Here is a 54,836-nt window from a genome sequence, read left to right on the forward strand (position 1 = left end):
TGTAGGCGGCGGCGGGCAGGAGCTGCCTGAAGGTCTGCGCGCCGTAGAACGCCCCGGCGCGGTCGCCCGCCTCGACGTCCACGCCGTCGTCGCCGACGGTCAGCCGGTACGACTCCGGCGGGAGCTCGCCGACCCGCAGCCTGATCGTTCCCCGGCCCGGCCCGCCGGGCAGGAGCTGCCCTCCTGTCAGGGGGCCGAGCTCGGACCGCAGCCAGGCGGCGACCTCGGTGAGCGCCGGATCGGCGGCGAGCGCGGTGCGGCCGTCGAGGACGAACCGCCCCGGCCTGGGCTCGTACCGCACGGGCTTGGGAACGATCATCAAGGGCTACTCCCTACTGGCAGGTGATGGTGAGGTCGGCGAAGTCGGCGTGGTCGGACGTGGCGTTGTCGCCGCCGTTGGTCGCGACCAGCCGGACGTGGCGGGCTCCGGCGACGGACGCGGTGACCTTCCTGGCGGGCTGGGCCCCGGTGAGCACGCCCGAGTGGGCGACCCTGCCGCCGTCGGCCCAGACCTCGAAGTCGGCGGAGCCGGCCGATCCGACCTCGTCGTCGATCCCGGCCTCGAACCGCACGGTGGTGCAGCGTCCGGCGAGGTAGTACTCGATCTCGGCGGGGGCGTGCGCGCCGAGTCCCTTGGCGTACCTGACGCCCCCGATGGTGATCGGGAGGCCGTCGCCGGCCGCCTTGCCGCCGTTGCTGGTGTCCTTCTCGACGGGGCCGAAGTAGTTCTTCACGGCCGTCCAGGGCAGGTCGCCGAGGTGGCTGGTGCCGGAGGGCGGCGCCTGGGCGACGGCGACCACGGCGGAGCCGTCCTGGGCGCCCCCGGCGTGGGAGAGGGTGGCGGTGAGGTCGTGGTTCCTCCGCTCGGCGCCGGCGGGCGGGGTGACCGCCCAGGTGACGGTGAACGCCTCGCCGCCGTCGAGCCCGGCGGCCGTGGCCGGCGTGCGGGGTTCCGCCTGCCAGCCGTCAGGGACGTTCAGCGCCACCCTGAGGTCGCGCAGCCTGGAGGTGGCGCCGGTGTTGACGACCCGGGTGACGATCTCCGACGTGACTCCCGGCTCCAGGGTGGTGGGCCGGTCGTCGCCGAGGAAGCGGGGCGGGTCCACCTCGAACGTCACGACGGGCGGCGCCTGCTCGCGGCTCGCGCTCACCCGGTAGAGCAGGGCGGCGTGCGCGGGCACCTGGGCCGACAGCGTGCCCCTGGTGGAGGCGACGGCGCCGGTCCACAGCTCCTCGGCCCGCCAGCGGCCGGCGCCGAGCGAGGTGGAGATCGTGGCGGACCTGTCGCTCTCGTTGAACAGCACCACGGCCCTGTCGCCGTTCCGCAGCGGCCTCGACAGCACGTGGTACCAGCCGTCGCTGGAGACGAGCCGGGCGGGGACGCCGAGCGGGTCCTGGTCGACCGCGATCACCTTGGGGTTGGCGACGACCGCGGCGGGCGCGGCGGCCGGGCCGGCCTGGAGGATCAGCGGGGCGGCCGCGGCCGCCCAGAGCGTGAACTGGGTGCGGTACTCGGTCTCGGTCATGCCGCCGCGTCCGGCCTGGAGGAGGTCGGGGTCGGCGTGGCTGCCCGGCCCGGCGTACTGGACCCTGAGCTGGTTGGTCTCCCAGACGTCCACCATGGCGGCGTAGCTGTCGGGCAGGGGCCGCGACACGACGTTGGTCCGCCAGGTGGCGGCGCCCGCGTCCCTGGCCCACAGCCAGGGCACGGTGCCGCCGTCCTCGTTGTTCATGGCGAACGCCACGCCGTCGCCGAGCGCCTGCCGCATGCGCGGGTAGAGGGCCTGCGCGATCTGCTGGACGTTCTGGCCGGGGAAGTCGGCGGTGGGGATCGCGCACCAGTCGTACCTGACGTGGTCGACGCCCCAGCTCTTCACCTGCCCGGCGTCGGCGGCCTCGCTCCCGTACGAGCCGGGCCCGCCGCCCGCGCACGCCCTGGTGCCGGCGGACAGGCTGAGGCCGAGCTTCAGCCCCTTGCCGTGGACGTAGCCGGCGAGCGCGGCGATGCCGCCGGGGAAGCGGGCGGGATCGGGCGCGAGCGCGCCGCCGGAGCGCTGGGCGGCCAGCCAGCAGTCGTCGATGACGACGTGCCGGTAGCCGAGCGGGGCGAGCGGCGCGAGCGCGTCGGCGGCCTGCCGCACCGCCGCCTCGGTGACGGAGCAGCCGAGCGAGCGGCTGCTCCAGCCCATCGGCGGCGGGGCCTCGCCCGGGCCGGTGGGGGCGGTGTCGGCGGAGCCCGGTAAGGCGATCAGGGGCAGGGTGAGGAGTGCCGCGGCGAGGGCGGCCGTGGGTGTGCGCATGGGGGTCCCGTCAGGCTGGGTTGAGCCGGGGCTGCCCGGGCTCGATGACGAAGGAGCCGGAGGTGTAGGCGGGGGCGTACGGCTCGGTCACGCGGGACAGCGAGCGGAAGTCCACCCTCATCTCCTTCGGCGTGAGCTTGGCCCGCACGTAGCCGCGACGGCCGTTGAAGAACTTGACGTGCGGGTTCTCGTCGAGCAGCGTCCGCGTGTTGGGGTACTCGTCGAGCCCGTTGCCGGCGCTGGTGACGGAGGTCGTGACGAGCTCGACCGCCACGGACTTCGACTCGGGGTCCCGGTAGTCGCGCTTGACCTCGCCCGCCCAGTGGGAGTGGACGTCGCCGGTGAGCACGACGGCGTTGCGCCGGTAGGCGTCCACGGCGGAGGCCAGCCGGTCGCGGGAGGCGACGTAGCCGTCCCAGCCCTCGTTGGAGTAGCCCTTGCCCTCGCCGTTCGCCCAGTCCATCTCCATGAGGAAGACCTGCTGGCCGAGCAGGTCCCAGGTGGCGGACGACCCCTTCAGCTCGCCGTCGAGCCAGGCCTCCTGCTCGGCGCCGAGGATGGTGCGGTTCGGGGCGAACCGCTCCTGGCAGTCGGGGCCGACGGTGCCGCTCCTGCCGGTGCAGGCGTACAGGTCGCGGTACTGGCGGGTGTCGAGCAGGTGCAGGTTGGCCACCGAGCCCCAGCGGATCGTCCGGTACAGGCGCAGTGACGAGCCGTCCGGCTTCTGGGCGCGGCGCAGCGGCATGTTCTCGTAGTAGGCCTGGAACGCGGCGGCGCGGCGCTGGAGGAACGGCGGGTCGGGCTGCTCGGGCACGTCGCCGGCCCAGGCGTTCTCGATGTCGTGGTCGTCCCAGACCACCACCCAGGGGGCGACGGCGTGGGCGAGCTGCGACTCCGGGTCGGCCTTGTGCTGGGCGTGGCGCAGCCGGTAGCCGGCCAGGTCGAAGCACTCGCCCCCGGCCTGGTCGCGCACCGGGTACTTGTAGTCGCCGTACTCGTAGATGTAGTCGCCGAGGAAGGCGATGAGGTCGGGCTGGTCCTCCGCCATGCGGCGGTAGGCGGTGAACCAGCCGGTCTGGTAGTCGGCGCAGGACGTGAACGACAGGTTCAGCGCCCTGCCGGTCGTGCCGGGCGCGGGGGCGGTGAGGGTGCGGCCGACCGGCGAGATCTCGCCCTCGGCGCGGAAGCGGTAGAAGTACTCGGCGCCCGCGTCGAGGCCGTCGAGCTCCACGTGAACGCTGTGGGCGGCCGAGGGGCGGGCCGTCTCCGCGCCGCGGCGGACGACCTGGCGGAAGTCCTCGTCCTTGGCGAGCTGCCATTCGACGGCGACGGGCCGGTCCGGCATGCCGCCGAGCCCGTCGAGGGCGAGGGGGTCCTGGGCGAGCCTCGTCCATAAGACCACGCCGTCGGGCGTGGGCTCGCCGGAGGCGACGCCGAGGGTGAAGGGGTCGGAGAGGGGGGCGCGCCTGGCGGCCGCGCGCACGGGCTCCGCGCCCAGTGCGGCGGAGATGCCCAGGCTCGCGCCCCCGGCGAACAGCGCACGCCGGGTGATCATGGGGTTCCTCACTTGACGGTGGCGTTGCCCTCGGTGACGGCCTGGTCGGCGGCCTGCTGCGGGGTCAGCTTGCCGAGGTACATCTCGTTGAAGATCTGGTTCAGCTTGGTCTCGAAGCCGGTGAAGCCCGTGGTGACCGGGAGGGCGAAGGTGGAGCCCTCCGACTCCTTGAGGAAGGGCGCGACGTCGAGGTCCTTCGACTTCCAGTAGTCGACGTAGCCCTGCGCCAGCCCGTTGTAGGCGGGGAAGACGTAGCCGCCGTCGGCCATCGTCTTCTGCGCCTCCTGCCCGCCGAGGAAGGCGGCGAGCTTCATCGCCTCCTCCGGGTGCCCGCTCTTGGCGTAGACGGCCTCGGACAGGCCGTTGAGGTTGACCGAGCGGCCCGCCGGGCCCTCCGGCATCGGCGCGACGCCCACCTTGAACGTGGCCTCGGGCGCGACGAACGGCAGCAGCGCGTTGTTGGCGGGGAACATGGCGATCTCGCCCGCCTTGAACATGTCGGTGACCTTGCCGGTGGGCGGGTTCGTGCGGGTGGCGGGCGGCGAGACGTGGTACTTGTTCACCAGGTCGACGCCGAACTGCAGCGCCTGCACCGACGCGGCGTCGTTGAAGGTGTACCTGCCGAAGGGCTTGTCCAGCAGCTTGCCGCCGTTCGAGTTCACCCAGTTCATCCACTGCGTCTGGTAGTGGTTCCAGGAGGCGAAGCCGTACGTCCTGACCTTGGCCGGGTCGAAGCCGGGCTCGTCCGGGTGCTTGCCCGCCTCGTCCACGGTCAGTTTGCGGGCGACCTCCAGCAGGGTGCCGCCGCCGTCGGGCTTCCACGTCAGTGTCTCCGGCGGCTCGACGCCGGCCTTGTCGAACAGGTCCTTGTTGTAGAGCAGGCCGACGATGCCCCAGTCCTTGGGGACGCCGTACAGCTTGCCCTGGTAGGTGAACGACTGGACGACCGTCTGGTGGAACTTCGACGGGTCGAGCTTGGCGGGCGTCACGTCGGCCAGCACGCCCTTGGTGACGAACTCGGGGAACTGCGTCGGCGACATCCAGAAGACGTCGGGCGCGGTGCCGGCGACGGCGTCGGCCGTGAGCTTGGTCCAGTACTGGTCGTACGGCAACACCTCGATCTTGACGTCGATGTTCGGGTTGGCCTGCTCGAAGGCCGCCATGACCTTGTCGTAGCCGGCCTTCTGCTGCTCGTCCCACAGGCGGTAGGTCAGGGTGACCTTCCCGCCCGCCGCGCCGGAGCCCGCGTCGCCGGAGCCGCAGGCGGTGAGAGTGAGCACGGCGGCGCCCAGCAGGGCCCCGGCCCAGCGAATCGGGGGGGTGTGCGACATTCGCTGACCTCTTCTATTTGAGGCCGGTGAGGACCACCGACCTGACGATGTACTTCTGGAAGAAGATGAAGACGGCCACCATCGGGGCCAGGGCGATCAGCCCGCCGGCCATCATGAGGTTGTAGTCGACGCCGATGCCGACCTTGAGCGAGGCGATGGCCACCGTGACGACCTTCGTCTCGTCGCCGCTGGTGACGATGAGCGGCCACAGGAAGCTGTTCCACGACGAGATCACCGTGATGATCGTCAGCGTGCCGAGCGCGGGACGGCACAGCGGCAGCAGGATGCGCACCAGGATGGTGAGCGGTCCCGCCCCGTCGATGCGCGCCGCCTCCTCCAGCCCCGCGGGGAGCCCCTTGAAGAACTGCCGCATGAGGAAGATGCCGTACGGGGTGCCGAGCACGTACGGGGCGAGCAGGCCGTACCAGGTGTTGACCAGGCCGAGCTCCCGCATGATGAGGAACAGCGGGATCACGGTGACGGCGCCCGGCACCATCATGGTGGCGACGTACAGCCAGAACAGCACCTCCCTGCCGCGGAAGCGCAGCCGGGCGAACGCGTACGCCGCGAACGTGGTGAACACGAGCTGCCCGGCGGTCAGCAGCGCCGTCATGGCGACGGTGTTGAGGATGTAGCGGGGGAACTCGCCGCCGAGGATCTCGGTGAGGTTCGCGGTGGTCGGCGGCAGGCCGGGCAGCCACGGCTCGGTCGAGCTGAGCTGCGCCTGCGTCTTGAACGCGGTCAGCACCACCAGCAGGTACGGGAACACCGCGACGAACGCGCCCGCGGCGAGCGTGGCGTACAACAGGACTCGCTTGGTCATCGGCCCTCAGCTCAGGTCGTAGGTGGTGCGCTTGCCGAAAAACCTGACCTGCGCGAGCGTCACCACGAGGATCACCGCGAACAGCAGCATCGACAGCGTCGAGGCGTAGCCGAAGTCGAACTGCTTGAACGCGGTCTGGAAGATCCGGAAGTTGAGCACCTCGGTGCTGCCGCTCGGGCCGCCGTCGGTCATGACGAAGACCGTGTCGAACACCTGGAAGGCGCCGATCAGGTTCGTCACCATGACGAAGAACATCGTCGGGTTGAGCAGCGGGAGGGTGATGCGCCAGAACCGCTGCGCCGGCGACGCGCCGTCGGTGGAGGCGGCGTCGTACAGCTCCTGCGGGATGCCCTGCAGCCCGGCCAGGAAGAACAGCATGGTGTAGCCGGTGTGCTGCCAGACGTTGACCAGCGCGACGGCGGGCAGCGCCCACGCCGGGTCGGAGAGCCAGTCGGGCCCGGTGATCCCCACCAGGGCGAGGGCGCTGTTGAGCGCGCCGTCGCGCGGGTCGAAGATCCAGTTCCAGACCAGGCCGAGGACGATCGGAGTGGCCATCCACGGCACCACGAACAGCGAGCGGAAGATCCGCACGCCCTTGACCCGCTGGTTGAGCAGCAGGGCCAGGGTCAGCGCGAGGACGGTCTGCAGCGGGATGCACAGCAGCACGTACAGGACGGTGACCCACAGGGAGTGCCAGACCTCGCCGTCGCCGGCGAGGGCGCGGTAGTTGTCGAGGCCCGCGAACTCGGGGGCCGACAGCAGCTCCCAGTGGAAGAAGCTGAGGCCGAGCACCACGGCCACGGGCAGCAGGAGGAAGGCGACGACGCCGAACAGGCTGGGGCCGATGAACAGGTAGGCGTACCAGTCGCCCCTCCCGCGCCGCCGGGCGGGCCGCGCCGGGACGTCCGGCACGGCCGCCTCGCTCCGGAGCGCGCGCCCGCGCACGCCCACGCCCCCGGGACGCCCGCTCACGACGGCCCCGTCACCGTCGGAACGGCCGGTCACGACGGCTCCGTCACCATCGGAACGGCCGGTCACGACGGCTCCGTCGCCGTCGGGACGAGCAGGCGGCGGGTCGTCTCCAGCCCCCAGTCGTCGAGCGCGGCGATGGGGTCGCTGGAGCCGCGCAGGCCGCCGCTCGCGGCGATGTGGGCCGCCCACTCCTGCCTGGCCTCCACGTCAGGCCGCACGATGAGGCAGTCGGGGTCGTTCACCCACCAGCGGGCGTGCAGGAACTCGCGGGCCGCCCCGGTGAGCCGCGCGCCGAGCTGCGACGGCTGGCTGATGTCGCCGGAGCGGGGGTGGAGCGTGGGGGCGATGTCGGGGCTGACCCGCATGACGTCCACCAGGCCGATGCTGGGCAGCATGGGGGCGCCGCACCCGTGCAGCGTGGCGTCCGGCCCGGCGCCCTCGCGGACCAGTTCGAGGCCGCGGCGGTAGGCGGCGATCGGGGTGACGTCCTCGTGCCGGGCGCCGGCCAGCGCGCCCGCGTACAGGTAGTCGAGCTTGAAGTGGGTGACGCCGATGGCGGCGAACGCGCGGAAGACGGTCACGAGGTGCTCGGCGGCGTCCGGGTGGGTGACGTCGAGGACGGCGAGCTCCTGGTCCCACATGCGCCCGGCCCAGGCGCCCCCGACGAGCCAGTCGGGGTGCTCCTCGCGCAGCCTGCTGCGGTGGCCGACGAGGAACGGCGCCGTCCAGATGCCCACGCGCTTCCCGGCGGCGGCGACGGCGTCCACGGTCCGCTCCAGCGAGCCGAACCCGGGCCGCGGGTCCAGCCAGTCGCCGATGCCGGCCTCGTAGCCGTCGTCGATGAGGATCATGTCGGCGGGCAGGCCGTGCCGCCGCGCCAGCTCCAGGTTCTCCAGCACGTCGGCGTCGGTGACCTTGTCCCAGTAGCCGTACCAGGTGCACCACATGGGCGGCACGGCGGCGAAGGCGGAGGGGGCGTGCCCCTCGGCCATGGCGCCGGCCCACTCGCGCAGCGCCAGGCCGAGGCCGCCCTCGGCGCGCCGGTGACGCACCGGGCCGTCGGCGGAGACGACGAGGCGGCCGCCCTCCTCCCTGACCCGGATCGAGGGCACCTCCAGCGGTCCCGCCGCCGACCAGACGTCGGTCGAGCCGTCGTCCGCCTCGATGGCGAGCAGCCCCTCCCCCTGGTACGCGCCGTGGGGCACGGGCGTCTCCGGGCGGTAGGCGAGGACCTGGATGGTCTCGTCGGCGGGCCGGGGCGGCTCCTCTCCCCAGCGGTAGGCGCCCGTGGGGCTCCACGACTGCCATCCGTGCTCGAACACCCGTGCCTCGTCAGGACGGCACCCGGCCTCACCGACGTCTGAGAAGGACATCAGACCCCATTCCTCTTCACTTTCGAAGGAGCGCTTCATTAGTAGCAAGGGGTTATGGGTGGGGTCAACGGTGAGTTTTTACGGTAAGAAAAGGGATCGCGCAGCCAGGATGACGTCCCTGCCATCGCTGGCATAATGCTTGTTACAGAGGAGACCTACATTAAGGACGGCGATGGCTGACCTTCGCGGCGGCGACCTGTCACGGCTCAGGCAGCTCAACTCGCTGACCGCCATCAAGGCGCTGCGCGGCGCCGGGCCGCTCACCCTGTCGGCGCTCGCCGAGCGCACCGGGCTGTCGCGGCCGTCCATGAAGGAGGTCGCCGACGAGCTGGTGGAGCTCGGCTGGGTCGAGGAGGTGCGGCCCAGCCCCGGCACCATGGGGCGCCCGGCCCGCCGCTACCGCTTCCGCGCCGACAGCGGCCACCTCGTGGGCGTCGACATCGGGGCGCACAACGTCAGGGCCGCGCTCTCCGACCTCGACGGCGAGATCCTGGCCGAGACCAGGCAGCCCGTCCTGCCCGGCGCCCCCCTCGACGAGCGCCTGGCCGCCCTCGAACGGGCTATCTCCGGCTGCCTCGCGCTCAGCCGCACCACCGTCGACGACCTCTGGACGATCTCCGTCGGCACCAGCGGCGTCATCGACGTCGAGGGGCGCGTCATCTACTCCGCCGCCGTGCCGGCCTGGCGCGACCTCGACCTCGCCGGCCGGGTGCGCGAGATGTTCCCCTGCGAGGTGCTGATCGAGAACGACAGCCGCCTGGCCGCGCTCGCCGAATCGAGGCGCGGCACCGCCAAGGGAGTGCGGGACATGGTGTTCCTGCACGTCGGCAGGCGCATGGGCGCCGCCGCCGTCATCGGCGGCACGGTGCACAGAGGGTTCGGCGCGGCGTCGGGCGAGATCGTCATGCTGCCCGAGTCGCGCTGGTTCGACGCGCCCGAGCACCTGAACGGGTGCGCCGTCGTCCCCGAGGGCACCCCGCCCGAGGACGCCGCCGGCTACACGCTGGCGGCGGCCAGGAACGGCGACCCCGTCGCGCTGGAGGCCGTCGGACGCTACGTCGACGACCTGGCCGTGGGCACCGCCGCCATGGTGCTCATCCTCGACCCCGAGGTCGTGGTGCTCGGCGGCGGCTTCTCCCGGTCGGCCGACGTCCTGCTGCCGCCGCTGCGCGAACGGCTCGAACGCCGCTGCATGCGGATGCCCGAGGTGCGGGCGTCCACGCTGGGCGACGAGTGCGTGGTCGTGGGCGCCATCGACTACGCCGTGGAGCACCTGGACCGGCAGCTGTTCGCCCCGGACGCGGGCCCCCTCCCCCTCACCCGCTGACCAACGCCCCCCGGCCTTCGCACCGCCACGGACGGGCGCGGGCCCGGTGCAGCGGCTCGCCCGGCTCGCGAGCCCGACGACGGTGTGCGGCCCCACGGGCCGGGGCCGGGTGCTCCCGGGCGAGCCGCCGCCCGACCAGCCGCAGCCGGGCGCGCCTTGGCCCGGTGGGCGCGGCTGCGCGCGGCGGACGCGCCTTCACGCGGCGGGGGCCGAAAGATTTTGAAGAAGTTCGGGGCCGTGTGTCGAAACCGCCTCGCCCCGTTCGAGGCGTATCCAGAGGGCCGGATGGGCCGGCCCCTCCGACGCGAGGTTGACGACCATGATCACGCAGCTTGCCCACCTCCCCGCCCGCCCGATCCGCGCCCGCCGCCTGCTGCTCGGCTGCGGCGTCCTCGCCGGCCCGTCGTACGTCGCCATCGGCCTGGCTCAGGCGCTCACCCGGGAGGGCTTCGACCTGACCCGCCACCCCTGGAGCTTCCTGGCCCTCGGCGAGCTCGGCTGGATCCAGACCCTCAACTTCCTCCTCACCGCCTCGGCCGTCATCGCGACCGCCGTCGGACTGCGCCGCGCCCTCGCGCCCGGACGCGGGAGCCGGTGGGCGCCGATCCTGGTCGGCGCGTTCGGCGCCAGCATGATCGGCGCCGCGTTCTTCCCCGCCGACCCCGCGATGGGGTTCCCCGTCGGAACCCCTGCGGGGCCGGGCGCCGTGACCCTGACGGGAACCCTGCACATGGCCGTCGGCGGCATCGGGTTCCTGTGCATGATCGCGGCCTGCTACGTCATCGCCTCCCGGTACTCCCGGGAGGGCCGCAAGGGGTGGGCGCTGTACTCCCGGATCACCGGCACGCTGTTCCTCGGCGCGTTCGCCGGCATCGCCAGCGGCGGCGGCGTGGTGTGGTCCAACCTGGCGTTCCTCGGCGGCATCGTGGCGGTCCTGACCTGGCTGTCGCTGCTGTCGCTGAACCTGCGCCGCACCGCCTGACCCGCCACCCGGACGTGGCAAGCCCAGAGGTCGGCGCCGTGGCACGGACCTTCGGCCTGCGGAGCCGAGCCGGTCGGGGGTGGCGTGCGGCGGCCGGGAGGGCGTCAGCCGCCCGAGACGTCCGACTCCGCCGCCTCCGGCACGGCGGTGTCCCAGGGGTCGTCCAGCCAGCCGTCGGGCAGGTGGACCTTCGACCGCTCGCCCGACTTCCCGCGCGGCGTGTCCGTGTTCGGCGGCCACGGCTGGCCGGCGTCGAGGCGAGACAGCCCCTCGCGCAGCCCGTCGAGCGACTCGGCCGAGGTCAGCTCGCGCCGCACCTCCGCGCCGACGGCGAACCCCTTGAGGTACCAGCCGACGTGCTTGCGGAAGTCGGCCACCGCCGACCGCTCGGCGTCGAAGCACTCGACCAGCGCCTCGGCGTGCCTGAGCATCATGGCGGCCACCTCGCCGAGCGCCGGGCGGACCCGCTCGGCGCTGCCGTCGAAGGCGTTCTGCAGGTCCCTGAACAGCCACGGCCGCCCGAGGCAGCCCCGGCCGACCACCACGCCGTCGCATCCGGTGCGCGCCACCATGCGCAGCGCGTCGTCGGCGGACCAGATGTCGCCGTTGCCGAGCACCGGGATCTCGGGGACGGCCTCCTTCAACCGGGCGATCGCGTCCCAGTCGGCGACGCCGCCGTAGTGCTGCCTCGCCGTACGGGCATGCAGCGCGACGGCCGCGACTCCCTCCTCCGCGGCGATGCGGCCCGCGTCGAGGTAGGTGAGGTGGTCGTCGTCGATGCCCTTGCGCATCTTCACCGTGACCGGCAGCGACCCGGCGCCGGCGACGGCCTCGCGCAGGATGCGCCGCAGCAGGTTCCGCTTGTACGGCAGGGCGGAGCCCCCGCCGCGCCTGGTCACCTTGGGCACGGGGCAGCCGAAGTTGAGGTCGACGTGGTCGGCGAGGTCCTCCTCGGCGATCATCCGGACGGCGCGTCCCACCACGTCGGGGTCGACGCCGTACAGCTGGATGCTCCTCGGCGTCTCGGACGGGGCGAACCGCACCATCCTCAGCGTCTTGGGGTTGCGCTCGACCAGGGCCCTGGTGGTGATCATCTCGCACACGAACAGCCCGCCGCCCTGCTCGCGGCACAGCACGCGGAACGGCGCGTTCGTGATGCCCGCCATCGGCGCCAGCACGACCGGCGGCCACACCCCTATCGGCCCAATCTTCACCCCGACAGTTGTAGCGCAGCTCGGCCGGTGACCGGTATTCGCGGATACGCTGTGATCGGAGGGCACCGAGTGGGGAGGCGATCGATGCTGCTTCGCGTTCGGGTCTCGCTGCCCGACCGGCCGGGCTCGCTGGCGGCGGTCACCAAGGTCCTCGGCGCCGCCGGCGCCGACATCACCCAGGTGACCGTCCTCGACAGGGGCGACGGCGAGGCGATGGACGACATCACCCTGTTCTGCCCCGAGGGCACCCCGGGCGAGTCGCTGGTCGCCGGCCTCCGCAGCGTGCCGGGCGTGCGGGTCGAGGGCGTCTGGCCCACCCGGGAGGCGCCGGGCACCTACCCCGAGCTGGAGATCCTCAAGTACATCACCGCGGCGGGCGACCGGGCCCTCACCACGCTGGTCGACTCGCTGCCGGTCCTGTTCAGCGCCGACTGGGCGGCCGTCGCCGCCGAGGGCCGCGTCCTGTACGCGAGCTGGCGCGCCCCGCAGGACGTCGCGCTCCCGCACGACGTTCCGGCCCGGCCCGCCGCCTCCACGCTGGAGGGCGGCCTGCACGTGATCCACGCCCCGCTCCCTCCGCTGGCGCTCACCCTGCTGCTGGCGCGCAGCGAGGGCCCGGCCTTCCACCGCATCGAGGTGCACCGGCTCACGAGGATCCTGGAGATCTTCCTCAGCCTGCCCGCGACCGAGCGGAGCGTGGCCCGCCAGCTGCGCGCGTGAGCATCTGGTCGAAAAACCCGCTAGAGTTAACCACGCAGCAACGCGGAAGTGGCTCAGTGGTAGAGCATCACCTTGCCAAGGTGAGGGTCGCGGGTTCGAATCCCGTCTTCCGCTCGGAGAGATCGACTCGGTGGAGTGGCCGAGAGGCGAGGCAGCGGCCTGCAAAGCCGTCCACACGGGTTCAAATCCCGTCTCCACCTCCAGGGACGATTAGCTCAGCGGGAGAGCGCTTCCCTGACACGGAAGAGGTCACTGGTTCAATCCCAGTATCGTCCACTCGCGAACGAGCCCCGGGCCCCCGGCCCGGGGCTCGTTCTTTTTCGCCGCGTCTTCACGCTTCCAGCGCGGCCCGGCCGCGCGCCCCCGGGCAAGCCGGGACGTACGGCAGCAGGCACGGTCCCACGGCTGGTGCAGGGCGCTTCGCCGTCCCAGCGGTGAGGCGAGGCGGGTAAGGGCGCTCCGCCCTGCACCAGCGCGGCGCCGTCCCAGCGGTGAGGCGATCCGGCGGTGCAGGGCGCTGTGCCGTGCACCGGCGCGGCGCGTCCTGGCGGTCAGGAGATCCGGCGGCAGGCGGTCGCGGCCCCGTGTCCGCGGCGGGGTCAGGGCGTACGGCATGTCACGGTGGCGTCAGGGCGTGCGGTCCGGGGCAGGTCCCGTGCCGGCCCTGACGACGAGTTCGGGGTCCACCAGTCAGCGCCCGGGAGACGGTCGTCGCCGACACCCCGGCGAGCACCGCGACGTCGCCCAGCGCGGCGGGCCTGTCACGCGGCCGGTCGCGCGGGCCGCCCTGCGGCCTGTCGTCGGACCCGTCGTTCTTGGGTCGCACCGCGGCTCACCCCCTCATCGGTAACGCCGACAGGACATGGGACGAACCATATGAACCGGACACCGTGCGACAGCGGTAACACCGGCGGAAAGAGCCGCCCGCCTCGTTGCCAGGGAACTGCCAGGAACGGCCGGTAGTCTCCGTCTGCATGAACTGGCAGCGCAAAGTCAACAAAGCGCTGGTCAGGTTCACCGGATTCCAGATCGAGCGGGCTGGGGGCCAGGCCAGGCAGCCCTCCGCCCCGACGGCACCAGAGGTCAGACCGCCCGCGGATCCGAAGACCGACCGGCTGCTCGAAGCCCCTGTGTTCATCCTGTCCCCCGTGCGTTCCGGCTCCACCCTGCTGCGCGCGATGCTGAACGCCCACTCCGCCCTGCACGCCCCTCACGAGCTGCACGTACGGCGGCTCCAGGTCCGTCACGGCACGTCGCTCGCCGCCAAGGCGATGGCCGCGCTCGGCCACAACGAGGCCGATCTGGAACACCTGCTGTGGGACCGGGTGCTGCACCGGGAGCTGGTGCGCAGCGGCAAGCGGTACATCGTGGACAAGACCCCGGCCAACGCCTTCGCGTACGAGCGGATCGCCACCTGCTGGCCGGACGCGCGGTTCGTGTTCCTGCTGCGCCACCCTGCCTCGATCGCCGCCTCCTGGCACGAGGCCAGCCCGGACAGGCGCACCCCCGAGGAGGCCGCGCTGGACGCGCTGCGCTACATGAAGGCCGTCCAGCGGGCCAGGACGTCGCTGCCCGGCCTGACCGTCAGGTACGAGGACCTCAGCTCCGACCCCGGGCGCGTCACCCGCGAGATCTGTGAGTTCCTCGGGCTGGAGTGGGAGGAGGGGATGCTCTCGTACGGGCGGCAGGCCGTCCTGGAGAAGGGGCTCGGCGACTGGCGGGACAAGATCCGCACCGGCACGGTCCAGCCGGGGCGGGCGCTGCCGTCCCCCGGCGAGGTGCCCGAGGCGCTGAAGCCGATGGCCCGCACCTGGGGGTACCTCGCGTGAGGATCCGCTACATGATGCTCCACGCGTACGGCATGGGCGGGACCATCAGGACCGTGGTCAACCAGGCGAACGCGATGGTCGCGCTGGGGCACGAGGTGGAGATCGTCAGCGTGGTGCGCAGGCGGGAGGCGCCGCAGTTCGCGATCGACCCGCGCATCTCTCTGGTCACGCTGGTGGACCAGCGCGACGGCAGGCGCCCCGACTCGTTCGGCCGCAAGGCGTGGCGCCGGCTGCGCGGCAAGATCGTGCCGAGGGGTGAGTTCGCGGCCGACTACTTCACCGAGCGGGTCGAGTGGGCCGCCATGGAGTACGTCTCCGGGCTGCGTGACGGCGTCCTCGTCACCACCAGGCCCGCGCTCAACCTGATCTCGGCCCGCCGCACCCCGAGGAGCGTCATCCGGGTGGCGCAGGAGCACATGAACCTGTCCGCCTACCCCGAGACGATCCGCCGCGAGATCGCCCGCCACTACGGCCGGTTCGACTGCGTGGCGGTGCTGACCCGTACCAACCAGGCCGAGTACCGGCGGCTGCTGCCCGGCACGCCGGTCGTGCAGATCCCGAACGCCGTGCACAAGGCCGACCAGGAGCACTCCCGCCAGGTGAACCCGGTCGTGGTCGCCGCGGGGCGGCTCGTCCCGCAGAAGGGGTTCGACCTGCTGATCCCGGCGTTCGCGCAGGTCGTCGCCGAACGTCCGGAGTGGCGGCTGCGCATCTTCGGCACCGGGCCGCGCAGGACGCAGCTCGCCGGGCTGATCGAGCAGCACGGGCTGGGCGAGCACGTCAGCCTGCGGGGCCGCACCGAGCGCCTGGACCAGGAGCTGGCCGACGCCTCGGTCTACGCGCTCAGCTCCCGGTTCGAGGGCCTTCCGATGGTGATGATCGAGGCGATGACGCACGCGCTGCCGGTCGCCGCCTTCGACTGCCCGACCGGGCCGCGTGACGTCCTCACCGACGGGGTGGACGGCCTGCTGGTGCCGCCGAGGGACGTCGACGGGCTGGCCGCCGCGCTGAAGCGGCTCGTCGCCGACCGCGACCTGCGGCTGCGGATGGGGCTGGCGGCGGCGGAGACGTCCAGGGCGTACGCGCCCGAGGTCGTGATGCCACGCTGGGACGACCTGTTCTCGCGGCTGGCGGAGGGCGACCGCCCCGGCGCCCGCTTCGAACCCAGCCTCTGACGGGGCGTCTGTTCAGGAGACGCGGCGCCTCCGGGTGGACAAGTTCCGGAAACCCCGCGTCCACCTGCGGCAAAAAGATTTACCTTTCACCTCATGAAATTCCACCTATTCGGTCAATAGCATGCCAACGTGCGCGGCAGCCTGGTCCCCATGCGTAACCGGAACGTCTGCCTGACCCTCGTGGCGGGCGTCCTCGCCCTGCTCATGGGCCTGGCCGCACCCGCGCACGCCAACGTCACGGCGCCCGAGGTGCACGGTCGAGCGGCCATTCTCATGGACGCCACCTCGGGCGCCGTCCTCTTCCAGAAGGGCGCCACCGCGCGCATGCCCATCGCGAGCCTGACCAAGACCATGACGGCGTACCTGGTGCTGAAGTCCGCCAAGCCCGCCGACCTGGTCGAGATCGAGCCCGAGGACGTGCGCTACGCGGAGGACGGCGGCGGCACCACCGCCGACCTGCGCGCCGGCGACCGCCTCCCGGTCGGCGAGCTGCTGTACGGCCTCATGCTGCCGTCCGGCGCCGACGCCGCCCACGCCCTGGCCCGCACGTACGGGCCCGGCGTGCCGGCGTTCGTGGCGAAGATGAACGCCGCCGCCCGCGCGCTCGGCATGAACGACACCGAGTACGTCAACGCCGACGGCCTGCCCACCGACCGCGGCGACGGCTGGTCCACGGCACGCGACCAGGCGGTCCTCGCCGCCGCCGCGCTGCGCGACCCGCTGATCGAGCGCGTCGCCTCCACCCGCGGCCACGACGTCGCCGCCACGCGCGACCACCGCGCGTACAGCTGGACGAACACCAACAAGCTGCTCGGCACGCCGGGCGCGATCGGGCTGAAGACCGGCTTCACCCGGGCGGCGGGCTTCAGCCTGGCGTTCGCGGGCGAGCGCGACGGTCGCAGGCTGGTCGGCGTGCTGCTGGGCGAGACCGTGTCCAGCCGCCGCTTCACCACCGCGGAAGCCCTGTTGTCGTGGGGCGCGTCGCGTTCCGACGCCTGACGCGCCGCCTCAGGAACGTGGTGGGGGCCGCCTGCCCGGCCCCCACCACCTCCCCCCAGGTTCCGCCCGACCCCCGCCACCACGTCCGGGCAGGTCCCGCCGGACCCCCCGGCACACCCCATCTGGCCCCAACGTTTCCCGGCACGTCCCGGCTGGCCCCACCGTTTCACGACAAGTCGCGTCATGGACGGTGTTGATCCTTTGAGCTAGGTTCCCGGCATGAAGGTGCGAATCGCGCTGAGCGCGCTGTCCGCCGCGGCCTGCGTCCTGGCCGCCCCGCTCCCCGCCCACGCCGCCACCCCCGCACTGGGCTGGGAGCTCAAGGAGACGGGGGTGACGGCCCGGTTCCGCGGCCTGTCGCCCGTCAGCGGCGACGTCGTGTGGGCGTCCGGCACGGGCGGGACCGTCCTGCGGACCGTCGACGGCGGCCGTACCTGGCAGAACGTCTCCCCACCGGGCGCCGAGGCCCTGCAGTTCCGCGACGTGGAGGCGTTCGACGCCCGCCGCGCCGTCGTCCTGTCCATCGGCGAGGGCTCCGACTCCCGCGTCTACCGCACCGACGACGGCGGACGCACCTGGACCGAGACGTTCAGGAACGACGAGCCGAAGGCGTTCTACGACTGCATGGCCTTCTTCGACCGCCGCCACGGCCTGGCCATGAGCGACCCGGTGGACGGCCGGTTCCGCCTGCTGTCCACCGAGGACGGCGGCCGGACCTGGCAGGTGCTGCCCTCCGACGGCATGCCCGACGCGCTGCCCGGCGAGGCCGGGTTCGCGGCGAGCGGCCAGTGCCTCGTCACCTCGGGCGGCAGGGACGCCTGGCTGGCCACCGGGGGCGCCGAGCGCTCCCGCGTGTTCCACTCCTCCGACCGGGGCCGCACCTGGACGGTCTCCGACACCCCCGTGCCCGCGGGCGACCCGGCGCGCGGCGTGTTCGCGCTCGCCTTCCGCGACCCGCACCGCGGCATCGCCGTCGGCGGCGACTACCGGCCCGGCCAGCCGTCGCCGCAGGCCGCCGCGGTGAGCAGGGACGGCGGCGCGACCTGGCAGCAGTCGGCCACCCCTCCCCCTGCCTACCGCTCGGGGGTGGCGTGGCTGCCGAACCTGCCGTTCGCCGCGATCGCCGTCGGGCCCACCGGCAGCGACGTGACGTACTCGGGCGGGACCTCCTGGCAGACGTTCGACGGCGGCTCCTTCGACACGGTGGCCTGCACGCCGGACCTGTCGTGCTGGGCGTCGGGCGAGCAGGGCCGCATCGCCCACCTGACCGTGCGCAGGCCCTGACCGGCACGGCGCCCGCGGCGCCCGCAGCGCCCGGAGGTCCGGCCGTGGCCGGGCCTCCGGGCGGGCGGTGCCGCCGGCCCGTCAGGAGGTCCAGTCCCAGGCCCGCAGGCGGCCGCACATGCCGAACCGGCGCTCCGGCGGCGCCGCCCTGGTGACCGACGACTCCGCCAGGTGTGAGGAGTCTCCCGCCGCCAGCGCGTCGAGGTGGGCGGCGGTCCGGTGCGCCTGCGCGAGCACGCGCTCCTCCCAGATGCCGCGCCAGCCCTCCACGCGGGGCGCGACCAGCCGCGCCGCCGCCTCGTACAGGTCCTTCATCGCGGAAGGGCCTTCGCGCCGCACCCGCTCGCGCAGCGCCTCGAACCCCTCGACCGCCAGGTCGCGCCGGCGCGCCGCCTCCTCCTCGGTACGCGGCGCGGCGGCGGCCCGCGCGTACGCCTCGGGGTCGGCGAGCACGTCGGCGGGGAAGGTCAGGACGGCGTCGCCCGCCTCGGGCAGCCCCGCGTTCTGCATGACGACGAGGATCTCCAGGTCGTCGCCCGGGTTGACCAGGCGGTGCACGGTGCCGGGCGTGAACCACAGGACGGTGCCGGGCTCCAGCGGGTGCTCGCCGGGGCCGTCGCCGCCCAGCGTGGACAGGGTGCCGCCGCCCCGGAGCACGACGTATCCCTCGGTGGAGGCGGTGTGGAGGTGGGGCGAGCCACCCCCGGCGTAGACGCAGAGCTGTGAGACGCCGACGGCGCCGGGGAATCCGCTCACGCCGGGAAGCCTAGCGAACGCCCCTCGGACGGAACTGGACGCTGATGCGCGGCCCCGTGGGCCTGGCAGTCTTCGGCACGGCGTGCTCCCAGGTGCGCTGGCAGCTTCCGCCCATCACCAGCAGGTCGCCGTGGCCCAGGTCGTGCCGGATGGACGGGCCGCCGCCGCGCGGGCGCAGCAGCAGCGAGCGCGGCGTGCCGACCGAGAGGATGGCGACCATGGTGTCCTCGGTGCTGCCCCTGCCGATCGTGTCGCCGTGCCAGGCCACGCTGTCGCGGCCGTCGCGGTAGAAGCAGAGCCCGACCGTGCGGAAGGGCTCGCCCAGCTCCTCCTGGTAGTGGGCGTCGAGCGCGCGCATGGCCTCGTCGAACACCCGGTCGGGCAGGGTCTCGCCCTCGTCGTAGAACTTCAGCAGCCTCGGCACGTCGACGACCTTGTCGTACATGTGGCGCCGCTCGGCGTGCCAGGGCACGACCTCGGTGAGCCGCGCGAACAGCGTGTCGGCGCCGGACAGCCACCCGCGCCGCACGTCGATCCAGGCGCCGTGGTCGAGCACGGTGCGGCGCACGGCGCCGCCGAGCGGCCGGACGCCCAACTCCTCGTCGAGGCCGAGCAGAGATGCCTGGAACGCGCCTGTCATACCGCCGAGTCTACGCCTGTCTTCAAACAGACATTCGACTCGGTGATCGGGTGGCGGCCCGGCCTGCGCGATACGCAGGTCGCGCAGGCCGGGCGGGGTCCCCTTCGACTCAGAGGACTACCTGCCCTGTTCCCCCTCCCTCCCGCGCGCTAACCCCGCTCCTGTAACGTCCCGACTGTGATGAAGCGTTACATGGTGGGGGCGCTCTCCGCCAGGACGGGCGACGAGATGTCCGGCCCGGCCCTGCTGGTCGCCGGGCTGGCCGTCACCGGCTCGCCGGTGCTCGCCTCCTGGCTGCTGGCGGGGCTCACGGCGTCCGCCGCGGCCGGAGGACCGCTGCTCGGCGTGCTGCTCGACCGGGCGCGACGTCCCGGCTCCGTCCTCGCCCGATGCCTGGCGGGGTACGCGGCCGGGCTCGCCCTGGTGGCGTGGGGGCTGGGCCGGTTACCCGGCCCCGTGCTGGTCGCCGCGGCGTTCGCGACCGGGCTGCTCGGGCCCGCGCTGACCGGCGGCTGGACCGGCCAGCTCCCTCTGGTGTCCGGCGGGATCCCGGCAGCCAGGGCCGCCGGGCTGGACGCCATGAGCTACAACGTGGCGGGGCTGGCCGGTCCCGCGCTCGTGGGCGTGCTGGCCGCCTGGGGAGGAGGGACGGCGGCCGTGCCCGCCGCCGTCGTCCTCCTGGCCGCCGCCGTCCCCGCGGCCCGATCCCTCCCGTCCCGCCCGGCTCGGGCGACGGCGGCCCGCGCGCGCCCGGCCGGGGTGTGGGCGGAGCTGGCGGCGGGGTTCGCCGTGATCGTCAGGAACCCGGCACTGCGCAGGGCCACGGGCTCGTCCATGGTGTCGTGCGCGGGGCTGGCCATGCTGGTGGTGTCGGCGCCCGTCCTCGGCGCGGACCTGGCGGGGGACGCGGGGCGCGGGGCGCTGCTCCTGGCCGCCTTCGCCGCCGCGGGGCTGGCCGCCAACGCCCTCCTGGCCTGGGCGGCGGGCCACCGCTCCCAGCGGGACGGCCGGTGGGAGGCGGTGATGCTGTGGGCCACCGTGCTGGTGGGCGCCGGGACGGCGCTCGCCGCCGTGGCGGGCACGTTCGCGGTGGCGGTGGCGGCGGCCGTCGTCGCGGGCGCGGGCGAGGGGCCGCAGCTCACCGCCCTGTTCTCGGTACGCCACCGCGAGGCGCCCGAACGGCTGCGCAGCCAGGTGTTCACCACCGGGGCGAGCCTCAAGGTCACGTCGTTCGCGCTGGGGTCGGCTCCGGCGGGCGTGCTGGCCGCGTCCTCGCCTCAGTCGGCCCTGGTCGTGGGGGCGGCGCTCCAGGCCCTCGCCGCGGCGCTGCTCGTCATCCGTCCCCGCTGAGACCGGGACCGGCGCCGTCCGCCCCGGACGGCGCGTGGCGGGAACGGTGCGCGGCGACGCGTTCGCGGGTCGCGCAGCGGGTGCTGCAGTAGCGGCGCGGGCTGCCGCCGCCGAGGTCGAGGAAGGGGCGGCCGCAGCCGGGTGACGCGCAGAGGCCGCCGGGCACCCGCTGGTGGTCGGCCAGCAGCACGGCCAGCGCCATCGCGGACGACGCCAGGAACCATTCGTCCCAGGGGGCGTCGTCGCCGCTGTCGACGTGCAGGTGCCAGGTGGACGCCCCGCCGTGGTCGGTGAGCCTCGGGGCGCGGGCGGCGCCCGCGAGCAGGCCGTTGAGCAGGGCCGCGGCCGGGCCGGGACCGGGGGCGGCGAACACCTCGCGCAGCCGCGCGGCGGCCGCGCGCATCCTCGCCACCGTGGCGTCGTCCAGGCCGAGGTCGCCCTCCTCACCGTGAGCGCGCAGGACGGACGCCACGGACGCCACGGACTCCGCGGACTCCGCGGACTCCGCGGACTCCGCGGACGGCTGCTCGTGCAGCAGCGCCACGCACAGGTCCACGGCGCGGGCGGCCATGGCCCTGGCCGAGTGCACCCGGGCGCCGGCCGGACGGGCGCCGCCCCTGTGCGCGCCGCCCTGCCCGCCCTGCCGGACGCCCTGCCCGCCGTCCTGCCGGACGCCCTGCCCGCCGTCCTGCCCGCCGTCCTGCTTGCCGCCGGTCGGATGAACCTCCACGGGAGCAGCGTATGCCCCGCGGGAGTCAGCCGCCGCAGGCGGCGAAGACGTAGGTGTCCTTCAGCACCGTGTACGCGTCCCTGACCTTGACCGCGCCGGTGCCGGTGTCGATCTGGACGATCGTCATCCTCGTGGACCTGCCGTGGTAGCGGAGGAGGTGCAGCGTCACCTGGGCGTCGCCGGTCCAGTCGATCATCTCGACGTCCCCGGCCGGCAGCTTGACCCTGGTACGGGCGGTCACCTGGTCGGACCGCACGTCGTACGTGACCAGCTCCGGCCTGGTCTTGCGGATGACGTTGGCGACGGTGTGCCCGTCGGCGGCGAGGGCCTGCGGCCCGTTGGAGGCGACGACCTGCGGCGGGGTGGCGCGGGCGAGCCGTTCGCCGCGCTCGCTGTAGACGGCCAGGTCGGTGACGGCCTCGGCGCCGTCGGCGGTGGTCAGCACCTCGTCGCCGTCGGCGCTGAAGCCCGCGAACGTCTCGTCGCCGGGGACGTCGCCGATGCGTTCGCCGGTGGAGGTGTCGAAGACGCGCGTGGCGACCGGCTTCTCGGCGCCGACCATGACGGCCAGCCTGGCGCCGTCGCCGGACAGCCGCAGGCCGACGCCGTACTGCGCGACGCGCGGCAGCGCCCCCTCGGCCATGAGGACGACGCCTCCGCCGAGCGTCCTGACGGCGAGCCGGCCGGACGTGGTGAAGTAGGCGACGCGCTGCCCGTCGCCGCTGACCGCGATGGGCGCGGCGGCCGGGCCGGCCGGCCTGCCCTTGGCGTCGAGCGCCACGACCTGGGCGTCGCGCAGCACGGACAGCTTTCCGCTGTGCATGACGAGCCGCCAGTGGCCGCAGGGCCGCCGCTCGCCGTCCTTGCCGGCGCAGCTCTTGACGGAGGCGTACCTGATGCTGTCGGCCGCGTGGTGGGGCGCCCGGTGGGGCTGGGCCTGGGCGGGCGTGGGGGCGGCGAGCAGGGCGGTGAGCAGGGCGGCGGGCAGGGCGGCGGCCGCCGCGGCGATCCTGGTCCTCATGGCCTTCACTCCCCCGCCACCACGTTGGCGTACCTGGTCCCGCTGATCGTGTACCTGTCGGTCTGGCGCGTCGCGCCGGTCTCGGGGTCGACGGTGAGCTCCCGTACCACCGCCCGATCCCCGTCCTCGCCGGTCTGGACGACGGCGGTGAGCGTGCCGTCGGCGGCCCAGCGGGCGGTGTAGGGCGCCTCCTCGGCCTTGAGCGGGAGGTCCGCCCCCGCGGTCAGCTCCCCGCTCTCCAGGTCGTACACCCGCACCCGCGGCGGCCGGCGCGGGCTGTCGTCGCCCGGGGTGAACACGGCGACGGTGTGCCCGTCGGGGTTCAGCGCCAGGGCGACGGCGCCCGCGACGGCCTGGGGCGGCGTCCGCCTGACCGTCGCGCCGCCCAGGGTGTGGGCGTACACGACGGTGGTGTTGTCGGCGGTGTAACGGGTGCTGATCACCTCGCCGCCGTCGCCGCTGAAGCCGAGCGGCTGCTCGGCGGCGGGCAGTTTCGCCGTCGCGCCGGTGGCGAGGGTGACGACGAGGTCGTGCCGGCGTCCTGGGGCGTCGTCGTAGTCGACCAGCAGCCGGTCGCCGGTGGGTGACAGGCGGAGGGTCAGCGGGTCGGTGCCCTTCGCGGTGAGTGCAGCGGGCAGCACCCTGGCGGGTCCGCCGGCGGTCCCGCGCACGACCAGGCGGTGGTCGCCCGCCCGCTCGTAGGCGATGACGCGGCCGTCGGCGCTGATGGCGAAGGCGGCGGTGTCGTGGATCTCGTTTCCCTTGCGGTCGATCCTGCCGATCGCGGCGTCGCGGACGACCTTGGCGCCGCCGTCGCGCAGGATGAGCCGCCAGTGCCCGCAGGGGCGGGTGGAGTCGTCCTCGCCGGCGCAGGACCTGACCCAGGCGGCGCGGGCCTGCGGTGTCGCCGACCGGAGGTGCGCCGACCGCGTCGAGTCCGTCGAGTCCGTCGCGTGGGCTGACCGGGCGTGCGCGGCGGCGGGCGCGAGCCCCGCGCCGCCGATGACCGCCGCCGCGAGCAGCGCGACGGTCGCCGAGGGGTGCCTCATGGTGTGTTCCTTTCGCTCACCCCCGTTAGACAGGGACGTGGGGTGGGCGGTTGGTCACAGCTCGGCCACACTTCCCGGCGGCCGGGCACCCGCGTCAGGGGTTCGGCTCGTAGGCGCGGATCAGCAGGTGCTCGGCGTGGTCGAGGTAGTCGTCGAGGTAGGTGGCAGCCTCGTCGGGGCGTCCGGACTCGATGAGGGCGAGCAGGGCGCGGTTGCGCTCGACGAAGGGCTCGTGGAAGGCGCGCGGGTTCTCCATGACGTGGAAGACGAGGCGCAGCTCGGCGAGGAGCTGGCGTACGGCCTCGTCGAGCCTGGGGCTGCCGTTGAGCGTGGCGATCGCCTGGTGGAAGCGGATGTTGGCGGTGCCGACGCCCTGCCAGTCGTCGAGGGCGGCGGCGCGTTCCGCGTCGAGCACGGCCTCCTTGATGACGGCGAGCTGCCGCGGCGTGGGGGTGCGGCGCACGGCGGCGCCTTCGAGCACGCGCCGCACGCGGTAGAGGTCGGCGACGTCCTCGGCCGACGGCAGGCGGACGAACACGCCCCTGTTGAGCCGGTGGTCGAGCAGCCGCTCGTGCCCGAGCAGCCGGAACGCCTCGCGCAGGGTGTTGCGCGAGACCCCGAGCGCCTCGGAGATCGACTCCTCGGACAGGCGCTGGCCGGGCCGGAAGAAGCCTTCGCTGATGCGGTCGCGCAGGATGTCGGCGACCCGCTCGGCGGTGCTGCTGCGGCCGAGCCTGGACCGGTCCCTGGCGAGGTCGGCGACGGCGGGGTTCACAGGTGCCAGGGAATCATGGTGCAAATCACTTGTCGAATTGTTGAACGATCCTTACGTTGAGATGTATCCCCCTAGACACGAGGAGCAACGGATGGCAGGCTCCACGCACCAGACCCGGCGGGTGATCCTCGCCGGCCTGATCGGCACGTCGCTGGAGTGGTACGACTTCTTCCTCTACACGACGGCGGCCACGCTGGTCTTCGGCAAGCTGTTCTTCCCGACGCTCGACCCGCTCAACGCGACGCTGGCGGCCCTCACCACCAACGCCGTCGCGTTCGTCGCCCGCCCGCTCGGCGGCGTCGTCTTCGGCCACTTCGGCGACCGGACGGGCCGCAAGACCGTGCTCGTCGTGACGCTGCTGCTGATGGGCGTCTCCACGTTCCTCATCGGCGTGCTGCCCGGCTACGGCTCCGTCGGCGTGGCCGCGCCGATCCTGCTGGCGCTGCTCAGGTTCGCCCAGGGCCTCGGGCTCGGCGGCGAGTGGGGCGGCGCGGTGATCATGTCGCTGGAGCACGGCGGGAACCGGCGGCGCGGTCTCAACGCGAGCTGGCCGCAGGTCGGCGTGCCCGCCGGGTACGTGCTGGCCACCGGCCTGCTCACGATCATGTCGTTCACGCTGTCCGACGCGGCGTTCCTGTCGTGGGGATGGCGGGTGCCGTTCCTGCTGTCGGGCGGCCTCGTGCTCGTCGGCCTCTGGGTGCGTCTCACGGTCAGCGAGTCGCCGCTGTTCGCCCGGGTGGAGGAGCGCGGAGCGAAGGCCAGGATGCCGCTGCTGGAGGTGCTGCGCACCCACCCGCGGGCGCTGCTGTCGGCGTTCACCGCGCGCATCGGGGTGGACGTCGCGTTCTACGTCTTCACCGCGTACATCATCGTCTACATCACCGGGCCGCTGAAGCTGGAGCGTTCGGTCGCGCTGAACGCCGTGCTCATCGGCTCGGCGCTGGAACTCGTCCTCATCCCGCTGTTCGGCGCGCTCTCCGACAGGGTCGGACGGCGGCCCGTGTACCTCGGCGGCGTGCTCGCCGCCGCCCTGTGGGTGTTCGCGTTCTTCCCGCTGCTCGACACCCGCTCGTTCCCGCTGATCGCGCTGGCCGCCCTCGTCGCGCTCGTCACCCACGCCGCCATGTACGGCCCGCAGGCCGCGTTCATCGCCGAACTGTTCACCACCCGGCTGCGCTACAGCGGCGCGTCGATGGGCTACCAGGTGGCGGGCATCGTCGGCGGGGCGCTCGCGCCGGTCATCGCGCTCAAGCTGTTCGACCTGTACGGCACCACGCTCGCCGTCTCGCTGTACGTGGTCGCCGCCCTGGCCGTCACGACCGTGGGCGTGCTGATGGCGCCGGAGACCCGCGACGTGGACATCACGGCCGACTGGGAGCGTACGCAGCCGAACCTGCCGCGCCAGGTCGGCCCCTTCGCCTGATGCCCGCACCGGCCGGGGGCGGGAGGGAAGGCAGGGCGGCGGCCGCCGCCCGCGGGGCCCTATGCCGTGGCCGCCCCGGCGGGCGACTTCCCCGCCGACCGCCAGGGCCCCTTGAAGGCGGCCATCGACACGAGGAACACGACCTGCCCGGCGAGGGCGACGAGCAGCCAGGCGCCCCATCCGCCCGTCTTGACGACGAGTGGCGAGACGACCAGCAGCACCACGATCATCACGCGGACGACCATGCCCCACAGGCCGAGCGCGGCGCCCTGCAGGCGGGCCTCCACGTCCTCGGCGTTCTCGGAGAAGTTCGCCATCCAGGGGACGTACGCGACGCCCATGAACAGGAACAGCGCCGCGTAGGCGGCGGTGACGTGGCCGGACGAGGCGGCCGACCCCATGAGGGTCACGAAGTAGGCGAGGGCGGCGACCGTCAGGACGGTGCCCGCGGCGGTGAACGGCTTGCGCAGCCGCAGCCGGTCGGAGACGCGGCCCACGACGACGACGGTCACGGCGTTGAGCAGGATGCCGAGGGCGACGACGCGGTTGGCCTCGGCCGTGCCCAGACCGAAGGCCTCGGTGAGGATGGTCTGGCCGAAGATGGCGAGCGTCCAGTAGAGCACCTGCCAGCCGGTGTTGCCGAGGACGTGCACCCACAGGTGGGGGTGGCGCAGCAGCTCTTTCAGCCTGGCCTTGCCGGCCTGTTCCTCGGCGCTGACGGCCTGCTCGGAGTCGAGCACCCTGGCCCGCAACGCGGCGGACGGCTCGGCGATCTGCCAGACGATGAGCACGCACAGCACGAGCGAGACGACGCCCATGATGATCGCCTGGGACTGCCAGGCGTCGCCGAACAGCGGCAGCGTGAACCCGGCGATGGCGGAGGCGAGGAAGGACGCCCCGACCGGGCCCCAGGTCCAGAACCCGAACGCCTGGGCGCGTCCCATCCTGGGCGAGAAGTCCCTGACGAGTGACGCGGTGATGGTGATCGCGGCCCCCTCGATGAACAGCATGAGGCAGCGCACCACGAACAGCCCCGTCACGGTCTCGACGGTGGCGAGCAGGAAGTTGCAGGCGGCCGTCACGGTGAGGGTGGGCACGAGGATCGCGACGCGTCCCCAGCGGTCGCACAGGATGCCGCCGAACCCGGCCGACAGCCCGCCCACCAGCACGGACAGCGCGGCGAGCTGCCCGTAGACCGTGAGCGACATGCCGAGGTCCCGCATCAGCAGCGGGAGGATCGTGGCGAGGGTGGTCTCGAAGTTGGCGACGAGGCTGGCCAGGACGGCGATCGCGAGGAGCCGGACGCGGGCGTTCCCGACAGGGTAGACGTGCAGTTCGCGGACATAGAACGGCTTCATTCCCGTCCTCCGAGGAGGGGTCTGTGGCGGTCGCTCTAGAACGCGTTTCTAGTTGCTTCAGGGTTTCCGCTTTACCAGGGCAAGTCAACATGAGCCCCATCACAAAGTGATCTCGGTCACACTGGCCGGTTGTGACGGAATCGCCATCGATTCAGGGAACAGGCCACCCCGAATAGGCATAAACTGCGCGCCTGTGAGCCTGCCTGTACGCGAACGTTCCCCCCGGCCGGGCGGCGGCCGCCACCGCCGTCCCGTGCCCACGTCCCTGCCGCCGGACGCCCCCATCCTCGTGCTCGCCACCCCCGGCGAGACCGCCGGCGTGGCCGAAGAGGTCGCGGCGGTGGTGCGGCTGGACAACCCGCAGATCGAGGTGCGCCTGACCAGCGTCAGCGACCTGGCCGACTCGCTGCCCGCCGACCGGGAGGCGGTCGTCGTGCCGCTGCTCACCTGGGAGGACCCGGCCGTCATGGCCGAGATCGGCAAGGTCGTGGCGGCCGCCGGCGCGCCCGCCGCCGTCACCGAGGCGCTCGGGCCCCACCCGCTGCTGGCCGAGGCCCTGCACATCAGGCTCGCCGAGCGCGGCCTGGCCAGGGCCGACAGAGTCAGACTGCTGAACGTCTCCAGCCCCGTCGACGCCGTCATCCTCGGCACCGCCGGCGGCGAGCGGGCGGTGCACGCCGTGCAGGCCACCGCCGTGCTGCTCGCCTCCCGGCTCACGCTCCCCGTCGTCGCCGCCTCGCTCGACAGCGAGCCCGGCGTGCGGGTGGCCGCCGAGCGGCTGCGCGGGGCGGGAGCGGAGCGCCTGGCCATCGCCCCCTGCGTCATCGGCCACGAGGCCCCGCCGTCCCTCATCGAGGAGGCCGCGGCGTCCGTCGACGCCGGGCACTCGGCTCCGCTCGGCGCCCACAGCGCCGTCGCCGAACTCGTCGCGCGAGCTTACGGCAGTCAGCTCGCCTCCTGACGACCTTGTGAAGATCGCGGCCGCCGCGTTACCGTCGGCCCATGCGCCGTGTCGTGTGCCATGGAGCGCGGCTGAGCCTGCGTGACGTCACGCCGGCCGACGTCGCGGCGCTGCACGCGGTCTACGGCGATCCCCGGGCGACGCAGCACATGCCCTTCCGTCCTCTCACCCTCGACGAGGTCTCCCGCCTCGTCGAGGAGGCCGTCGATGCCGCCGCCGCCGAACCCCGCCTGCTGTACGTCCTCGCGGTCGTCGACTCGGAACGCCACCACGTCGTCGGCGTCGCCCGGCTGCACATCGAGGCTGAGCACCCGCACAGCGCCGAGATCGGTTTCGGCCTCCACCCCGACCAGTGGGGCCGCGGCGTCGGCACCGACCTCGTCCGGCTGCTGCTGTCGTTCGGGTTCAAGCAGCTCGGCCTGCACCGCCTCTGGGGCGCCCGCTCCCCCGCCAACCTGCCCGCCCAGCTCGCGATGCTCACCGCGGGCATGGTGGAGGAGGGACGCGTCAGGCACCACCTCCGCACGCCCGACGGATGGCGCGGCTCGATCGTCCACTCCGCCCTGGAGGACGAGTGGACGGAGCGCTGAGGCCGGCGAAGCGTTCCCGCCCTCGGCAAGTCATGGGAAAGCGGCGCGGGATTGTCGGTGCCCGCCTCTACCATGAGCCCTCTCACGGAGGGATGGAGACATGCTCGACGCGCTGATCGTGCCCCTGTTCGTCACCACCGACCTCCCGCCAGGGGCGGACCTGGCGGAGTTCGGCGCGCTGCTCGCCGAGGCGGCCCGCGAGCTCGGGCAGGCCGGCCCCGGCTACGAGGGGTTCCTGGCGGGCCGCGTGTTCTGGCTCGACAGTCCCGTGCCGGCGAGCCGGCGTCCCGTGTCCGAGGCGGAGCTGCGCTTCGCCGGGATGCTCGGCCACCTGGCCGCCTCCGGCCCCGGCCACACCGTGCGCGAGGTGGTGGGCGACGCCCGCGCCGCCATCGGCCACGCCGTCACCGAGCGCTACGGCGACATCGGCGCCGCTCCCGCGGTGTTCGCCATCCGCGACCGCGACGTCCGCGAGCGCACCCCCGACACCGCGCTCCCCATCGGCACCTACGGCGCCGCCCCTGCCCTGGTCGGCGCCGCGACCCCCTACCTCTGACCCCGCCGCCCTCCCTCTCCCGCCGCGGCAGGCGCGCGCGGTGCTTAGGAAGGGCGCCTGCGGAAAGGATCGCCCCTAGGGAGCCGAAATCGGTCAAGGGGGACGTCGTGGCGACTTCTGGTGGCATCTTCCGGCGCAAGCCGGTCGATCAGATCGCGAGCGAGCACGAGGGCGAGCTGGAGCGGTCGCTGGGGCTGTGGCAGCTCACCGCCATCGGCATCGGCGGCATCATCGGCGCCGGCATTTTCGCCCTGGCCGGGGCCGTCGCCAACCAGACGGCCGGCCCGGCGGTCGTCCTCTCGTTCGTCATCGCGGGCATCGCCAGCGCCGCCGCGGCCTTCTCGTACGCCGAGTTCGCCGGGATGATCCCGAAGGCCGGGTCGGCCTACACCTACGGCTACGCGGTGCTGGGCGAGATCGTGGGCTGGTTCATCGGATGGGACCTCCTGCTGGAGTACACCGCCATCGTCGCCGTCGTCGCCATCGGCATCTCCGGCTACTTCGGCTTCCTCGTCGAGGACCTCGGGTTCACGCTCCCCGCCTGGATGCTCGGCGCGCCGGGCACCGGCCCCGGCCACGTCGTGGACCTGTTCGCCGCCGTCCTGTGCCTGCTGATCGCCTTCCTGCTCAACCAGGGCATCAAGACCGCCGCCAGGTTCGAGACGTTCGTCGTGGGCCTGAAGGTCGCGGTCGTGCTGGTGGTCATCGTGGTCGGCTTCTTCTTCATCAGGCCCGCCAACTACACGCCGTTCTTCCCCTTCGGCTTCGGCGGCGCGGTGACCGGCGCGGCCACCGTCTTCTTCGCCGTCTTCGGGTACGACGCCATGAGCACGGCGGCCGAGGAGTCGCGCGACGCGCGTCGGCACATGCCCAAGGCGATCCTGTACTCCCTGGCCATCTCGATGGTCCTTTACGTGCTGGCCACGCTGGTGCTGACCGGGATGCAGCACTACACCCGCATCGACCCGGAGAGCGGCTTCTCGACGGCGTTCGCCTCGGTGGGGCTGTCGGGGCTGGCCGGGGTGATCGCCGTCGGCGCGATCATCGGCATCCTCACCGTGATGTTCACGTTCATGCTCGGCGTGACCCGCGTGTGGTTCGCGATGAGCCGCGACGGGCTGCTGCCCGGCTGGTTCGCCAAGCTGCACCCGGTGCGCCGGGTGCCGTCACGCGTCACCTGGATCGTCGGGACGGCGTCCGCGCTGATCGCCGGGTTCCTGCCGATCCGCGAGGCGGCGGAGCTGACCAACATCGGCATCCTGCTGGCGTTCGTGGTCGTCTGCGTGGCGGTGATCGTGCTCCGCTACCGGCAGCCCGACCTGCCGCGCGGCTTCCGCACGCCGGGCATGCCATTCGTGCCGGCCATCGGCGTGCTCTTCTCCCTCTGGCTGATCACCTTCCTGTCGCCGCTGACCTGGCTCCGCTTCGCCGTGTGGTTCGCGCTCGGCCTGCTCATCTACTTCTTCTACAGCCGGCGGCACTCCGTGCTGGAGACGGGCGGCCCCCGGTGAGGCGCCGCGCGACCGGGGTACATCCGAGACCATGCTCTACGGTAAGGAACACGTGCGGCGCTACCAGGAAACCGACGGCGCCGAGGGACACGACTGGAACGGCACGACCGTCCTGCTCCTGACGACCAAGGGTCGAAGGACCGGACAGCCGTACACGACGCCGCTGATCTACCAGCGGCACGGCGACGCCTGCGTGGTGGTCGCCTCCAAGGGCGGCGACCCCGACCATCCGCAGTGGTACAAGAACCTCCAGGCCGATCCGCAGGTGGAGGTGCAGGTGAAGGGCGAGCGGTTCAGGGCCCGCGCCCGTACGGCCACCGACGAGGAGAAGCCGGAGCTGTGGGGGCTGATGACGCGGACCTGGCCGGACTACGACGAGTACCAGACGAAGACGGACCGGCAGATCCCGGTCGTCGTCCTCGATCCGCAACGCTGACCCGGATCCCGTCCCCGGCGGCACGGACCCGCGGGCGGGCCGCCGCGCGACCGCCGCGGCGGCCCGCCCGCATCACGCCATCCCGCCTGGAGGACGGCCGGGTCAGGAGCGGCCGGATCAGGGACGGCCGGGCAGGGAGGCTTCGTCGGGCAGGAAGGCTTCGTCGGGCTCGGGGAGCCAGGAGCCCGGCGGCCGGCACAGCCAGCCCCGGGCCGCGCCGATCTCGCGTACGGCCGCGTGCAGCGCGGCGAGCCCGGGGTGGCGCAGCCCCCGCGGGTGGACCATGCTCTTCAGCCCGAGCGGCACCGGGTCGGACAGCGCGCGCGTGACGGCCCCCGGGATGCCGCCGAGCCCGGCGCTGGCCAGCACGGGCTCGCGGTGCCGCCGCAGGTACAGGCCCATCTCCTCGGGGCCGACGGGTGTGGCGTGCGGGCGGGCGATCGTGAGCCCGAACGCCTCGGCCAGGCGGTGGCCGAGGTCGGTCCACTCGGCGGTGGCGGGGTTGCCGCCCATCGCGTCCAGCGGGAAGCGGGCGAGCTCGCTCAGCGGCACCGGGTCCAGATCGGCCAGCGGGTGGTCGTCGGGCAGCAGCACCGCGAGCCGGTACAGCCGCACCGGCACCTGGGCCAGGCGCGCCCGCACCGCCTCGGGCAGGCCGGCGAACCGGCCGAACGACACGTCCAGCCGTCCCTCCAGCATGGCGGCGGCCCCGGCGGACAGGCCGCCGTGGAAGCGGGCGAGCAGCTCGGCGTCCGGTGCCAGCTCTCTGGCCCTGGTCAGCGGCTCGGGCACGTCGTGGCCCTGCATGGTGACGTCCACGAGCAGCGGCCTGCGCGCGCCGAGCACCTCGGAGACGAGCTCGTCGTGCGCGGCGAGCGCGCGCCGGGCGGCGGGCAGCAGCCGCGACCCGGCGTCGGTCAGCTCGACGCGGCGGGTCGAGCGGGCGAACAGCGTCACGCCGAGCTGGTCCTCCAGGCGGCGCAGGTCGCGGCTGAGCGCCTGCTGCGCCAGGTAGAGCCGGGACGCCGCCCGGCCGACGTGGAGTTCCTCGGCCACGGCGACGAACACCCTGAGCAGGCGGGGATGCACGTCCATCGGAGCGCCACATTAACCACAGAAGTGCTGTCAATCACCCTGTTTTCGGTGTTGGACGTGACGCGCTCCGCACCGGAAGCCTGGAGTCATGCCGTTCTCCCGCCTGACCAGGCTTCTCCGTGTCCCCGCCGCCGCCCGTTCCGCCGGCTCGACCGGCCCGTCGCGGGGCGGGTCCGCCGTGCTGGCGGCGCAGGTCCGCGTGCTGCTCGGGCTGCCGGCGCCGCCCGGCGCCTGCGGCTGCCTGCTCGACCTCCCCCACGACCGCCGTGCGCACCCCGGGGGCCGTCCGGGCTGATCGGGCGTCCCGGGCCGGGCCGCCATGCCGATCGGTCACGTCAGCGTGGCGTACAGGTCCAGGGTGCGGCGGGCGATGCGTTCCCAGGAGAAGTGCTCCACCGCCCTGACGCGCCCGGCGCGCCCCATGGCCTTGGCGCGCGCGGGGTCGCGCAGCAGCGCGTTGACGCGCTCGGCCAGGTCGGACGCGAACCGCTCAGGGTCGTGCGGCGTGCCGTCGGGCCCCTGGTCGACGGGGACGAGCAGGCCGGTCTCCCCGTCGGCCACCACTTCGGGGATGCCGCCCGTGGCCGTGGCGACGACGGCCGTCTCGCAGGCCATGGCCTCCAGGTTCACGATGCCCATGGGCTCGTACACGGAGGGGCAGACGAACACGGACGCGTGGGTGAGCAGCTGGATGACCTCGGGCTTGGGCAGCATCTCGGAGATCCAGAGGACGCCGTCCCTGTCGAGCCCCCGGACGAGGGCGGTCACCTCGGCGGCGATCTCCGGGGTGTCGGGCGCGCCCGCGCACAGGACGAGCTGGGCCTCCCGGTCGAAGGAGCGGGCGGCGTGCAGGAGGTGGACGAGGCCCTTCTGCCGGGTGATGCGCCCCACGAAGATCACGTACGGCCTGCCGGGATCGACGCCGTGCTTCTTCAGCACGTCGGTGCCCCGGTCGGGGGCGTACTCGGCGGTGTCGATGCCGTTGTGGATGACGGTGACCCGTTCTGGCCGGATCTCGGGGTAGGCGGTCAGGACGTCGCGCCGCATTCCCTCGGACACCGCGATCACCGCGTCGGCCGCGGTCAGGGCGGTGCGTTCGGCCCAGGAGGAGACGGCGTAGCCGCCGCCGAGCTGCTCGGCCTTCCACGGCCTGAGCGGTTCGAGGCTGTGGGTGGTGACGACGTGCGGCACGCCGTGGAGCAGCTTGGCGACATGCCCGGCAAAGTTGGCGTACCAGGTATGCGAGTGGACGACGTCGGCGCCATCGCACGCGGCGGCCATCTCCAGGTCCACGCCGAGCACCTGGAGGGCGGCGTTGGCGCGCTCCAGCCCGCCGGGCACCCGGTAGGCGGAGACGCCGGGCTCCTGCCGGTCGGCGCCGAAGCAGCGCACCCGGACGTCGGCCAGTTCCCGCAGCTCCCTGGACAGGTACTCCATGTGCACCCCGGCGCCGCCGTACACCTCTGGTGGGTACTCCCGGCTGAGCAGATCAACGCGCATGACACGACCATACGATCAACCGCTTCATAGGAGACACACCGACAAGCCCAAGGCCACCGACTGCGGTTCGTGAGATTTCTGTACAAACTTCACGAGATCGGGACAGTGCCTGCGTGGATTCGTCGATAGATCCGCCATTTGAGGGTAGCGTCTGGGCATGAGGTCCCGGAGGGTGCTTGCGGTCGTACTGGCAGGTGGAGAGGGCAAGAGGCTCATGCCGCTGACGGCGGATCGGGCCAAACCCGCGGTGCCGTTCGGGGGGATGTACCGGCTGATCGACTTCGTCCTGTCGAACCTGGCGAACGGCGGTTTCCTCAAGATCGTCGTGCTGACCCAGTACAAGAACCACAGTCTCGACCGGCACGTCTCCCGCACCTGGCGGCTGTCCGCGATGCTGGGCAACTACGTCACGCCGGTCCCGGCGCAGCAGCGGCTGGGGCCGCGCTGGTTCTCAGGCTCGGCCGACGCCCTCTTCCAGAACCTGAACCTGATCTACGACGAGATGCCCGAGCACGTCATCGTGTTCGGCGCGGACCACATCTACCGCATGGACCCCCGCCAGATGGTCGAGCAGCACGAGGAGTCCGGCGCGGACGTCACCGTGGCCGCGATCAGGCAGCCGCTGTCGCTGGCCGACCAGTTCGGCGTGATCGAGACCGACCCCGAGGGCCGCAGGATCGTCGCGTTCAGGGAGAAGCCGAAGGACGCCGTGGGCCTGGCCGACTCGCCCGACGAGGTGTTCGCCTCGATGGGCAACTACGTGTTCAAGACCCAGTCGATGATCGACGCGCTGCGCGAGGACGCCCTCGATCCGTCGAGCAAGCACGACCTGGGCGGCAACATCATCCCGATGCTCGTCAAGTCCGGCGGGGCCGACGTCTACGACTTCGCCAACAACGAGGTGCCCGGTTCGAGCGAGCGCGACCGCGGCTACTGGCGCGACGTCGGGACGCTCGACGCGTACTACGAGGCCCACATGGACCTCATCTCGGCGCACCCGGTCTTCAACCTCTACAACGACAAGTGGCCGATCTTCACCGGGCACGACCCGCTGCCGCCCGCCAAGTTCGTGCACAACGACGGCGACAGGGTGGGGCGCGCGATCGACTCGCTGGTGTCGCCCGGCGTGATCGTCTCGGGCGGCACGGCGGTCAGGTCGATCCTGTCGCCCAAGGTGGTGCTCCACTCGCACTCGCTGGTGGAGGACTCCGTGCTCATGGAGAACGTCAAGGTGGGCCGGGGCGCGATCGTGCGCCGGGCGATCATCGACAAGAACGTGGTGATCCCCGACGGCGCGCGCATCGGCTTCGACCCCGAGTACGACCGCACCCGCTTCGCCCTGACGAGGGGCGGGGTCGTGGTGATCGGCAAGAACGAGATCGTCGACCGCTGAGCCCGGGCACGCGGACGCCGCCACGACGGGGTCGCGGCGGCGTGGAGACGAGTCCGCCGGGCGCCTAGCCCACCGACACCCAGCCGAAGGACGGCGCGTCGTGGTAGACGCCGGGCATCGGCCAGTGGCCGGGCGCCTCCAGGTCCCAGCCGTAGGCGCCGAGCCGGTAGCAGTCGTCGAGGCCCCTCACCGAGGTCACGCTCCACGGGCCGAACCGGACCTGGGTGACGCCGTCGGCGCAGTGGACGGCGGTGCGGTGCACCGGAACGACCTCGGCGTTCGCCGGCTGCGCCGGGCCCGCGAGGGCCGCGGCGGCGAGGACGCCTCCCGCCATGAGCTTGACCTTCATGATTCCCCCTGTCATCACGTGGTGAGCGACTTTCGTCACTCTAGGTAGCCGTCCACGGATCACCGGGGAACGCCACGCGCGACGGGTGGTCCGAGCCCCGGGCGCGGCTGGCGTCGGCCCGCCCGGGGCGTGGGCTGTGTCCGGCCGGGGGGCGCCATTCCCGCCGGTCAGACCGCGGCCCGCGGCCCTCTTCCTTCAGGGCCGCCGGCAGAGTGCTCAAGGGGAGGGAGGAGCGCCTGCGGCGGGCGTTCTCCCTGCTGGACGAGATCCACGGTAGACGTGGGTTGCGAGGCGTTGCCACATATTTATCCCGGATGGGGAAGGATGAGGCGGGTGAGGAACGAACGGCGTCGCGTCCTGGCCGGCTCCCTGGCGGGTGCGGCGGTGCTCGGCGTGCTCGGGTTCGCCGCGCTCCGTCCGGACGGCTCCGGCGGCGCGCCCGAGCAGCTCGAGCGGCCTGTCGCTGCGTCCGGCGCCACACCGGAGGGCGCGCCCACGAGCGGCCCCCCGGCGAGCGGGACGCCGTCGCCGCAGCCGTCGGGGACGCCGGTGTGGGAGGGGCCCACGCCGCCGCCCGTGGACATGAAGCTGTCGAAGGGCTCGGACCGGGCGCCCGTGACGATCGTCGAGTTCGGCGACTTCGACTGCCCCAACTGCCGCCGCTACGCGCGGTCCATCGCGCCCGAGCTGGAGCGCAGGTACCTCGACACCGGCGTCGTCAGGGTGTTCTGGCGCGACTACCCGATCCGGGGCAGGCGCTCGGTCGAGGCGGCGGTCGCGGCCAGGGCGGCGTCCAGGCAGGGCAGGTTCTGGCAGTTCCACGACGCGCTCTACTCCGGCACGGCGCGCCTCACCGAGGACGGCCTGCGCGCGGCGGCCCGGCAGGCGGGGCTCGACCTGGCCAGGTTCGACGCCGACCGGCGTGACAAGGCCGTGCGCGAGGCGGTGCAGCAGGAGGGCGCCTTCGCCGCCGACCTCGGCCTGCCCGGCACACCGGCGTTCCTGATCAATGGGAAGCTGCTGTTCGGCGCGCAGCCGCTGGAGGTCTTCGTCCGGGCCATCGAGCAGGCCCGCCGCGGGTCGTGACGGGCGCCGGGTACGCCGCCGCGTTCCTCGGCGGCCTGTTCTCACTGGTCAGCCCGTGCGGGGCGCTGCTGCTCCCGGCGTTCTTCGCCTACGCCTTCCCCGGCGGGCGCGCGCTGCTCGGCAGGACGCTGCTGTTCTACGCCGGGCTGTGCGCGGTGCTGGTGCCGCTCGGCATGGGGTCGGCGCTCGCCACCCGCCTCCTGTACGGCCACCAGGACCTGCTCGTCACCGTCGCGGGCTGGACGTTGATCGCGCTGGGTCTGCTGCAGGCGGCCGGGCAGGGGTGGACGGCCGGCCCGCTGGAGCGGCTGAGGGGGCGGGTGCGCGGCGACTCGGCGGGGGCGGTGCTGCTGCTCGGCGCGGTGTCGGGGCTGGCCGGGTTCTGCGCGGGGCCGGTGCTCGGCGCGGTGCTGACGGTCGCCGCAGCCTCGGGTGACGGCCTGCGCGGCGCGGTGCTGCTGGCCGTGTACGCCGCCGGCATGGCGGCGCCGCTGCTGCTGCTCGCCGCGCTGTGGGAACGGTGGGACCTGGGCCGCAGGCGGTGGCTGCGCGGCCGGGGCCTGCGGGTCGGGCGCCTGCGGCTCCACACGACGTCGCTGCTGTCCGGCCTGGTGTTCGCCGGGCTCGGCGTGCTCTTCCTGGTCTCCGACGGCACCCGCGCCCTGGTCCTGCCCGGGGGCGACGCGTGGGAGGAGCGGCTCCAGGACGTCGCGGCCGGGGCTCAGGAGGCGCTGCCCGACCTCGTGGTGGTGGGGGCGGGGGCGGTCGTGCTGGCCGCGGTGGCGGCCTGGCGCCTCACCCGCCGCTGACGCGCGCGGCTACGGGCTCGGGGACCCGCGCGGCTACGGGCGCGGGGCCTCGCGGGCGGCCGCGGCGCGGCTCTCGGGGGTCTCCACCCGGAACCTCGGCAGCGACTCGGGGTGGTTCACCCTGACGTACTCCACGAGGAACTCCCTGACGTCGCACTTGAGGTCCCAGGCCGACGGGGAGTCGGCGGCGCTCATCAGGGCGCGCAGCTCCACCAGCCCGTTCGGCAGCACGTCGGTGACCTGGAGCGTCCAGTCGGTCTGGTCCCAGAGGGGGTTGCGGCGCAGGTAGTCGTAGAGCGCCTCGCGCAGCTCGCGTACCGGCACCGACCAGTCGACGCGCAGGAACACCACGGCCAGCACCCGGCTGCCGTGCCTGGTCCAGTTCTCGAACGGGGTCTGCGTGAAGTACGAGACGGGCAGCACGAGGCGGCGCTCGTCCCACAGCCGCAGCACCACGAAGGTGAGCGTGAGCTCCTCGATCCTGCCCCACTCGTCCTCGACCACGACGACGTCGTCGAGTCGCAGCGCGTCGCTGAAGGCGAGCTGCAGCCCGGCCAGGACGTTGCCGATGGTGGGCTGGGCCGCGATGCCGACGACGGCCCCCGCGATGCCGGCGGAGGCGAGCAGGCCCGCGCCGAGCGCCCGCACCCCCGGGAACGAGAACAGCATCGCCCCGACGGCGACGACGATGACGACGGCCGCGGCGACGCGACGCACCAGCGCGATCTGCGTCATGATGCGCCGCGCCCGGCGGTTGTGCTCGCCCTCGATGAGGACGAGCCGGTCGAGCACCACGTCGGTCAGCGCGTAGGTGGCCTGGATGAGCAGCCAGGTGACGGCGCCGATGGTGAGCACGCCGAGCACCAGTTCGACGGTGCTCGCCGTGCTGCGCTCGGCCGGCGCCTGCCCGAGGAGGCCCGGCCCGAACGCCAGGTTGAACGCCACCACGAACGCCACCGCGAACGCCGCCCACGTGCAGCGCTCGACCAGGTGCCGGGCAAGCGCCCACTTGCGCCCGATCCGCGACAGCACCCGGCGGAGCAGCTCCACCAGGAGGAGCGACCCCGCCACCGAGATGGCGAGAACCGGCCAGTCCGCGGGTGACTGCACGCTCATGCCCCCCAAGTTCAGCCAGAAGCGTCAGAAGGACTCGTCGAACGTCACGCTTCCCTCAACGGCCACCTGGTAAGCAGAAACCCTCCGCTCGAAGAAGTTGGCCAGCTCCTGCACGTCCTGCAGCTCCATGAAGGCGAAGGGGTTGGCCGTGCCGTACCTCGGGGGCAGGCCGAGGCGGACGAACCGCTGGTCGGCGACGTACTCCAGGTACTCCCGCATGCGTTCCACGCTCATGCCGGGCATGCCGTCGCCGCACAGGTCGGCGGCGAAGGCCAGCTCGGCGGCCACGGCCTCCTCGATCATGACGGTGACCTGCTTGCCGAGGTCGTCGTCGAACAGCTCGGGCTCCTCGGCCCTGACGGTGTCGACGACGCGGAAGGCGAAGTCCATGTGCATGGACTCGTCGCGGAAGACCCAGTTCGTCCCGGTGGCCAGGCCGCCGAGCAGGCCGCGCGAGCGGAACCAGTACACGTAGGCGAACGCGCCGTAGAAGAACAGGCCCTCGATGCAGGCGGCGAAGCAGATGAGGTTGAGCAGGAACTGCCTGCGCTGGGCGGCCGTCTCCAGGCGCCGCAGGCCGTTGATCGAGTCGATCCAGCGGAAGCAGAACTCGGCCTTGTCCCTGATCGACGGGATGTGCTCGATCGCGTCGAACGCCTTGGCGCGCTCGTCGGGGTCCGGCAGGTACGTGTCGAGCAGCGTCAGGTAGAACTGCACGTGCACGGCCTCCTCGAACAGCTGCCTGCTCAGGTAGAGGCGCGCCTCGGGGGCGTTGACGTGCTGGTAGAGGTTGAGCACGAGGTTGTTGGCCACGATGGAGTCGCCGGTCGCGAAGAAGGCGACGAGGCGGTTGATGAGGTGGCGCTCCTGCGGCGTCATCCTCGCCAGGTCGGCGACGTCGGAGTGGAGGTCCACCTCCTCGACCGTCCAGGTGTTGCGGATGGCCGCGCGGTACCGCTCGTAGAAGTCGGGGTAGCGCATGGGCCGGAGGGTGAGGTCCATTCCGGGGTCGAGCAGCATGATGTCGGGAGATCTCCGTCTCGAAGGGATGTCGGGGCTTACTGGCAGGCTTCGCAGACCTCGGGGTTCTCCAGCGAGCAGGCGACGGCCTCGCTGACGGTGACCTGCGGGGCCTGAGCGGCCTGCACCGTCGTCTGCGCGATCCTCGTGGCGGGGCGCGAGCGCAGGTAGTACGTGGTCTTCAGGCCCTTCTTCCAGGCGTAGGCGTACATCGACGAGAGCTTGCCGATGGTCGGGCTGGCCATGAAGAGGTTGAGTGACTGCGACTGGTCGATGTACGGCTGCCGGGCCGCCGCCAGGTCGATGAGCGCCTTCTGCGGCAGCTCCCAGGCGGTGCGGTAGAGCAGCTTGAGGTCGTCGGGGATGCCCGGGACGTCCTGGACGGAGCCGTCGGCCACCTTGATCGCGTCGCGCATCGGCTGCGTCCACAGCCCGCGCGCCTGCAGGTCGGCCACCAGGTACCGGTTGACCTGGAGGAACTCGCCTGACAGGGTCTCGCGCTTGAACACGTTGGACACCTGCGGCTCGATGCACTCGTAACAGCCCGCGATGGACGCGATCGTCGCGGTGGGCGCGATGGCGATCATGAGGGAGTTGCGGAGGCCCGTCCTGGCGATCTTCTCGCGGACGGCGTCCCAGCGGGGGGTGCTCGCCACGAAGTGGTCGGGGTGCAGCACGCCGCCCGCGGCGCGGGTGTCGGCGTACGACGGGTGCCTGCCGCGCTCGGCGGCGAGGTCGGCGGAGGTGTCGTACGCGACGAGTGCGATCTCCTCGGCGACGCGGGTGGACAGCTCCAGCGCCTCGGGGCTGTCGAACGGCAGCCTGAGCGTGAAGAACACGTCGGCCAGGCCCATCACGCCGAGCCCGATCGGGCGCCACCGCCGGTTCGCGGCCTCGGCCTCCGGCGTCGGGTAGAAGCCCAGGTCGATCGTGCGGTCGAGGAAGCGGACGGCGGTGCGCACGGTGGCGCGCAGCCGCTCCCAGTCCACCTGCCCGCCGGTGATGTGCGCGGCCAGGTTGACCGAGCCCAGGTTGCAGACGGCCGTCTCGGCGTCGCTGGTGACCTCCAGGATCTCGGTGCAGAGGTTCGACAGGTGGATGACGTTCTCGGGGCGCGCCGTCTGGTTGGAGGCCCGGTTGGCGGCGTCCTTGAACGTCATCCAGCCGTTGCCGGTCTGGGCGAGCGTACGCATCATGCGGCCGTACAGGGTCCTGGCCGGGATCTGACGCACCTGGCGCCCCTGCTCCTCGTACGCGCGGTAGGCGCGGGTGAAGGCGTCGCCGTACAGGTCGGGCAGGTCGGGCACCTCCTTCGGGTCGAACAGCGACCACGTCTCGTCGGCCTCGACGCGGCGCATGAACTCGTCGGGCACCCAGTTGGCCAGGTTGAGGTTGTGGGTGCGGCGGGCGTCCTCGCCGGTGTTGTCGCGCAGCTCCAGGAACTCCTCGATGTCGGCGTGCCAGGTCTCCAGGTAGACGCAGGCCGCGCCCTTGCGCCGCCCGCCCTGGTTGACGGCGGCGACCGACGCGTCGAGCGTGCGCAGCCACGGGACGATGCCGTTGGAGTGGCCGTTGGTGCCGCGGATCAGCGAGCCGCGGGAACGGACCCTGGTCCAGGAGACGCCGATGCCGCCCGCGTACTTGGACAGGCGGGCGACCTGGCCGTACCGGTCGTAGATGGCCTCCAGCTCGTCGCGCGGCGAGTCGAGCAGGAAGCAGGACGACAGCTGGGGCCGGCGCGCGCCCGCGTTGAACAGGGTGGGCGAGCTCGGCAGGTACGACAGCGTGGACATGAGCCGGTACAGCTCGGCGGCCTCGGCGACCGTCTCGGACAGGCCGCAGGCCACGCGCAGGAAGAAGTGCTGCGGACGCTCCAGCACGGCGCGGGTCTCGGGGTGGCGCAGCAGGTAACGGTCGTAGACGGTGCGCAGGCCGAAGTACTCGAACCGGTCGTCGGCCTCGTCGGCGACCAGCGCGTCCAGCTCGGCGGCGTGCGCGGCGACGAAGGCGGCCAGACCGTCCTGGACCAGCCCGGCGGCGTGGGTGGCGGCGATCGACTCGGAGAACGACCGCACCCCGTGGCCGGCCGCCTCGTCGGCGATCTCCTCGGCCAGCAGCCGCGCGGCGACACGGGAGTTGGCCGGGTCGGCGATCACCCGGGCGGCGGCCTCCTCGATGGCCAGGCGGCGGTCAACCTCAACGATCTGCGTCACGTGCTCTCTCTCCTGCGCTCGTCCCTCGGGAGGGCAGGCGGAAGCACGGCGGCACGCGGCCGCGCGCCCTCCGGCCCTCCCTCGAGGCCTGGACGGTCGGGCCGGGCGGGTGGCGCCCGGCGTCGCTGGCAGGTCTTCGGACTCGCGGGCACGCCGGAGGCGCCTACTGGCCGTCGCTTCCCGGATCTCTCCAGTGCGCGTGACGGCGGTCGTTCCCGCTCACCGCTGCGGGGCAGCCCCGGATTCGCACCGGGTTCCCTTTTGCTCCGCCCCCGGAGGGGCGAACCAGCGACGGAGAGGATCCTACATCTAGTGGCCGTTCGCGCAACCGACCCAGCATGTTGTGTTCTTCGCGGCGTCGATGAGGCCGAGATCGCCGAGGATCGCGTAGGTGCGCTGGGACTCGGACGCCAGCCAGCGGCGCAGGTCGTCGCCGCTGAGCGGGATCGGCTCCCACCCTCCGGCCCGGCAGGCGGCCTCCCAGCGGCGCGAGGAGGTGACGGTGTCGAACAGGGCGACCGCCGTCTCGCGGTTCTCGCGGCTCATCCCCTGGGGGCCGAAGGCGGCGCACCAGTCGCCGAAGTCCACGCGCACGCCGCACTCCAGGAGGGTGGGCACGTCCAGTCCCTCGACGCGGCTGGCGGTCGAGACGGCCAGCGGCCTGACCCGCCCGTACGCGATGGCGGGCCGCCAGTCGGCCAGGCTCCCCGCCGCGGCGGCGGCCCTGCCGGACAGCAGCGCGGCGACGACCTCGTCCCCCGTCGCGTACCCGGTGTAGTCGACCTTGCGGGTGTCGGCTCCGAGCCCCTTGGCGATCAGTCCGAACAGCAGGTGGCCCGGCTCGCCCTGAGGTCCGCCCGCGAGCAGCGTGGCGGCCGGGTCGGCGCGCAGCCTGGCCCCGAGGTCGTCGAAGTCCCTGAACCGCGAGCCGGCCGCGACGACCACGACCTCGATCTCGGCGGCCAGCCTGGACAGCGGGGTGGCGGTCTCCAGCGGCGTGCGGGTGCCGTTCAGCTGGGCCACGGCGAGCGCGGGCAGGCCGGTGAACGTGATGGCCGTGCCGCCCGTGCCCTCGGCGACCTGGAACCCGCTCTCGCGGGCGGCGCGGACGAACGCGCCGCACATCCGGTCCCAGCGCCGGCCAGCGGGAGCGACCACGAAGCGGCCCGCGGCGGCCCCGCCCGGCCGGGCACCGGCGCCGGGGGCCTGTTCCGCGCCGCATCCGGCCGCGCTCGCCGCCACGCAGGCCGCCGCTCCGAGCCCCAGCGCGAAGAACCGCCGCCGCCGCATGCGCCCTCCCCCGACCGTAGCGCCTCCCCACTACTTGAGGTTACTTACGGCTCACACCTTGTTACACCTTGGGGGGGTATATCTACGCCATTAGGGCACATAGTGCGATATTTCAGGAATTCGGGGCTATTGTCCGGCTTTTCGCACCGGCGCCGAGCAGTGGCCGCTCGTCAGCCCTTTCGTCCGACACCGGCCATCAGGTACGACGGCAGCGACCGGTCCACCACCAGCTTCGGCCGGTCGGGACGCCAGTCGGCCGCCTGCACCAGGCCCGGCGGCTCCAGCGCGAAGTCGCCGAAGAACGCCCTGATCTCCGCCACGCTCCTGTCGGCTCCCCCGCCCGCCGACGAGCCCCGGCGCAGCGTCCTCGCCCCGCCGTGCCCCATCGAGGTGGAGTGGGTGAGCACGAGGAAGCCGCCGGGCGCGAGCGCCGCGCGCAGGCTCGCCACCATCCCCTGAGGGCCGGCCGAGTCGGGGACGAAGTGCAGCATCGAGATCAGCAGGACGGCGACGGGCTCGTCCAGGTCGAGGTGGGCGGCGGCCCGGCCCAGCACCGCGTCCGGGTCGAGCAGGTCGGCCTCGACGAACGCGACCAGGTCCGTTCCCGCGAGCAGGGACCTGGCGTGCGCGGCCACCTCCGGGTCGTTGTCGACGTAGACGACCCTGGCCTCCGGGGCGACCTCGTGCACGCTGCCCTGCGTCGGCAGCCCGCTGCCCAGGTCGAGGAACTGGCGCACCCCCGCCGCGCCCAGGTACCGGACGGCGCGCTGCATGAAGGCCCGGTTGGCGCGTGCCAGCGGGACCGCCTGGGGGATCAGCTCGGCGAGCTGCTCGATGGCCTGGCGGTCGACCGCGTAGTTCGCACTCCCGCCCAGCATGTAGTCGTACATGCGGGCGAGATTGGGCTTTCGGGGGTCGAACGGCCGCACACTTCCGACAGTAAGTGGTTTTTGCCCCGGATAACACTGGCCGTCTGCTGATTGTGGCCGAAAGGGATGGACTTTCCTTTCCCCGCGAGAACGGAACGGCACGGCTCCGCAGGGAGCCGTGCCGCCGGCCGCGCTACTCCACGGTGACGCTCTTGGCCAGGTTCCTGGGCTTGTCCACGTCGCGGCCGAGGGCGACGGCGGCGTGGTAGGCCAGCAGCTGGAGGGGGATCGTCAGCAGGATCGGGTCGAGCTCGATCTCGTTCTTCGGGATCACGATGACGTCGTCGGCCAGCTTGGAGTCGGGCTCGCGGTGACCGACCATGAGCACCTGTCCGCCGCGCGCGCGGATCTCGCCGAGCGTCGTCAGGTTCTTGTCGAGCAGCTCGTCGTCCGGGACGATCGCCACGGTCGGCATCTCGGGGCCGATCAGCGCCAGCGGGCCGTGCTTGAGCTCGCTCGCCGGGTACGCCTCGGCGTGGACGTACGAGATCTCCTTGAGCTTCTGCGCGCCCTCCCTGGCCACCGGGTAGCCGCGCACCCGGCCCACGAACATCATGCTCGCGTGCTTGGCGTACTTCTGGGCGAGCTGAGCGATCTTGTCGCCCTGGGCGACGATCTCCTCGACCTGTCCCGGCAGCCGGCGCAGGCCCTCGACGACCCGGCGGCCGTCGGCCGGCGACAGGTCGCGCACGCGGCCGAGGTGCAGCGCGAGCAGCGCGAACGCCACGCAGGTCGAGGTGAACGCCTTCGTCGAGGCCACCGAGACCTCGGGGCCCGCGTGCAGGTAGATGCCGCCGTCCACCTCGCGGGCGATGGCGCTGCCGACCGCGTTGACGATGCCGATGACCCGGCCGCCCTTGCGCTTGAGCTCCTGCACCGCGGCGAGCGTGTCGTACGTCTCCCCGGACTGGCTGATCGCGACGTAGAGCGTGTCGGGGTCGACCACCGGGTTGCGGTAGCGGAACTCGCTGGCCGGCTCGGCGTCGGACGGGATGCGCGCCAGCTCCTCGATGAGCTGGGCGCCGATCTGCCCCGAGTAGTAGGCCGAGCCACAGCCGATGATCTTGACGCGCCGGAACGAGCGGGTCTCGCGGGCGTCCATGTTGAGCCCGCCGAGGTGGGCGACGTTGAAGCGCTCGTCCAGGCGGCCGCTCATCGTCCTGGTGATGGTCTCGGGCTGCTCGGAGATCTCCTTGAGCAGGTAGTGCTCGTAGCCGCCGGTGTCGTAGTGGCCGGCGTCCCAGTCCACCGTCAGCGGCTCCTTGGCCGTCTCGCGGGCGTCGCTGGCGAAGGTGTGGAAGCCGTCGGCCTTGAGCACGGCCAGCTCGCCGTCCTCCAGGTGCACGACCTGGCGGGTGTAGCGGACCAGCGCGGCCACGTCGGAGGCGGCGAACATCTCCTTCTCGCCGATGCCCAGCACGATCGGGCTGCCGTTGCGGGCCACCACCACCTCGCCGGACCGCTCGGCGTCGATCACCGCGATGCCGTACGTGCCGACCACGCTCTTCAGCGTCTTCCTGACGGCCTCCTCCAGCGTGTCGTTCTCGTCGACGGCGCGGGCGATCAGGTGGGCCAGCACCTCGGTGTCGGTCTCGGAGGCGAACTCGACGCCGTCGGCCACCAGCTTGGCGCGCAGCTCGTCGGCGTTCTCGATGATGCCGTTGTGGACGACGGCGATGCGCCCGTCCGACGACAGGTGCGGGTGCGCGTTCTCGTCACTGGGCACGCCGTGCGTGGCCCACCGGGTGTGGCCGATGCCGAGCCCGCCCTTGAACCGGGCGGGCACGACCTTCGCCAGGTCGGCCACCCTGCCCTTGACCTTGCGGACCTTCAGCCCCTTGTTGGACACGACGACCCCGGCCGAGTCGTACCCGCGGTACTCCAGCCGCTGCAGGCCCTCCAGCAGGATGGGCGCGGCGTCCCGGGGGCCGACGTAGGCCACGATTCCGCACATCCAGGTCTCCTTATCCGTAAACGATCCTGCGGAGCTGCCGCAGGGACAGCTCGGGTGCCGCCACCCGGCGGCCGCGGAGCTCCGCGGCGACCTTGGGGAAGATCTCGTCGTTCGTCAGGCCGCGCGCCTTCATCTCGCCGTGCCGCCGCCGTACGTACTCGTCGACCGGCTCGGAGAAGTACGACAGCACGTCGGCGACCACGCGGGCGGCCTCCCCCGGGCCGAGCGGGCTCGTCCGGGTGAGATGCGCGATGAGGTCCTCGAAGGGATGCCGGAGCGTGGACACAGAGGAGGACATTACGCATCGGCCGTGAGACACGCCAACATCCTGCCCGATATCGGGCAGGAATTGACCCGACGAGATCCGGCCGCGCGCCACCCCTTTGCCCAAGCCTCCCGAGGGAATGCCCCGGTTCGCAGCTCATCCAATGCATCTCATAGGCATCGTCCGACCCGTCTGACACATCCCTTTCCAGGGAACGCTACGCTGTGTCATCAGATCGTGTCGCTCCGTGGGGGAGAAGTCATGCTGCTCTGGCTCGTCGCCGCCCTGACCGCCGGCACCCTCGCCCCGCCCGGCCCGGTGGGCACGACCGGCCGGCAGGGCGACTTCGCCGCCGCCGCACGGGAGTTCGGGGTGCCGGAGAGCGTCCTGCTGGGGGTGTCGTACCTGGAGTCGCGCTGGGACGCCAACGGCGGCAGGCCCAGCGTCGCCGGCGGCTACGGCCCCATGCACCTCGTCGACGCCCGCGCGGCCGCGCCGGCCGGGCCGCTCCACCCGCAGGGCGACGCGAGGGGCGACGACAGCCGCCCGATGGGCCCCCTGCCCGAGATCAGCCCCGAGCCGTCGGCCGAACGGCGGGCGCCGGCCGACACGCTGCGGCAGGCCGGGCGGCTCGCCGGGCTCACCCCCGACACCCTGCGCCGCGACCCCGCCGCCAACATCCGCGCCGGCGCCGCCCTGCTCGCCTCCTACCAGGCCGCGCCCAGCTCCGACCCGGCCGACTGGTACGCCGCCGTGGCCCGCTACTCCGGCGCGGACGACCAGGCCGCCGGGCGCGCCTTCGCCGACCAGGTGTACGCCGTGCTGCGCGAAGGCGCCTCCCGCGTCACCGACGACGGCTTCGCCGTACGGCTCGACCCCCAGCCCGGCCTGCGCCCCGAGGCCGCGGGGGCACCGGCGGGCACCGGCGCGCTGCGGGGCCCCGGCGCTCCCAGCCCGGCCGCGCCGCCGCCCGCCCCCGGGGGCGCCGAGTGCCCGGCCACGCTCTCCTGCGAATGGATGCCCGCCGCGTACGAGCGCTTCGGCAAGAGGAAGAACCGCGACTACGGCAACCACGACCGCATGATCCAGGCCAGACCCATCGACTACATCGTCATCCACGACACCGAGGGCGGCTACGCGGGCGTGCCGTCGATGGTCCGCAACCCGCGCTACGTGAGCTGGCACTACACGATCCGCTCCGCCGACGGGCACGTGGCCCAGCACGTCCCGACCAGGGACATCGCCTGGCACTCCGGCAACTGGGACGTCAACAGCCGCTCCATCGGCATCGAGCACGAGGGCTACCTGGCCAAGGGCACCTGGTACACCGAGGCGATGTACCGCTCGTCCGCCGCGCTGGTGAAGTACCTCGCCGCCAGGTACCACATCCCGATCGACCGCGCCCACATCCTCGGCCACGACAACGTGCCCGGCAGCACGCCCAAGAGCGTGGCCGGCATGCACGAGGACCCCGGCCCCTACTGGGACTGGGCGCACTACTTCGAGCTGATGGGCCACCCGCTCACGCCCCCGAGGAACACGAGCGGCTCCTCGGTGATCATCCGTCCGGCGTACACGGTCAACCTCTCGTACTTCACCGGGTGCGCCGCCACCGACTCGTCCCGCCGGTGCGCGCCGCGCGGCGCGTCCACCGTGTGGCTGCGCACCGCGCCGAACCCGGACGCCCCGCTCGTCACCGACCGCGGCAAGCACCGGGGGCGGCCGGCCACCTACAGCGTGTACGACCACAGCGCCCGCGCCTCCACCGGCCAGCGCTACGCCGTCGCCGGACGCCAGGGCGACTGGACCGCCATCTGGTACCTCGGCCAGCGCGCCTGGTTCTACAACCCGGCCTCCAACCCGAGCGCCGTGGCCGCCAGAGGCCCCCTGGTCACGCCGATCCGCCGCGACGTCAGGGTGTACGGCCGCGCCTACCCCGAGCGGTCGGCGTACCGGGGGACGAGGCCCGAGCGGCTCGTCCCGTTGCAGTACCGGATCTCACCCGGGCAGCTGTACGCGCTCGGCGACACCTTCACCGGGATGCACATCTCGGCCGACTCCTTCGACCCCGCCAGGCACGTCATCACCCGCGGCCGCCTGCGTTACCACCAGATCCAGCTGGGGCACCGGGTGATGTTCGTCAAGGCCGACGACGTGCGGGTGATTCGGTGAATTTCCGCCCCGGTGGGGCGCGCACTGCGCACAGGCACTCCCGGAAAGCGATATGGTTTTCCCGTGGCCTGGTGCACGACACCGGGGTACACGCGGAAGTGGCTCAGTGGTAGAGCATCACCTTGCCAAGGTGAGGGTCGCGGGTTCGAATCCCGTCTTCCGCTCGGAGCACGACTCCTGGTGGAGTGGCCGAGAGGCGAGGCAGCGGCCTGCAAAGCCGTCTACACGGGTTCAAATCCCGTCTCCACCTCGGCGGAACGCGGACCCTTCAGGATCCGCTAAAGTAAGTGCAACGCCATGCGGAAGTGGCTCAGTGGTAGAGCATCACCTTGCCAAGGTGAGGGTCGCGGGTTCGAATCCCGTCTTCCGCTCTGAGTGACAACTCAATACGGACGATTAGCTCAGCGGGAGAGCGCTTCCCTGACACGGAAGAGGTCACTGGTTCAATCCCAGTATCGTCCACCAGCAAACGAAGCCCCAGCTCCCGGCCCACGCCGCGGACCTGGGGCTTCGTCGTCCCCAGGCACCGACCGGCCCCGAAGGCCGCACAATCGGCCCCCCTTGTACGGACAATCCAGGGAAGCCGGGCCGCGGGCACGTCCAGCACCTGCGCCGAGGCGTCCCGACCCACAGCAGCAGGCGCCCGAGGCACGCTCACCCCCTGCGGTGGCTACCTTGCCGCGATCCGACCTGCCCCGGAACACCACCCAGCGACCCAAGCACCGGATCCACGTCCAGGCTGACCCGGCGCCCCAACCGCGGCCCGGCCGCCCAGTCCAACCTGACCCAGAACACCACCCAGCGACCCAAGCGCCGGATCCACGTCCAGACTGACCCGGCGCACCAACCGCGGCCGCCCAGTCCGACCTGACCCAGAGCACCACCCGGCGGCCTGGCTGCCGGGTCCGCGTCCGATCTGACCCGTACACCGTCCAGTGGCCAAGGGCCGGGGCCGCGGCTGGGCCGACCCCCGCATGATCCGGCGGACCGGGCGCGTCGGAGCGGTGTCGCGGTGAGCGTCCGCTGTCATGCGCGCGGGTCGGCGACCCGGCGCCCTCCCTCGGGCGGGGCCCAGCCCGCGCCCATGTCCATCACCTCCAGGGGCAGCACGCCGTCCTGGGTCCACGGTGTCCGTGCGAGCTGCTGCGCCGCGCCACCGAACTTGGTGGCCGCGCTCGGGTGGCCCTTGGCCGCCGCCCGGCGGAACCAGATCGCGGCCTCCCAGTCCTCCCCCTTCTTCTGGTGGGCCACACCCAGCTCGTACGCCGCCTCCGCATGGCCCTTCTCGGCGGCCAGCCGGAAGAAGAACATCGCGACGCCCGTCCGCCTCGCCTCCGCCCGCAGGTACTCGCGCCCGTAGCGGTAGGCGAGCCTGACCGCCGCCTCCTCCCAGCGGGCGTCGTGCAGCAGCGCGACGGCCTCCGTCTGCCCGGCCTCCCCGGCCCGGTGCAGCCACTGCAGCGCCTCCTGCGACCAGCCGCGCAGCTGCGCGATGACGGCCAGGCGCAGGCAGTCGCGCCCGTCGCGCAGATCGCTGCGGTGCAGCAGGCGCGTGCCGATCCTGCCGTAGACCTGCAGCAGCCGCAGCGTCCGCTCCGAATGCTCGGGCGGGACGTTCTTCAGCAGCGGGGTCTTCAGCCGCGGCGTCTTCAGCGGCGCGTTCGTGAACGGCGGGCGGCGATCCGCCCGCATCGGCACGAACCAGGGAGCAGTACGCCCGGTGACCGGCCAACCGGCAGGCCGGGGCACCGCCGCCCAGGCAGGAGCGGGCGGTTCCCCCGCCGAAGGACGTCCGGGAGCGAGCGCGACCTCCAGCGGCAGGCCTCCGGGCGAGGACGCCGCCTCCGCCGAGCTCTCGGACGAGACTGGAGCCAGGACGGGCGGCGTTTCACACGAGTGCCGAGCTGCGGCCGACGGAGCTTCCGGCGAAAACGGAGCCGAAGACGGGCCCATCGCCGAGGGGGTACCGGGCGAGTCCAAAGCCGCAGCCGGCGGTGTTCCGGGGGGAACCAGGGCCGTGGGCGGGGCCAGGGGCGACGGAGTTTCCGGCGAGGTCGCCGTTGCCACCGGCCCCACGGTGGTCGCTGTGGTCGCTCTGGTCGCGGGCGTCACCGCTGTGCTTGCCGCACTCGGCCCGATGGGCGGCGCAGTCGGCCCCGTCGGTGGCGTGGTCGGCCCCGTCGGTGACGCAGTCGGCCCCGTGGGTGGCGTGGTCGGTCCCGTGGGTGGTGCCGAGGGAGGGGTGTCGGTGGCGGGGGTTGGGGAGGTGGGGCGGGGTTGGAGGGTGGGCTGGGCGGACTGCCATCGTCGATGCCACTCCCGCACCTCCCCCGCGACGCCCACCTCCAGGCCGGTCTGTCCCGCGGCCGTGGCGCAGGCCGTCACGAAGGAGTACACCCAGGGCCACTCGGGCACGCGCTTGCGCTTCCCGGCGAGGATGTCGTGGGTGGTGCTCTCCGCCAGCTCTCTGGGCGACTCCCGCGAAAGCCTGCGCAAGGTGGAAAGCGTCGGGGAGCCGGCCAGTACGTACAACTCGTTGAGCTGTTCGACGAAGGCGCATGGCGCCGCAACGCGATGTGGTTCTGCCATCGCCCCTAGCCGAAAGTTGAATGATCTTGAACTTCTGGTGACGGGAGTCATATTGGCACTCGCCGAGGGGCAAGCTAGGGAAAATCGCACATCCTGCCTCGTCCGGCATTGGTCGGCGGTTGACGCCGGTTCCCGAGTCCGGATGATTCCGGATGAGACAGGAGCATTCCGGAGAGAGCTGGAAGAGTCCGGATGAACCGCCGCGAGCCAGGACGAGTGGGGTGAATCCGGCGGCCCCGCAGGCCGCATGGACGATCTCGTCCCGGATCGTCCGGACCTGTGTGAGGCGGTAGCCGCCGTCAGCGGCCTCCCCGAGGGTGGATCACGTTCCGGCCGCCGCACCCGACGGAGACGAGAGATCGATGCCCCGCACCCCCGCCCCGCACACCTCACCGCGCCTCACCGGCGAGCGGGATCCCGACGACCAGTTGCTGGTCCTGCTGGTGGCGACGTGGGTGCTGGCCACGGGGCGGACGCCCCCCGACCGTCCGATCGACCAGCTCGGCCCCGAGGAGCTCATCGCCTTCTGGGCCGACGACGAGACCGCCGGCCGATGAACCCGCCGGCGCTTCCACAGGAGTGAACCCGATGTTCTCCATGCCTGGCCTTCTCCTGCTCACCATCGCCGCCCTCGCCGCCGCGATCGCCTGCGCGCTCACCCTGGCCACCGGGGTGTCCTGGCCGACGGCCCTGCTGAGCGGCGGCGCCGCGGGCGGCGTCACCCTGGGCGTCGTCCCCAAGCTCATCGAGCGGCACGACGACGAATAACGGCCGCTCTCGCCTCGCCGTCCAGGTGATGCCGACGTCCTCCCGGCCGGGTGCGCGGCCCTTCGCTTCCGGGGCCCTGCCGCTCCCGGCCGTCTCGTCGCCATGGTGAGCGGCCTCGACGGGCTTTATCTCATCTTCTGTTTTCGTTTATGCCGCTATATGAGCTTTTGGTAGCCGTCAGCGCATGAAAGGGGCTTTATCGGGTAACGCGGCTGCATTAGCTCCCCTGGGGAGGAAAGCGTGGATATCAACATAGGCCAGGGCCTCACCGATGCCTGGCGATCAATAGCGACATTCATCCCGAAGCTGGTCGCATTCGTGGTCATCCTCATCATCGGATGGCTCGTGGCCAAGGGACTGCAGAAGATCGTGGACACGGTGCTCGAACGGGTCGGTTTCGACCGCGCCGTCGAACGCAGCGGTGTGCGCCGCTGGCTCGAACGAAGCCGTTACGAGGCGAGCGGCCTCGTGGCCAAGCTCGTCTACTACGCGATCGTGCTGATCACCTTGCAGCTCGCGTTCAGCGTCTTCGGGCCGAACCCGATCTCCGCGCTGCTCGACGGGGTCGTGTCGTGGCTGCCCAAGGCCATCGTCGCCATCGTGATCATCGTGGTCGCCGGAGCCGTGGCCAGCGCCGTCAGGGACATCGTCGACGGCGCGCTGGGCGGGCTCTCGTACGGCCGCTGGCTGGGCACCGCCGCCGCGGTGTTCATCTGGGCGCTCGGCGTCATCGCCGCGCTCAACCAGATCGGCGTGGCCACCACCGTGACCACCCCGGTGCTCGTCACGGTGCTCGCCACCCTCGGCGCGATCATCGCGATCGGCGTGGGCGGCGGGCTCGTACGTCCCATGCAGCAGCGCTGGGAGCGTTGGCTCGGACGCATCGAGGCCGAGGCCCCGCACGCCAGGGCGCGGGCGGAGGCGTACCAGAGGGGGCGCGCGGACGCCGAGCGGATGGCGGGCGAGCAGGCTCCCGCCCACGCCGCGGCCACCCCGCCCACCGGCACAGAGCCCACCCGGACCGCACCGCCCCAAGCGGGGCCCACGCAGATGGGCGGGATGACGCGGCCGACGCCGATGCCGCCGGAGCCCGGAGGAGGGGCGTCGCCGCCCCCGGCCGGCGGCGGCATGCCGTCCTCGCCGGAACCGGGCGGCGGCATGCCACCCGAGGGCGCCGGCCCGGCACTCCACTGACGGAACGCTCCACCCGGCCGCCGGGATGGTTCGGCGCCGTCCCGGCGGCCGGTTCGTTCGTGTGGCGGGTTCACGGCCGGGTGCCGCTCAGGCGGGGAGTTCGTCCTCCAGGAAGCCGAGTTCGCGGGCGAGCCAGCAGACGGCGGTCAGACGCAGCGCGGGGGCGTCCAGTTCTTCCAGTTCGTCCAGTTCGTCCAGCCGGTCGGCGCAGGACCAGCCGCGGTGGCGCAGCTCGTCCAGGAAGCCGAGGAGGTAGTCGCCCAGGGTCTCGCGGTCGAGCGGGATCGAGTCGCGGACGACGGCGGCGTGCTGGTCGACCGCGGCCACCAGGCCGGGGTCGGACGCCATGCGGGCGAGCTGGGCCCGCCCCAGGTTGCTCATCAGCCACCGCAGCGGCGAAGCCGACCATCCATCCTCATAAACCACCAAATCACCATAAAGTACGCAAACTGCGGCCAGCCCCCTGGCGCGGTGGGCGGACGGCCGATGCCGGGTTGCTGTTCTCCGAGGGGAGCAGCCGGCCCCCGGTGGGGTGGGCGGGCGGCGGGCGAGGCCGGGCCGGCGCGCCACCGGCGTCACCGCGCCCGCCGTGAGGCCGGTGTCCGATGGCGGTCCATGCGCGGCAGGCGCCCGTACCGAAGGCGGCGCCGGGAAAGCGCCGGGAAGTGGTCACGGTCTGCGAGCCGGGCGGCCCCGCCCGGTGCATGCCCAGGTGACAGGTCGTCGGCTCCCTCAGGGTCAGTGGTCCAGGTCCTTGAGGGTGCGTTGGGCTGCGGCGAAGGCGGCGTTCGCGGCCGGCACGCCGCAGTAGACCGCGGTCTGGAGGAGCACCTCCTTGATCTCGTCCCTGGTCAGGCCGTTGCGGAGGGCGGCGCGTACGTGCATGGCCAGCTCCTCCATGTGCCCGCGGGCCACGAGGGCGGTGAGCGTGACGCAGCTGCGGGTGCGCCGGTCGAGCCCCGGGCGGTTCCAGATCTCGTCCCAGGCGTAGCGGGTGATGAGGTCCTGGAAGTCGCGGGTGAAGTCGGTGGTGGCGGCGACCGCCCTGTCGACGTGGGCGTCCCCCAGCACCTCCCGGCGGGTGCGCGTGCCGGCCGCGTGGCTGTCCGGGGCGGTCTCCTGCCGCTCGCGGCTCGCCGCCGGTCCCGGGTGATCGCCACGCGGGGACGGCGGTCGCAGGTGGGTGAGGAGGGTCTTGGTCACCGTGGTGGGGCGTTCCACGTTCGCCAGGTGCGAGGCGTCGTCCACGATCTCCAGCCGGGCGCCCGGGATGCCGTCCGCCAGGGCGAGCGCGTGGTCCACCGGCGTGGCCGGGTCGTCGGCTCCCGCGATCACCAGGGTGTCCGCCTCGATCTTCCCGAGCCGTGGCGTGAGGTCGAACGCGGCGATGGCGTCGCAGCAGGCCGCGTACGAGGCGGGGTCGACGTGCTCCAGCATGTCGGTCACCCACCGGCCGTCGAAGCCCGGCGTGAACCAGCGGGAGCGCAGCAGGGGCGCGAGCGGGGCGAGGCCCTCGGCGCGGACCTGGGCGGCCCGCTCGTGCCAGGGTCCCGGCTCGCTGAACCTGGCGGAGGTGCAGCACAGCACCAGGGTGCGCACCCGCTCCGGCGCGAGGACGGCCGCCGTGGCGGCGACGGCGCCGCCGATCGAGACGCCGCCCGCGGCGAACGGCGCGTCGCCCGCGAGGTCGAGCACGGCGCGGGCGACGTCCTCGACGGTGAAGCCGGCGGCCGGGGCCGAGCCGCCGTGGCCGGGCAGGTCGTACCTGAGGACGCGCCAGGTGGAGGTGAGCGCGGGCAGTTGGGGCCGCCAGACGTCCAGGGTGGTGCCGAGGGACGGTCCGAGCACGAGCAGCGGCCCGTCCTGGGGCCCGTCGACGCGGTGGTGCAGTTTCACGGTTGCTCCCGGTAGGTGGCGAGGATGCGGTCGACGAGTTCGGGCGCGGCCCCCAGGTACGCCTCGGGCTCGAGCAGCCCGGCCGGGACGTCGAGCGGCCCGTCGGCCGCGAGCGCCCGCTCCAGCGCCTCGCGCCCCAGGTGGGCCGACAGCCGTTC

At 72.8% G+C, this 54,836-nt stretch carries 52 protein-coding genes, 7 tRNA genes and 1 riboswitch (2 of these 60 cut by a window edge); of the genes, 29 read left to right on the top strand and 30 right to left on the bottom strand.

What is annotated here, in order from left to right; translation table 11 throughout:
* The 7 genes in view from BMX74_RS06235 to BMX74_RS06265 are tightly spaced (at most 29 nt apart) and all read right to left on the bottom strand, a layout consistent with a single transcriptional unit that may run on beyond the window.
* On the bottom strand, window positions 1-319 hold the beginning of the coding sequence (locus BMX74_RS06235) for a beta-N-acetylhexosaminidase (RefSeq protein WP_055505635.1). 1,292 nt of this gene lie to the left of the window's left edge; only the first 319 of its 1,611 coding nucleotides appear in the window; it begins with the start codon at window positions 317-319; its stop codon lies off the left edge, out of view.
* Window positions 320-332: 13 nt separating this feature from the next.
* A complete protein-coding gene (locus tag BMX74_RS06240; protein ID WP_091098989.1) occupies window positions 333-2,300 on the bottom strand; it encodes an NPCBM/NEW2 domain-containing protein in 1,968 nt (655 codons plus the stop codon).
* Between the two features lie 10 nt (window positions 2,301-2,310).
* Complete coding sequence (locus BMX74_RS06245) at window positions 2,311-3,855, bottom strand: alkaline phosphatase D family protein (protein ID WP_177227259.1); 1,545 nt, start codon at window positions 3,853-3,855, stop codon at window positions 2,311-2,313.
* Between the two features lie 8 nt (window positions 3,856-3,863).
* The gene (locus tag BMX74_RS06250) at window positions 3,864-5,186 is read right to left on the bottom strand and encodes an ABC transporter substrate-binding protein (RefSeq protein WP_055505638.1); all 1,323 of its coding nucleotides are present in this window, start codon (window positions 5,184-5,186) and stop codon (window positions 3,864-3,866) included.
* Between the two features lie 13 nt (window positions 5,187-5,199).
* Window positions 5,200-6,009 carry a carbohydrate ABC transporter permease gene (locus tag BMX74_RS06255; RefSeq protein ID WP_055505639.1) on the bottom strand — a complete coding sequence of 270 codons (810 nt, stop codon included), beginning with the start codon at window positions 6,007-6,009 and terminating at the stop codon, window positions 5,200-5,202.
* Between the two features lie 6 nt (window positions 6,010-6,015).
* Window positions 6,016-7,014: a carbohydrate ABC transporter permease gene (locus BMX74_RS06260; protein WP_218153902.1), complete on the bottom strand. Its 999-nt coding sequence runs from the start codon at window positions 7,012-7,014 to the stop codon at window positions 6,016-6,018.
* 29 nt (window positions 7,015-7,043) lie between these two features.
* Window positions 7,044-8,354, bottom strand: a complete 1,311-nt coding sequence (locus BMX74_RS06265) for a glycoside hydrolase family 36 protein (RefSeq protein ID WP_091098993.1) — start codon at window positions 8,352-8,354, stop codon at window positions 7,044-7,046.
* 172 nt (window positions 8,355-8,526) lie between these two features.
* Between BMX74_RS06265 and BMX74_RS06270 the strand changes: the two genes are divergently transcribed.
* Both BMX74_RS06270 and BMX74_RS06275 read left to right on the top strand, forming a co-directional pair.
* The gene (locus tag BMX74_RS06270) at window positions 8,527-9,681 is read left to right on the top strand and encodes an ROK family transcriptional regulator (protein ID WP_055505641.1); all 1,155 of its coding nucleotides are present in this window, start codon (window positions 8,527-8,529) and stop codon (window positions 9,679-9,681) included.
* Window positions 9,682-10,000: 319 nt separating this feature from the next.
* Window positions 10,001-10,663: a DUF998 domain-containing protein gene (locus tag BMX74_RS06275; protein ID WP_055505642.1), complete on the top strand. Its 663-nt coding sequence runs from the start codon at window positions 10,001-10,003 to the stop codon at window positions 10,661-10,663.
* Window positions 10,664-10,767: 104 nt separating this feature from the next.
* Here the strand turns inward: BMX74_RS06275 and dusB are convergent, their stop codons facing one another.
* Window positions 10,768-11,877 carry a tRNA dihydrouridine synthase DusB gene (gene dusB, locus BMX74_RS06280; RefSeq protein WP_143078572.1) on the bottom strand — a complete coding sequence of 370 codons (1,110 nt, stop codon included), beginning with the start codon at window positions 11,875-11,877 and terminating at the stop codon, window positions 10,768-10,770.
* A gap of 84 nt (window positions 11,878-11,961) precedes the next feature.
* Here dusB and BMX74_RS06285 point away from each other — a divergent pair, with 84 nt between their 5' ends.
* The 4 genes from BMX74_RS06285 to BMX74_RS06300 all read left to right on the top strand — a co-directional run bounded on the left by BMX74_RS06285 (window position 11,962) and on the right by BMX74_RS06300 (window position 12,873).
* Window positions 11,962-12,597: an ACT domain-containing protein gene (locus BMX74_RS06285; RefSeq protein ID WP_091098997.1), complete on the top strand. Its 636-nt coding sequence runs from the start codon at window positions 11,962-11,964 to the stop codon at window positions 12,595-12,597.
* Between the two features lie 42 nt (window positions 12,598-12,639).
* Window positions 12,640-12,711, top strand: a tRNA-Gly gene (locus BMX74_RS06290).
* A gap of 15 nt (window positions 12,712-12,726) precedes the next feature.
* A tRNA-Cys gene (locus BMX74_RS06295) sits at window positions 12,727-12,800 on the top strand.
* A 1-nt stretch (window position 12,801) separates the two neighbouring features.
* A tRNA-Val gene (locus tag BMX74_RS06300) sits at window positions 12,802-12,873 on the top strand.
* Window positions 12,874-13,213: 340 nt separating this feature from the next.
* Here BMX74_RS06300 and BMX74_RS06305 read toward each other — a convergent pair.
* On the bottom strand, window positions 13,214-13,423 hold the full coding sequence (locus BMX74_RS06305; RefSeq protein ID WP_091099000.1) for a LacI family DNA-binding transcriptional regulator: 210 nt from the start codon (window positions 13,421-13,423) through the stop codon (window positions 13,214-13,216).
* A gap of 148 nt (window positions 13,424-13,571) precedes the next feature.
* Between BMX74_RS06305 and BMX74_RS06310 the strand changes: the two genes are divergently transcribed.
* The 4 genes from BMX74_RS06310 to BMX74_RS06325 all read left to right on the top strand — a co-directional run bounded on the left by BMX74_RS06310 (window position 13,572) and on the right by BMX74_RS06325 (window position 17,884).
* Complete coding sequence (locus BMX74_RS06310) at window positions 13,572-14,426, top strand: sulfotransferase family protein (RefSeq protein ID WP_055505645.1); 855 nt, start codon at window positions 13,572-13,574, stop codon at window positions 14,424-14,426.
* Window positions 14,423-15,601: a glycosyltransferase family 4 protein gene (locus BMX74_RS06315; protein WP_055505646.1), complete on the top strand. Its 1,179-nt coding sequence runs from the start codon at window positions 14,423-14,425 to the stop codon at window positions 15,599-15,601. The genes BMX74_RS06310 and BMX74_RS06315 overlap by 4 nt, the downstream gene beginning before the upstream one ends.
* A gap of 129 nt (window positions 15,602-15,730) precedes the next feature.
* The gene (locus tag BMX74_RS06320) at window positions 15,731-16,600 is read left to right on the top strand and encodes a D-alanyl-D-alanine carboxypeptidase family protein (RefSeq protein WP_236714920.1); all 870 of its coding nucleotides are present in this window, start codon (window positions 15,731-15,733) and stop codon (window positions 16,598-16,600) included.
* A 219-nt stretch (window positions 16,601-16,819) separates the two neighbouring features.
* A complete protein-coding gene (locus tag BMX74_RS06325; protein ID WP_091099001.1) occupies window positions 16,820-17,884 on the top strand; it encodes a WD40/YVTN/BNR-like repeat-containing protein in 1,065 nt (354 codons plus the stop codon).
* 81 nt (window positions 17,885-17,965) lie between these two features.
* On the opposite strand, the gene BMX74_RS06330 is transcribed toward BMX74_RS06325, so the two are convergent.
* A complete protein-coding gene (locus BMX74_RS06330) occupies window positions 17,966-18,640 on the bottom strand; it encodes a cupin domain-containing protein (protein ID WP_091099004.1) in 675 nt (224 codons plus the stop codon).
* Between the two features lie 10 nt (window positions 18,641-18,650).
* Window positions 18,651-19,280 (bottom strand): alpha-ketoglutarate-dependent dioxygenase AlkB, encoded by a 630-nt coding sequence (locus BMX74_RS06335; RefSeq protein WP_091099005.1) that lies wholly within the window; start codon window positions 19,278-19,280, stop codon window positions 18,651-18,653.
* A gap of 180 nt (window positions 19,281-19,460) precedes the next feature.
* Between BMX74_RS06335 and BMX74_RS06340 the strand changes: the two genes are divergently transcribed.
* The gene (locus BMX74_RS06340) at window positions 19,461-20,630 is read left to right on the top strand and encodes an MFS transporter (protein WP_091099008.1); all 1,170 of its coding nucleotides are present in this window, start codon (window positions 19,461-19,463) and stop codon (window positions 20,628-20,630) included.
* On the opposite strand, the gene BMX74_RS06345 is transcribed toward BMX74_RS06340, so the two are convergent.
* The 4 genes from BMX74_RS06345 to BMX74_RS06360 all read right to left on the bottom strand — a co-directional run bounded on the left by BMX74_RS06345 (window position 20,614) and on the right by BMX74_RS06360 (window position 24,205).
* Window positions 20,614-21,360, bottom strand: coding sequence for a CGNR zinc finger domain-containing protein (locus tag BMX74_RS06345; protein WP_337959837.1), 747 nt, complete (start codon window positions 21,358-21,360; stop codon window positions 20,614-20,616). The two genes, BMX74_RS06340 and BMX74_RS06345, sit on opposite strands and share 17 nt — an antisense overlap.
* A 25-nt stretch (window positions 21,361-21,385) precedes the next feature.
* Window positions 21,386-22,381: a hypothetical protein gene (locus tag BMX74_RS06350; RefSeq protein WP_055505650.1), complete on the bottom strand. Its 996-nt coding sequence runs from the start codon at window positions 22,379-22,381 to the stop codon at window positions 21,386-21,388.
* Between the two features lie 5 nt (window positions 22,382-22,386).
* Window positions 22,387-23,430, bottom strand: a complete 1,044-nt coding sequence (locus tag BMX74_RS06355) for a TolB-like translocation protein (RefSeq protein ID WP_091099011.1) — start codon at window positions 23,428-23,430, stop codon at window positions 22,387-22,389.
* A gap of 94 nt (window positions 23,431-23,524) precedes the next feature.
* A complete protein-coding gene (locus BMX74_RS06360) occupies window positions 23,525-24,205 on the bottom strand; it encodes a GntR family transcriptional regulator (RefSeq protein ID WP_091099014.1) in 681 nt (226 codons plus the stop codon).
* A gap of 91 nt (window positions 24,206-24,296) precedes the next feature.
* On the opposite strand from BMX74_RS06360, the gene BMX74_RS06365 reads away from it, so the two are divergent.
* Complete coding sequence (locus tag BMX74_RS06365) at window positions 24,297-25,628, top strand: MFS transporter (RefSeq protein ID WP_177227260.1); 1,332 nt, start codon at window positions 24,297-24,299, stop codon at window positions 25,626-25,628.
* 59 nt (window positions 25,629-25,687) lie between these two features.
* Here the strand turns inward: BMX74_RS06365 and BMX74_RS06370 are convergent, their stop codons facing one another.
* Window positions 25,688-26,986 carry an MFS transporter gene (locus BMX74_RS06370; RefSeq protein WP_091099016.1) on the bottom strand — a complete coding sequence of 433 codons (1,299 nt, stop codon included), beginning with the start codon at window positions 26,984-26,986 and terminating at the stop codon, window positions 25,688-25,690.
* Window positions 26,987-27,179: 193 nt separating this feature from the next.
* On the opposite strand from BMX74_RS06370, the gene BMX74_RS06375 reads away from it, so the two are divergent.
* The 5 genes from BMX74_RS06375 to BMX74_RS06395 all read left to right on the top strand — a co-directional run bounded on the left by BMX74_RS06375 (window position 27,180) and on the right by BMX74_RS06395 (window position 31,040).
* Window positions 27,180-27,947, top strand: a complete 768-nt coding sequence (locus BMX74_RS06375; RefSeq protein ID WP_236714922.1) for a sirohydrochlorin chelatase — start codon at window positions 27,180-27,182, stop codon at window positions 27,945-27,947.
* Window positions 27,948-27,988: 41 nt separating this feature from the next.
* The gene (locus BMX74_RS06380) at window positions 27,989-28,537 is read left to right on the top strand and encodes a GNAT family N-acetyltransferase (RefSeq protein ID WP_091099018.1); all 549 of its coding nucleotides are present in this window, start codon (window positions 27,989-27,991) and stop codon (window positions 28,535-28,537) included.
* Between the two features lie 100 nt (window positions 28,538-28,637).
* Window positions 28,638-29,093 (top strand): hypothetical protein, encoded by a 456-nt coding sequence (locus BMX74_RS06385; protein ID WP_055505656.1) that lies wholly within the window; start codon window positions 28,638-28,640, stop codon window positions 29,091-29,093.
* Window positions 29,094-29,200: 107 nt separating this feature from the next.
* Entirely contained in the window at window positions 29,201-30,604 is a 1,404-nt protein-coding gene (locus tag BMX74_RS06390; protein WP_055505657.1) for an amino acid permease, read from the top strand.
* A gap of 31 nt (window positions 30,605-30,635) precedes the next feature.
* Window positions 30,636-31,040, top strand: a complete 405-nt coding sequence (locus BMX74_RS06395; RefSeq protein WP_055505658.1) for a nitroreductase family deazaflavin-dependent oxidoreductase — start codon at window positions 30,636-30,638, stop codon at window positions 31,038-31,040.
* Window positions 31,041-31,157: 117 nt separating this feature from the next.
* Here BMX74_RS06395 and BMX74_RS06400 read toward each other — a convergent pair whose 3' ends face one another.
* The gene (locus tag BMX74_RS06400; RefSeq protein WP_055505659.1) at window positions 31,158-32,135 is read right to left on the bottom strand and encodes a LysR family transcriptional regulator; all 978 of its coding nucleotides are present in this window, start codon (window positions 32,133-32,135) and stop codon (window positions 31,158-31,160) included.
* 88 nt (window positions 32,136-32,223) lie between these two features.
* On the opposite strand from BMX74_RS06400, the gene BMX74_RS06405 reads away from it, so the two are divergent.
* Complete coding sequence (locus BMX74_RS06405; RefSeq protein WP_091099021.1) at window positions 32,224-32,430, top strand: hypothetical protein; 207 nt, start codon at window positions 32,224-32,226, stop codon at window positions 32,428-32,430.
* A 35-nt stretch (window positions 32,431-32,465) separates the two neighbouring features.
* On the opposite strand, the gene glgA is transcribed toward BMX74_RS06405, so the two are convergent.
* On the bottom strand, window positions 32,466-33,635 hold the full coding sequence (glgA, locus tag BMX74_RS06410; RefSeq protein ID WP_091099024.1) for a glycogen synthase: 1,170 nt from the start codon (window positions 33,633-33,635) through the stop codon (window positions 32,466-32,468).
* Window positions 33,636-33,792: 157 nt separating this feature from the next.
* Between glgA and glgC the strand changes: the two genes are divergently transcribed.
* Window positions 33,793-35,028 (top strand): glucose-1-phosphate adenylyltransferase, encoded by a 1,236-nt coding sequence (gene glgC, locus BMX74_RS06415; protein ID WP_055505662.1) that lies wholly within the window; start codon window positions 33,793-33,795, stop codon window positions 35,026-35,028.
* A 64-nt stretch (window positions 35,029-35,092) separates the two neighbouring features.
* On the opposite strand, the gene BMX74_RS06420 is transcribed toward glgC, so the two are convergent.
* Window positions 35,093-35,377: a hypothetical protein gene (locus BMX74_RS06420; RefSeq protein ID WP_055505663.1), complete on the bottom strand. Its 285-nt coding sequence runs from the start codon at window positions 35,375-35,377 to the stop codon at window positions 35,093-35,095.
* 333 nt (window positions 35,378-35,710) lie between these two features.
* Between BMX74_RS06420 and BMX74_RS06425 the strand changes: the two genes are divergently transcribed.
* Both BMX74_RS06425 and BMX74_RS06430 read left to right on the top strand, forming a co-directional pair.
* Window positions 35,711-36,463, top strand: coding sequence for a thioredoxin domain-containing protein (locus tag BMX74_RS06425; protein ID WP_055505664.1), 753 nt, complete (start codon window positions 35,711-35,713; stop codon window positions 36,461-36,463).
* Window positions 36,460-37,272 carry a cytochrome c biogenesis CcdA family protein gene (locus BMX74_RS06430; protein WP_055505665.1) on the top strand — a complete coding sequence of 271 codons (813 nt, stop codon included), beginning with the start codon at window positions 36,460-36,462 and terminating at the stop codon, window positions 37,270-37,272. Before BMX74_RS06425 ends, BMX74_RS06430 begins: the two co-directional genes overlap by 4 nt.
* A 33-nt stretch (window positions 37,273-37,305) precedes the next feature.
* Here the strand turns inward: BMX74_RS06430 and BMX74_RS06435 are convergent, their stop codons facing one another.
* The 7 genes from BMX74_RS06435 to BMX74_RS06465 form a co-directional block, all read right to left on the bottom strand.
* Window positions 37,306-38,388 (bottom strand): mechanosensitive ion channel family protein, encoded by a 1,083-nt coding sequence (locus BMX74_RS06435; RefSeq protein WP_091099026.1) that lies wholly within the window; start codon window positions 38,386-38,388, stop codon window positions 37,306-37,308.
* Between the two features lie 24 nt (window positions 38,389-38,412).
* Window positions 38,413-39,408, bottom strand: coding sequence for a ribonucleotide-diphosphate reductase subunit beta (locus tag BMX74_RS06440; RefSeq protein WP_055505667.1), 996 nt, complete (start codon window positions 39,406-39,408; stop codon window positions 38,413-38,415).
* Window positions 39,409-39,446: 38 nt separating this feature from the next.
* Window positions 39,447-41,621: a ribonucleoside-diphosphate reductase subunit alpha gene (locus tag BMX74_RS06445; protein ID WP_091099028.1), complete on the bottom strand. Its 2,175-nt coding sequence runs from the start codon at window positions 41,619-41,621 to the stop codon at window positions 39,447-39,449.
* Window positions 41,622-41,731: 110 nt separating this feature from the next.
* Window positions 41,732-41,926: riboswitch (cobalamin riboswitch) on the bottom strand.
* Window positions 41,927-41,930: 4 nt separating this feature from the next.
* The gene (locus BMX74_RS06450; RefSeq protein ID WP_055505669.1) at window positions 41,931-42,911 is read right to left on the bottom strand and encodes a Bug family tripartite tricarboxylate transporter substrate binding protein; all 981 of its coding nucleotides are present in this window, start codon (window positions 42,909-42,911) and stop codon (window positions 41,931-41,933) included.
* A gap of 170 nt (window positions 42,912-43,081) precedes the next feature.
* Entirely contained in the window at window positions 43,082-43,840 is a 759-nt protein-coding gene (locus BMX74_RS06455) for an SAM-dependent methyltransferase (RefSeq protein ID WP_269085616.1), read from the bottom strand.
* Between the two features lie 133 nt (window positions 43,841-43,973).
* On the bottom strand, window positions 43,974-45,794 hold the full coding sequence (gene glmS, locus BMX74_RS06460) for a glutamine--fructose-6-phosphate transaminase (isomerizing) (protein WP_055505671.1): 1,821 nt from the start codon (window positions 45,792-45,794) through the stop codon (window positions 43,974-43,976).
* Between the two features lie 10 nt (window positions 45,795-45,804).
* Window positions 45,805-46,080 carry a hypothetical protein gene (locus BMX74_RS06465; RefSeq protein WP_236714923.1) on the bottom strand — a complete coding sequence of 92 codons (276 nt, stop codon included), beginning with the start codon at window positions 46,078-46,080 and terminating at the stop codon, window positions 45,805-45,807.
* Between the two features lie 240 nt (window positions 46,081-46,320).
* On the opposite strand from BMX74_RS06465, the gene BMX74_RS06470 reads away from it, so the two are divergent.
* From BMX74_RS06470 to BMX74_RS06490, 5 genes are all read left to right on the top strand, one after another.
* Complete coding sequence (locus BMX74_RS06470; RefSeq protein WP_091099031.1) at window positions 46,321-48,231, top strand: peptidoglycan recognition protein family protein; 1,911 nt, start codon at window positions 46,321-46,323, stop codon at window positions 48,229-48,231.
* Between the two features lie 92 nt (window positions 48,232-48,323).
* A tRNA-Gly gene (locus tag BMX74_RS06475) sits at window positions 48,324-48,395 on the top strand.
* A gap of 15 nt (window positions 48,396-48,410) precedes the next feature.
* Window positions 48,411-48,481, top strand: a tRNA-Cys gene (locus BMX74_RS06480).
* Window positions 48,482-48,530: 49 nt separating this feature from the next.
* Window positions 48,531-48,602 (top strand) — tRNA-Gly (locus tag BMX74_RS06485).
* Window positions 48,603-48,621: 19 nt separating this feature from the next.
* Window positions 48,622-48,696 (top strand) — tRNA-Val (locus BMX74_RS06490).
* 561 nt (window positions 48,697-49,257) lie between these two features.
* On the opposite strand, the gene BMX74_RS43870 is transcribed toward BMX74_RS06490, so the two are convergent.
* Window positions 49,258-49,923 (bottom strand): SEL1-like repeat protein, encoded by a 666-nt coding sequence (locus BMX74_RS43870; protein WP_055505674.1) that lies wholly within the window; start codon window positions 49,921-49,923, stop codon window positions 49,258-49,260.
* Between the two features lie 1,259 nt (window positions 49,924-51,182).
* Between BMX74_RS43870 and BMX74_RS06500 the strand changes: the two genes are divergently transcribed.
* The 3 genes from BMX74_RS06500 (at window position 51,183) to BMX74_RS06510 (ending at window position 52,782) form a co-directional block, all read left to right on the top strand.
* Window positions 51,183-51,377 carry a hypothetical protein gene (locus BMX74_RS06500; protein ID WP_055505676.1) on the top strand — a complete coding sequence of 65 codons (195 nt, stop codon included), beginning with the start codon at window positions 51,183-51,185 and terminating at the stop codon, window positions 51,375-51,377.
* 40 nt (window positions 51,378-51,417) lie between these two features.
* Complete coding sequence (locus tag BMX74_RS43875) at window positions 51,418-51,588, top strand: hypothetical protein (RefSeq protein WP_176573461.1); 171 nt, start codon at window positions 51,418-51,420, stop codon at window positions 51,586-51,588.
* Between the two features lie 240 nt (window positions 51,589-51,828).
* A complete protein-coding gene (locus BMX74_RS06510) occupies window positions 51,829-52,782 on the top strand; it encodes a mechanosensitive ion channel family protein (RefSeq protein ID WP_269085617.1) in 954 nt (317 codons plus the stop codon).
* An 87-nt stretch (window positions 52,783-52,869) separates the two neighbouring features.
* Here the strand turns inward: BMX74_RS06510 and BMX74_RS06515 are convergent, their stop codons facing one another.
* The 3 genes from BMX74_RS06515 to BMX74_RS06525 form a co-directional block, all read right to left on the bottom strand.
* Window positions 52,870-53,163, bottom strand: a complete 294-nt coding sequence (locus BMX74_RS06515; RefSeq protein ID WP_091099033.1) for a DUF6401 family natural product biosynthesis protein — start codon at window positions 53,161-53,163, stop codon at window positions 52,870-52,872.
* 357 nt (window positions 53,164-53,520) lie between these two features.
* Window positions 53,521-54,678 carry a bifunctional 3-oxoadipate enol-lactonase/4-carboxymuconolactone decarboxylase PcaDC gene (gene pcaDC / locus BMX74_RS06520; protein ID WP_091099036.1) on the bottom strand — a complete coding sequence of 386 codons (1,158 nt, stop codon included), beginning with the start codon at window positions 54,676-54,678 and terminating at the stop codon, window positions 53,521-53,523.
* Window positions 54,675-54,836, bottom strand: partial view of a lyase family protein gene (locus BMX74_RS06525; protein ID WP_256256803.1) — the end only. The gene runs 1,275 nt beyond the window's last position; the window shows 162 of its 1,437 coding nt (coding positions 1,276-1,437); the start codon falls outside the window, past its right edge; the stop codon is at window positions 54,675-54,677. The genes pcaDC and BMX74_RS06525 overlap by 4 nt, the downstream gene beginning before the upstream one ends.

It is taken from the genome of Nonomuraea pusilla, from assembly GCF_900109355.1.
In the GTDB taxonomy this organism is placed as follows: Bacteria; Actinomycetota; Actinomycetes; order Streptosporangiales; family Streptosporangiaceae; genus Nonomuraea; species Nonomuraea pusilla.

What these genes read in the sequence shown, in the direction of transcription:
- BMX74_RS06240 (WP_091098989.1), bottom strand. Translation starts at nt 2,300, where the DNA reads ATGCGCACACCCACGGCCGCCCTCGCCGCGGCACTCCTCACCCTGCCC.
- BMX74_RS06245 (WP_177227259.1), bottom strand. Translation starts at nt 3,855, where the DNA reads ATGATCACCCGGCGTGCGCTGTTCGCCGGGGGCGCGAGCCTGGGCATC.
- BMX74_RS06250 (WP_055505638.1), bottom strand. Translation starts at nt 5,186, where the DNA reads ATGTCGCACACCCCCCCGATTCGCTGGGCCGGGGCCCTGCTGGGCGCC.
- BMX74_RS06255 (WP_055505639.1), bottom strand. Translation starts at nt 6,009, where the DNA reads ATGACCAAGCGAGTCCTGTTGTACGCCACGCTCGCCGCGGGCGCGTTC.
- BMX74_RS06265 (WP_091098993.1), bottom strand. Translation starts at nt 8,354, where the DNA reads ATGTCCTTCTCAGACGTCGGTGAGGCCGGGTGCCGTCCTGACGAGGCA.
- BMX74_RS06270 (WP_055505641.1), top strand. Translation starts at nt 8,527, where the DNA reads ATGGCTGACCTTCGCGGCGGCGACCTGTCACGGCTCAGGCAGCTCAAC.
- BMX74_RS06275 (WP_055505642.1), top strand. Translation starts at nt 10,001, where the DNA reads ATGATCACGCAGCTTGCCCACCTCCCCGCCCGCCCGATCCGCGCCCGC.
- BMX74_RS06285 (WP_091098997.1), top strand. Translation starts at nt 11,962, where the DNA reads ATGCTGCTTCGCGTTCGGGTCTCGCTGCCCGACCGGCCGGGCTCGCTG.
- BMX74_RS06310 (WP_055505645.1), top strand. Translation starts at nt 13,572, where the DNA reads ATGAACTGGCAGCGCAAAGTCAACAAAGCGCTGGTCAGGTTCACCGGA.
- BMX74_RS06325 (WP_091099001.1), top strand. Translation starts at nt 16,820, where the DNA reads ATGAAGGTGCGAATCGCGCTGAGCGCGCTGTCCGCCGCGGCCTGCGTC.
- BMX74_RS06335 (WP_091099005.1), bottom strand. Translation starts at nt 19,280, where the DNA reads ATGACAGGCGCGTTCCAGGCATCTCTGCTCGGCCTCGACGAGGAGTTG.
- BMX74_RS06340 (WP_091099008.1), top strand. Translation starts at nt 19,461, where the DNA reads ATGAAGCGTTACATGGTGGGGGCGCTCTCCGCCAGGACGGGCGACGAG.
- BMX74_RS06350 (WP_055505650.1), bottom strand. Translation starts at nt 22,381, where the DNA reads ATGAGGACCAGGATCGCCGCGGCGGCCGCCGCCCTGCCCGCCGCCCTG.
- BMX74_RS06355 (WP_091099011.1), bottom strand. Translation starts at nt 23,430, where the DNA reads ATGAGGCACCCCTCGGCGACCGTCGCGCTGCTCGCGGCGGCGGTCATC.
- BMX74_RS06365 (WP_177227260.1), top strand. Translation starts at nt 24,297, where the DNA reads ATGGCAGGCTCCACGCACCAGACCCGGCGGGTGATCCTCGCCGGCCTG.
- BMX74_RS06370 (WP_091099016.1), bottom strand. Translation starts at nt 26,986, where the DNA reads ATGAAGCCGTTCTATGTCCGCGAACTGCACGTCTACCCTGTCGGGAAC.
- BMX74_RS06380 (WP_091099018.1), top strand. Translation starts at nt 27,989, where the DNA reads ATGCGCCGTGTCGTGTGCCATGGAGCGCGGCTGAGCCTGCGTGACGTC.
- BMX74_RS06385 (WP_055505656.1), top strand. Translation starts at nt 28,638, where the DNA reads ATGCTCGACGCGCTGATCGTGCCCCTGTTCGTCACCACCGACCTCCCG.
- BMX74_RS06395 (WP_055505658.1), top strand. Translation starts at nt 30,636, where the DNA reads ATGCTCTACGGTAAGGAACACGTGCGGCGCTACCAGGAAACCGACGGC.
- BMX74_RS06400 (WP_055505659.1), bottom strand. Translation starts at nt 32,135, where the DNA reads ATGGACGTGCATCCCCGCCTGCTCAGGGTGTTCGTCGCCGTGGCCGAG.
- BMX74_RS06405 (WP_091099021.1), top strand. Translation starts at nt 32,224, where the DNA reads ATGCCGTTCTCCCGCCTGACCAGGCTTCTCCGTGTCCCCGCCGCCGCC.
- glgA (WP_091099024.1), bottom strand. Translation starts at nt 33,635, where the DNA reads ATGCGCGTTGATCTGCTCAGCCGGGAGTACCCACCAGAGGTGTACGGC.
- glgC (WP_055505662.1), top strand. Translation starts at nt 33,793, where the DNA reads ATGAGGTCCCGGAGGGTGCTTGCGGTCGTACTGGCAGGTGGAGAGGGC.
- BMX74_RS06420 (WP_055505663.1), bottom strand. Translation starts at nt 35,377, where the DNA reads ATGAAGGTCAAGCTCATGGCGGGAGGCGTCCTCGCCGCCGCGGCCCTC.
- BMX74_RS06435 (WP_091099026.1), bottom strand. Translation starts at nt 38,388, where the DNA reads ATGAGCGTGCAGTCACCCGCGGACTGGCCGGTTCTCGCCATCTCGGTG.
- BMX74_RS06440 (WP_055505667.1), bottom strand. Translation starts at nt 39,408, where the DNA reads ATGCTGCTCGACCCCGGAATGGACCTCACCCTCCGGCCCATGCGCTAC.
- BMX74_RS06450 (WP_055505669.1), bottom strand. Translation starts at nt 42,911, where the DNA reads ATGCGGCGGCGGCGGTTCTTCGCGCTGGGGCTCGGAGCGGCGGCCTGC.
- glmS (WP_055505671.1), bottom strand. Translation starts at nt 45,794, where the DNA reads ATGTGCGGAATCGTGGCCTACGTCGGCCCCCGGGACGCCGCGCCCATC.
- BMX74_RS06470 (WP_091099031.1), top strand. Translation starts at nt 46,321, where the DNA reads ATGCTGCTCTGGCTCGTCGCCGCCCTGACCGCCGGCACCCTCGCCCCG.
- BMX74_RS43870 (WP_055505674.1), bottom strand. Translation starts at nt 49,923, where the DNA reads ATGCGGGCGGATCGCCGCCCGCCGTTCACGAACGCGCCGCTGAAGACG.
- BMX74_RS06500 (WP_055505676.1), top strand. Translation starts at nt 51,183, where the DNA reads ATGCCCCGCACCCCCGCCCCGCACACCTCACCGCGCCTCACCGGCGAG.
- BMX74_RS43875 (WP_176573461.1), top strand. Translation starts at nt 51,418, where the DNA reads ATGCCTGGCCTTCTCCTGCTCACCATCGCCGCCCTCGCCGCCGCGATC.
- BMX74_RS06515 (WP_091099033.1), bottom strand. Translation starts at nt 53,163, where the DNA reads ATGAGCAACCTGGGGCGGGCCCAGCTCGCCCGCATGGCGTCCGACCCC.